The sequence below is a fragment of the Ruegeria sp. BHSB064 genome, assembly GCF_059613205.1.
In genome coordinates this window covers 1-57,671 of record NZ_JBXWSB010000008.1, presented here as the reverse complement: position 1 = coordinate 57,671, position 57,671 = coordinate 1, and the positions used below count along the sequence as shown (strand labels likewise).

Annotated in this window: 36 protein-coding genes (1 of these 36 running past the window's edge); 21 read left to right on the top strand and 15 right to left on the bottom strand. The window is 56.8% G+C overall.

Going from position 1 to position 57,671, the window contains the following annotated elements; genetic code table 11:
• From AC2FNU_RS03390 to AC2FNU_RS03380, 3 genes are all read left to right on the top strand, one after another.
• Positions 1-627: the 3' portion of an SIS domain-containing protein gene (locus AC2FNU_RS03390; RefSeq protein WP_496784751.1), read on the top strand. It extends 402 nt beyond the left edge of the window; 627 of the gene's 1,029 nt are visible here — the last part of the coding sequence; the start codon falls outside the window, past its left edge; the stop codon is at positions 625-627.
• Positions 624-1,790, top strand: coding sequence for an N-acetylglucosamine-6-phosphate deacetylase (gene nagA, locus AC2FNU_RS03385; RefSeq protein ID WP_496784749.1), 1,167 nt, complete (start codon positions 624-626; stop codon positions 1,788-1,790). The genes AC2FNU_RS03390 and nagA overlap by 4 nt, the downstream gene beginning before the upstream one ends.
• A gap of 281 nt (positions 1,791-2,071) precedes the next feature.
• On the top strand, positions 2,072-3,238 hold the full coding sequence (locus AC2FNU_RS03380; protein WP_496784747.1) for an adenylate/guanylate cyclase domain-containing protein: 1,167 nt from the start codon (positions 2,072-2,074) through the stop codon (positions 3,236-3,238).
• Between the two features lie 153 nt (positions 3,239-3,391).
• On the opposite strand, the gene AC2FNU_RS03375 is transcribed toward AC2FNU_RS03380, so the two are convergent.
• The 3 genes from AC2FNU_RS03375 to AC2FNU_RS03365 form a co-directional block, all read right to left on the bottom strand.
• Complete coding sequence (locus tag AC2FNU_RS03375; protein ID WP_496784745.1) at positions 3,392-4,690, bottom strand: HlyD family type I secretion periplasmic adaptor subunit; 1,299 nt, start codon at positions 4,688-4,690, stop codon at positions 3,392-3,394.
• 33 nt (positions 4,691-4,723) lie between these two features.
• Positions 4,724-6,565, bottom strand: coding sequence for an ABC transporter transmembrane domain-containing protein (locus AC2FNU_RS03370; RefSeq protein ID WP_496784743.1), 1,842 nt, complete (start codon positions 6,563-6,565; stop codon positions 4,724-4,726).
• Positions 6,566-6,810: 245 nt separating this feature from the next.
• Positions 6,811-8,508, bottom strand: coding sequence for an ABC transporter transmembrane domain-containing protein (locus AC2FNU_RS03365; protein ID WP_496784741.1), 1,698 nt, complete (start codon positions 8,506-8,508; stop codon positions 6,811-6,813).
• 226 nt (positions 8,509-8,734) lie between these two features.
• Between AC2FNU_RS03365 and AC2FNU_RS03360 the strand changes: the two genes are divergently transcribed.
• From AC2FNU_RS03360 to AC2FNU_RS03350, 3 genes are all read left to right on the top strand, one after another.
• The gene (locus AC2FNU_RS03360; RefSeq protein ID WP_496784739.1) at positions 8,735-11,980 is read left to right on the top strand and encodes a PA14 domain-containing protein; all 3,246 of its coding nucleotides are present in this window, start codon (positions 8,735-8,737) and stop codon (positions 11,978-11,980) included.
• Positions 11,981-12,311: 331 nt separating this feature from the next.
• Positions 12,312-13,268: an isopenicillin N synthase family dioxygenase gene (locus tag AC2FNU_RS03355; protein WP_496784737.1), complete on the top strand. Its 957-nt coding sequence runs from the start codon at positions 12,312-12,314 to the stop codon at positions 13,266-13,268.
• Between the two features lie 68 nt (positions 13,269-13,336).
• On the top strand, positions 13,337-14,593 hold the full coding sequence (locus tag AC2FNU_RS03350; protein WP_496784735.1) for an Hsp70 family protein: 1,257 nt from the start codon (positions 13,337-13,339) through the stop codon (positions 14,591-14,593).
• 109 nt (positions 14,594-14,702) lie between these two features.
• Here the strand turns inward: AC2FNU_RS03350 and AC2FNU_RS03345 are convergent, their stop codons facing one another.
• Together AC2FNU_RS03345 and AC2FNU_RS03340 are read right to left on the bottom strand one after the other, a co-directional pair.
• The gene (locus AC2FNU_RS03345; protein ID WP_496784776.1) at positions 14,703-14,834 is read right to left on the bottom strand and encodes a DUF2256 domain-containing protein; all 132 of its coding nucleotides are present in this window, start codon (positions 14,832-14,834) and stop codon (positions 14,703-14,705) included.
• Between the two features lie 9 nt (positions 14,835-14,843).
• Positions 14,844-16,382, bottom strand: coding sequence for an FAD-binding domain-containing protein (locus AC2FNU_RS03340; protein ID WP_496784733.1), 1,539 nt, complete (start codon positions 16,380-16,382; stop codon positions 14,844-14,846).
• A gap of 334 nt (positions 16,383-16,716) precedes the next feature.
• Here AC2FNU_RS03340 and AC2FNU_RS03335 point away from each other — a divergent pair, with 334 nt between their 5' ends.
• Together AC2FNU_RS03335 and AC2FNU_RS03330 are read left to right on the top strand one after the other, a co-directional pair.
• Entirely contained in the window at positions 16,717-30,039 is a 13,323-nt protein-coding gene (locus AC2FNU_RS03335; protein WP_496784731.1) for a hypothetical protein, read from the top strand.
• 18 nt (positions 30,040-30,057) lie between these two features.
• Positions 30,058-30,537 (top strand): invasion associated locus B family protein, encoded by a 480-nt coding sequence (locus AC2FNU_RS03330; RefSeq protein ID WP_496784729.1) that lies wholly within the window; start codon positions 30,058-30,060, stop codon positions 30,535-30,537.
• A gap of 176 nt (positions 30,538-30,713) precedes the next feature.
• Here AC2FNU_RS03330 and AC2FNU_RS03325 read toward each other — a convergent pair whose 3' ends face one another.
• Positions 30,714-32,048, bottom strand: coding sequence for a tetratricopeptide repeat protein (locus AC2FNU_RS03325; protein ID WP_496784727.1), 1,335 nt, complete (start codon positions 32,046-32,048; stop codon positions 30,714-30,716).
• A 425-nt stretch (positions 32,049-32,473) separates the two neighbouring features.
• Here AC2FNU_RS03325 and AC2FNU_RS03320 point away from each other — a divergent pair, with 425 nt between their 5' ends.
• From AC2FNU_RS03320 to AC2FNU_RS03310, 3 genes are all read left to right on the top strand, one after another.
• Positions 32,474-33,736 carry a DUF3179 domain-containing (seleno)protein gene (locus AC2FNU_RS03320; RefSeq protein WP_496784725.1) on the top strand — a complete coding sequence of 421 codons (1,263 nt, stop codon included), beginning with the start codon at positions 32,474-32,476 and terminating at the stop codon, positions 33,734-33,736.
• Between the two features lie 11 nt (positions 33,737-33,747).
• The gene (locus AC2FNU_RS03315; protein WP_496784723.1) at positions 33,748-35,415 is read left to right on the top strand and encodes a sulfatase-like hydrolase/transferase; all 1,668 of its coding nucleotides are present in this window, start codon (positions 33,748-33,750) and stop codon (positions 35,413-35,415) included.
• A 69-nt stretch (positions 35,416-35,484) separates the two neighbouring features.
• Positions 35,485-36,303: a hypothetical protein gene (locus AC2FNU_RS03310; RefSeq protein ID WP_496784721.1), complete on the top strand. Its 819-nt coding sequence runs from the start codon at positions 35,485-35,487 to the stop codon at positions 36,301-36,303.
• Positions 36,304-36,359: 56 nt separating this feature from the next.
• On the opposite strand, the gene AC2FNU_RS03305 is transcribed toward AC2FNU_RS03310, so the two are convergent.
• Complete coding sequence (locus tag AC2FNU_RS03305; RefSeq protein ID WP_496784719.1) at positions 36,360-36,734, bottom strand: YkgJ family cysteine cluster protein; 375 nt, start codon at positions 36,732-36,734, stop codon at positions 36,360-36,362.
• Between the two features lie 159 nt (positions 36,735-36,893).
• Here AC2FNU_RS03305 and AC2FNU_RS03300 point away from each other — a divergent pair, with 159 nt between their 5' ends.
• Entirely contained in the window at positions 36,894-37,106 is a 213-nt protein-coding gene (locus AC2FNU_RS03300; RefSeq protein WP_171105850.1) for a hypothetical protein, read from the top strand.
• Positions 37,107-37,112: 6 nt separating this feature from the next.
• Here AC2FNU_RS03300 and AC2FNU_RS03295 read toward each other — a convergent pair whose 3' ends face one another.
• The 5 genes from AC2FNU_RS03295 to comD form a co-directional block, all read right to left on the bottom strand.
• Positions 37,113-38,243, bottom strand: coding sequence for a hypothetical protein (locus AC2FNU_RS03295; RefSeq protein ID WP_496784717.1), 1,131 nt, complete (start codon positions 38,241-38,243; stop codon positions 37,113-37,115).
• Positions 38,233-41,577, bottom strand: a complete 3,345-nt coding sequence (locus AC2FNU_RS03290; protein WP_496784715.1) for an adenylate/guanylate cyclase domain-containing protein — start codon at positions 41,575-41,577, stop codon at positions 38,233-38,235. The genes AC2FNU_RS03295 and AC2FNU_RS03290 overlap by 11 nt, the downstream gene beginning before the upstream one ends.
• 359 nt (positions 41,578-41,936) lie before the next feature.
• Positions 41,937-43,082: an alpha-hydroxy acid oxidase gene (locus AC2FNU_RS03285; RefSeq protein WP_496784713.1), complete on the bottom strand. Its 1,146-nt coding sequence runs from the start codon at positions 43,080-43,082 to the stop codon at positions 41,937-41,939.
• Between the two features lie 10 nt (positions 43,083-43,092).
• Positions 43,093-43,647 (bottom strand): sulfopyruvate decarboxylase subunit beta, encoded by a 555-nt coding sequence (gene comE / locus AC2FNU_RS03280; protein WP_496784711.1) that lies wholly within the window; start codon positions 43,645-43,647, stop codon positions 43,093-43,095.
• A complete protein-coding gene (comD, locus tag AC2FNU_RS03275) occupies positions 43,644-44,150 on the bottom strand; it encodes a sulfopyruvate decarboxylase subunit alpha (RefSeq protein ID WP_171095649.1) in 507 nt (168 codons plus the stop codon). Before comD ends, comE begins: the two co-directional genes overlap by 4 nt.
• A gap of 124 nt (positions 44,151-44,274) precedes the next feature.
• On the opposite strand from comD, the gene AC2FNU_RS03270 reads away from it, so the two are divergent.
• A complete protein-coding gene (locus tag AC2FNU_RS03270; RefSeq protein WP_496784709.1) occupies positions 44,275-45,183 on the top strand; it encodes a LysR family transcriptional regulator in 909 nt (302 codons plus the stop codon).
• Here the strand turns inward: AC2FNU_RS03270 and AC2FNU_RS03265 are convergent.
• From AC2FNU_RS03265 to AC2FNU_RS03255, 3 genes are all read right to left on the bottom strand, one after another.
• Positions 45,180-46,445 (bottom strand): MFS transporter, encoded by a 1,266-nt coding sequence (locus AC2FNU_RS03265; protein ID WP_496784707.1) that lies wholly within the window; start codon positions 46,443-46,445, stop codon positions 45,180-45,182. The genes AC2FNU_RS03270 and AC2FNU_RS03265 overlap by 4 nt on opposite strands.
• Positions 46,446-46,568: 123 nt before the next feature.
• Entirely contained in the window at positions 46,569-47,912 is a 1,344-nt protein-coding gene (locus AC2FNU_RS03260; RefSeq protein ID WP_496784705.1) for an MmgE/PrpD family protein, read from the bottom strand.
• A gap of 138 nt (positions 47,913-48,050) precedes the next feature.
• Positions 48,051-48,653, bottom strand: a complete 603-nt coding sequence (locus AC2FNU_RS03255; protein ID WP_480800014.1) for a helix-turn-helix domain-containing protein — start codon at positions 48,651-48,653, stop codon at positions 48,051-48,053.
• A 147-nt stretch (positions 48,654-48,800) separates the two neighbouring features.
• Between AC2FNU_RS03255 and glyA the strand changes: the two genes are divergently transcribed.
• The 8 genes from glyA to AC2FNU_RS03215 form a co-directional block, all read left to right on the top strand.
• The gene (gene glyA, locus AC2FNU_RS03250; RefSeq protein ID WP_496784703.1) at positions 48,801-50,054 is read left to right on the top strand and encodes a serine hydroxymethyltransferase; all 1,254 of its coding nucleotides are present in this window, start codon (positions 48,801-48,803) and stop codon (positions 50,052-50,054) included.
• Positions 50,055-50,065: 11 nt separating this feature from the next.
• Positions 50,066-51,445: a dihydrolipoyl dehydrogenase gene (gene lpdA / locus AC2FNU_RS03245; RefSeq protein WP_496784701.1), complete on the top strand. Its 1,380-nt coding sequence runs from the start codon at positions 50,066-50,068 to the stop codon at positions 51,443-51,445.
• Positions 51,446-51,459: 14 nt separating this feature from the next.
• On the top strand, positions 51,460-52,410 hold the full coding sequence (lipA, locus tag AC2FNU_RS03240) for a lipoyl synthase (protein ID WP_496784700.1): 951 nt from the start codon (positions 51,460-51,462) through the stop codon (positions 52,408-52,410).
• Positions 52,411-52,429: 19 nt separating this feature from the next.
• A complete protein-coding gene (locus AC2FNU_RS03235; protein ID WP_496784698.1) occupies positions 52,430-53,836 on the top strand; it encodes an alanine/glycine:cation symporter family protein in 1,407 nt (468 codons plus the stop codon).
• Positions 53,837-53,915: 79 nt separating this feature from the next.
• The gene (locus AC2FNU_RS03230) at positions 53,916-54,338 is read left to right on the top strand and encodes a universal stress protein (protein WP_496784696.1); all 423 of its coding nucleotides are present in this window, start codon (positions 53,916-53,918) and stop codon (positions 54,336-54,338) included.
• Between the two features lie 16 nt (positions 54,339-54,354).
• The gene (gene gcvT / locus AC2FNU_RS03225; protein ID WP_496784694.1) at positions 54,355-55,449 is read left to right on the top strand and encodes a glycine cleavage system aminomethyltransferase GcvT; all 1,095 of its coding nucleotides are present in this window, start codon (positions 54,355-54,357) and stop codon (positions 55,447-55,449) included.
• 18 nt (positions 55,450-55,467) lie between these two features.
• On the top strand, positions 55,468-55,833 hold the full coding sequence (gene gcvH, locus AC2FNU_RS03220) for a glycine cleavage system protein GcvH (protein ID WP_171096793.1): 366 nt from the start codon (positions 55,468-55,470) through the stop codon (positions 55,831-55,833).
• 114 nt (positions 55,834-55,947) lie between these two features.
• Positions 55,948-57,671 (top strand): aminomethyl-transferring glycine dehydrogenase (locus AC2FNU_RS03215; RefSeq protein ID WP_496784693.1); only part of this gene is annotated, 1,724 nt, incomplete at its 3' end.

Genomic DNA, 57,671 nt, shown 5'->3' with positions numbered 1-57,671 from the left:
GCCTCGGCCGCGTTGCCCATTCATGCCGGACCAGAGTTGAGTGTTGCGGCGACCAAAACATTTGTGACGTCTTTGGTCGCCGGGCTTTGGTTGCTGGCCGAGATCAAAGGCGACGCAGCATTGCTGACGGCCATCCGCAACCTGCCCAAAGATCTGGAGCAGGCCATTGCCTGCGATTGGGGCGCGGTAATCGATGCGATCGATGGCCAGTCGCTGTTCACGTTGGGCCGCGGAACGTCCTGGGCGATCTCGAACGAGGCGGCGTTAAAGTTCAAGGAAACCTGCCAGATCCACGCCGAAAGCTACTCCTCTGCCGAAGTGTTGCACGGTCCGGTTTCAATAGTGGATCAAGGTTTTCCAGTCCTCGCCTTTTCATCCGGCGACGCGGCCGAGGCAAACATTGCAGAGGTCGCAGATGCGCTTGCCGCCAAGGGTGCACAGGTTTTTGCAACGACGGATCGCGTAAAGGATGCTGTTTCTCTGCCGCATGTGCGGACAGCGCATTGGATGACCGATCCTGTCGCTGCCATTGCTTCTTTCTATGGGATGGTTGAAGCCGTCGCTGCGCGTCGCGGCATCAACCCTGATACACCGCGCCATCTTCGGAAAGTGACCGAAACAGTATGAATGGCTCAATCATCACCTTCGCCGGCGGTCCGATCTTTGACGGAGAGACATTGTTTCAGGATCATGCCATTCGGTTTGTAGACGGCACGCTCGACGCGATAATACCGACAACTGATCTGCCGACTGACACAAAGATCGAGGATCTGTCCGGCGATATTCTAAGCCCCGGCTACGTGGACTTGCAGGTGAATGGCGGGGGAGGCGTGATGTTCAATGACGCGCCCTCGGTCGAAACGTTGCAGCGGATCGCTCAGGCGCATCGCGGGTTGGGGGCAACGACAATCCTGCCGACGCTGATTACGGATACGCCAGAAAAAACAACGGCTGCCATACAGGCTGCGATACAGGCCGTTCACAACCGGGTTCCCGGCATCGCAGGTCTGCACCTTGAAGGGCCGCACTTGTCGGTGCGTCGCAAGGGTGCTCATGACGGTGCGCTGATCCGCCCGATGGAGGAAGCCGATCTTGATCAGCTTTTGGCCGCTGCCCGCAAGTTACCTGCGCTGATGGTCACGTTGGCGCCAGAGAACGTTTCGATTGACCAAGTCAAGGCATTGACCCAGGCGGGGATTATCGTCTCGCTGGGCCACACCGACGCCCCATTTGACACTTGCATGGATTACGCAAAGGCGGGTGCCCGCTGCGCGACGCATCTGTTCAACGCAATGAGCCAACTCGGCAGTCGCGAGCCCGGCTTGGTCGGCGCAGTGCTGTCAAGCGGAGACCTGTCTGCGGGTTTGATCGCGGACACTGTACATGTACATCCTGAAACGATGCGCGCCACGTTCGCTGCCAAACGCGGGCACGGAAAGATATTTTTGGTCAGCGATGCGATGGCCGTGGCGGGAACTGACCAGACAGAGTTTCATCTGGAAGGACGGCTTATCCGACGAGATGGGGGCAGGTTGACGCTGCAAGACGGCACATTGGCCGGGGCAGATCTGGATCTGACAACTGCCACAAGGAATCTGGTGACTGAAATTGGGATGCCGCTGTCACAAGCTTTGGCGGCGGCTACCAGCGTTCCGGCCGAATTGATCTTGAACGGGGCACGCAAGCCGATCCCGGAGCTGTCCGGTATGATACGGATTTCACCCGAGTTATCGGAAGCGACACCGGTTCAGTGCTATGCTGATGCTGCTTCAACTGGTCTAAACGGCTGAGCGGTTATCCATCGCTTAGTAGATGCAGCCACTTAGGCCCGGTATGTACACACCGGCCGCGATCCCTGTTTTGCTCCCACCGCAAAGTAGGCCTGGATGGACCAGGTTCTGAGTTATAGCTGCGCCTGGGTACCTGATGATAATCAGCTGAAAAAGCGTGAGTTATTTAAAAAATCCCGCCAACCGCCTTGATCGGACAAAAGACCGTCCGAATAAGCGCGGGTTTTCTGCAAGGAATTGATATGTAAACTCTCAACACATCCGTTTTGTGTGAGGGATCCGTGTCCGAGATTGACCCGCTGAACCATTGGCTGATTTCTGAAGGACGATTGTTGGGCGATGAAACCGCAATCGTGCAAGGCTATTGCGAAGGCCTTGTAAAACTTGGCGTGCCCTTGGCACGGGCGCGGATTGCACAAAACTATTCAAATCCGTTACTTAGCGCTTGGGGTATAATCTGGACCCCTGAAAACACCCGCCGCTATACGGTTCCTACGACAGTGCTGTCGACAAGTGCCTGGCACGGCAGCCCATTTGAATACATTGTCACCCATCGGCGGGCCCTGCGAAAACGGCTTACGGATATCAACCTCGCCGTTGAACACCCGATCTATGCAGAACTCGTCGAGGCTGGCGCTACAGACTTTCTGGCCATCCCGCTTGAACATGGAAATGGATCGGTTCAAGGCACCAGTTTCACTTCAAATTCAGAAACCGGTTTTTCCGACGCGCACATTCGATACATCGAAGAAACGCGCTATGCGCTTGCGGCAGCTTTGGAACCTATAGCTGTGCGTCAGTCACAAAAAAGCCTGCTGCAGACCTATTTGGGTCATGGCCCAGCGGTTGAGATCGGACAGGGGCATATCAAGCGTGGAGAGCACAGAACTGTTTCAGCTGCGATCTTGTTTGCGGATCTCAGGGGGTTTACCGAAAAGGCCCAGGCTTGGCCCGAGGATCAGTTGCTGGCCATGATGGGAGACTATTTTGAGATGGTGGTCGCGCCAATTCAGAACACAGGAGGTGACGTACTCAAATTCATGGGCGATGGCATTCTGGCGGTTTTTGATGGTCACAACAGCGACGAGTCCGCCTGCCGATCGGCGGTCGCGGCTGCCTCTGGGGCCTTGTCCAATCTTTGCGAATACAACGAAAAAGCGGCAGACCGCGGTCAAGAGGCGATCGAGTTTGTCATCGGCATCGACTTCGGTCGTGTGACATTTGGAAATATCGGCAGCCCTGATCGGTTAGACTTCACTGTCGTTGGGCAAACCGTCAATGTGGCAAGCCGTGTGCAGGATCTTTGCAAGAAGCTGGGTGAAAAGGCTCTGATCACTTCACGTGTGGCAAGACACATGGGAAAAAGGGTTCAGTCCGTTGGTCGCCACGCCGTTCGCGGTTTGGACGAGGAAGTTGAGGTTTTCAGAATTCCAGCCAAAATGTCCTGAAGTCTACGTTTTCAGGAATGGTTTCGTTTGTTTAACATTCCCGCAGACATGCTCGATCGATAGCGGAGTTTGGTCAGAAGTGCAGCGCCTGGCATCTACAAGGTCCGCTGATTTCGCCGCATTAACGCTTCTGAAAATGCGTTTGTTATCGCTTTAGCGCTCGGTAAAGGCGTTGCGCATTGTCTGAAGTACCGGTTTCAACATATAGGCGAGCAGCGTATTTTCACCGGTTGTCATTTCCGCCACAACAGTCATCCCGGCTTCAAGCGGGCGCTCATAGGCACCGGTTCCAATCATGTGTTCGTTCAATTGGATCGAGGCGCGGAAATAGGTGTCCCCGGACTGATCATCCACCAGTGGGACCGGTGACAATGCCGTAACTCGACCTTTTACTTTGCCAAAACGCCGTGTGTCGTACGTATCCACTGTCACTTTAACCGGCTGGTCCAAGTTGACATAACCGATTTCAGCGTTGGGGATGCGCGCTTCGACAATTAGGCCCTGTTGGGACGGAAGTAGTTCAAATATCGTTTCCCCGGGCGCGATGACTTCGCCGGGGTTTGGAAAAGCCACCGATTGCACAACACCCGCTTTTGGGGCGACAATTTGCAAACTATCAAGCTTTCGGTTCACGACGCGTAGCGAAATGTCTAGTTCGTTGCGCAAATCGCTAAACTCTTCGAGTTTGTTGAGGGTTTCTTCGCGTAAGGCCAGCGTTTGTTCGGCAAGATCTGCCCTGGCCATCGTCAGAGTATTACGCGCCTGCGCCAGACGCACCTCGCCCTCGGATGCCGTAGTTCGCAACGCGTCCAACTGATCAGCGTCCCGCGCAAGGTCGCGCGCTGTCGTCAGGCCCTGCTCATGCAGCAGTTGAGCGCGTTCCAATTCTGCCTTCTTTCGCGCGACACGTTCCAGCGTGAAGCTTTGCGAGGCCTTCAGAATCTCCAGTGTTTCCTGTTGTTGCAAAATCGAAATACGCTTCATACGCTGGCTTTCGGCGTAAATCTCCAGCGTTGCAGCCGCGCGGTGATGGTTCTGGCGACGCAGCGCGATCAACTCTGCAGTGCTGAATTTATCGCCACTCTCCAGCATTCTCAAAATGATGCGCCCGTGTTTCAGTTTGCGGTCCAGTGTAGCAATCTGTTCCTGCAATCTTTGCTGCTCTCTTCTCAGGTCTGGGTGGCTGAGCTGGACCAGTACGTCACCTGCCTGCACATGAGCTCCGTCTTGCACGTAAACTCTGTCAACGACGCCACCGTCCATCACTTCGATCTGAGTGTAATCCCCAATTGGGATGATCGTACCGGGTGCGCGGGTGACTTGCGGTACATTTGTTTGACCGGCCAGCACAATCAGTGCGACGACCATGCCCGAAAAAACAGTCGCAATCATCGATGCAAATCGTATCGGGCGCAGCTGAGATTTTCGTTTCGATTTTGCAAAGGGTCCCATTGCCTGCTTGTTTTTCGAAGTAAAACGCATTGTTCAGCTTTCCACTGCTTTCAAAACGGTCTGTAACTTTCTAAGTGCGGCCGGCCCTGTGTCGTTCACAATTATGCGGTCCCCGTTCAGATAAATCAGGCGGTCTGCCATGTGCATCAACGAACGGTCTGCGGTGGCTATCCAAACGGTCTTGCTGGCTTTCTGATCGTTAAGCCAAGACTTGAAACGGTCACGACAATCTTGCGACAACCCATTGGTGGGCTCGGAAAAAAGATAAACAGAGGATGGCCGCGCCATGCTGCGCGCCAGAGCCAGAGATTTGAGTAACGTATCAGACATGCCAGACATCTGCTGGGTATTTAGTCGCGTGTCGTAGCCGTTCGGCAAAGCCTCCACCTCGTCACGGATACCCAAACGATCGAGTGCTGTTTTGATGTCGGTCTTGCTCAAAGTCGGTGCGGCAAGGCGGAAGTTCTGCTTCACAGTGCCGTGGAAAAGGCGCGGATCATAGGTTGCATAGGTCACAGACTTTCGAAGCTCGTCCCGCGCGATCTGACGGATGTCGATGCCGTCATGTTCGACCACACCCGCCGATGGCGTTGCCAAGCCGACGATCAGGTCAAGCACCGCGGCTCGGTTAGCCACATCGCGACTCATCAAGACAACCAGCTCGCCCGGCTCGCAATGGAAATCGGCCGCTGTCAACAAGGCTGGATTCAGGGGATCAGGACGGTAGTTTACACTCTTGAAGCATATCGCTCCGCTCAGTGTTTTTTGGCGCGATCGACCCAAACCAAGTTCAAATTCTTCCGACAAAGACAGAACCTGGTTCGCCTGCTTCTGACTTTTTCGGTACCCGCTCAATTGTCCAAGCGAAGACTGAATTGCCTGAATTGGTGCTAGCACTTTTGAAACAAGTGCGATCGAAGCGATCAACGCACCAAAGCTCATGCTGCCTTCAACCGCGCTATGGGCACTGATGATGATGGCACCAGCAGAGCCAAGCGTGATTACCGTCTGTGAAAGAGCTTGGGTCAGATTGCGCAACTGCCGCGCACGTGCGGATGCAGCCTCAGCTTCTTCAGCAAGAGGCACACATCGCTCCAACCATTGGCGTTGCATCCCGAGATTTGCCAACGCACTTTGATACGCGACTGCGTCCTCTATGCATGCCGTACTGGCACGGGCGGCCTTGGCTGCTGTCTGGTCCATTTGCTGTTGGATTGGCAGCGACACAATCCCGATTGCAAAAAGAAGTACTGAAAGCCCAAGTGTCAGCAATCCCACTGGAGGCGCCAGATACAAGAGTACCCCAAAGAACATTAACGCAAATGGCAAGTCGATCAGAACGACCATCTGCTGACCGGTGAACAGCTCACGCAAGGATTCGAACTGTCGGAAGCGAGCAATTTGTTGGTGTACGTTGGTTTTCCGCAGCTGCGACAATGGAAGGCGCATTAGTTTTGAAAACAGCCCGACGGCGAGTGCGCGCTCTCCCATTTTGCCGGCATGGGCGAGGGCCTTTGTTCGGATATTGCGGAACAAAAAATCCGAAACAGCCAAGATGCCAACTGCAACTGCCAGGGCGAGCAAAAGATTAATCGAGCCCGAGGGGATAACCCGGTCGTAGATTGCCAAGATCAAAAGCGGTGCAAACAAACCCAGCAAGTTGATCAGAAACGCAACAAACAACAGGCCGGGCAGCATTTCGCGCAAAACACTGAAAGAACCTGCAACCGTCCTTAAAGGTCCCTGAGTGGGCTGGTTTTTGTATTTCTCGATACGGATCAGCGTACAGAGTGTACGCCTTCGGTTGATCTGGCGTGTAGAATTGCTCTTGAGATCAGCGACATGCAGCGTGTCGTGGTTGCGATAAAGCGCCACATAACAACTTCCGTGGGCTGGGATCACCAGTGCCGGGCAATCGGCTTGTGTAATGTCGCTTTCGCGGCAGCTTGTCTGCACGTATGGAACGTTCAGGTTTTCAAGCGTCTGAACCAGATCCGTTGGGTCCAATGTCTCGGACAGATGCGGGAAGGCCTCTGAAACTGCATCTGTATTGTTCTGCCACCCGCCGACTGACAGCAGTTCCTTTAACAAAAGCGAAGCATCGCGTGTGCGTACCACGTTCATGCCACATCCTTTCTGAGCCGGCTGGCAATTTGATCGGTGCGCAGGTCTGCACTCCAATCCGCAACTTCATCCCCTGTCTGATAGGTCAACGGGCACGTCAAATCCGCCAGTCGCTGCAGGCGCGGATCGGGGCTGTCCAAAAGCATGGTTGGCCGGTTGGGCATGTTGGCCAGGCAAGCTGCAAAAGCATCGCGTTCGGTTTTGTCCAGAACGGATGTTGGTTCACTCATGATCAGGATTTTCGGGCCAAGAGCCAGCACCCGCACAAGGGCGATCAACTGACGGTTTACCGGATCTTCTTCGAATGTCGTGCCTGTTCCCAGAATGGTGTTGTAGCCCATAGGTAAGCGATTGATCCGAGTGTCCAGACCCAACCAACAGGCAAATTCCTTGGCGTGCGCAATCTGCTTTTCGTCGCCGAAGGCGCTTAGATTTTGCAGCAACGTTCCGGCAAAGATGGCCGGATCATTTTCCAGAACAACAATGGCATCGCGTCCACGCCAAGACGCCAGTGAACTGGATCGGGTTTTGTCAATAAACACCTCTCCGGCGTTTGGTATGGTTCGTCCGGACACGGCGTCATAAAATGCGCGAACCTGCCATCGCGCCTGGCCGGACACCAAAGCGATCTGACCCGGCAAAACCGTCAGAGTATCCAGAACTACAGGTTTGGCTGCGCCCAGGCTGAGTTTCAGACCTTTTACCGTAATCTTGCCTTCGGTTGGGGTTTCGCCAGCGGGTGCCTCCGGAATGGTCTCCAGCGCATCAATGTCCCGCAGCTTCCTCCAGGAAAATGCAACGTTTTCCGATTGCACCCATAAAGTAAATAGCTTGGTCAGAGGCTGTATGATCCGGCCGTTTAGCAACATGCAGGCTGCCATCTCGGCCATCCCGATGTGATTTTGGATCACCAGATAGGCTCCTAGCAATCCCATAGCGGCGACCGACACCTGACCAAAAACTGCCCCAAAACTTTGCGCAAACCCCGAAAACTGGATCAAACGTTGGCTGACATCCACCGTCTGATCTTCGAGCATCTCGAAGCGGCGTGTCATCTGGCGTTCCATTCGGTTAGCCTTGATTGTTTGGCTGCCCGACAGCACCTCGGACAAAAAGGCATACCTACGGCTATCCAGCGTCTTGCGCCTGTCAAACAAAGTCGACTGCGCCCGTTTGATCGAAAAAGAGAAAACCGTAACAGTAATCAGCCCGATGATCGGAACTAAGACCAGCCACCCCCCTATCAATGCAATCATCGTTGCAAAAGCCAGGGTAAACGGCAGATCGATCATGAGCGCATGGTTTTGCCCCGCATTGTGATCGCGCAAATGAGCAATTGCCCCAAAGTAGTCAAGATAAGTCGCGTCGGCTTGTCGCGAAAAAGCGATAGTGTCGGCGTGGAGAATACGGTTCGCAAACCGGCGATAGTTCGAGACCGCAGCTCGTTCCGAAGTGATGTTTAGCAGCGTTGCTCTGCTCCACCTCAGTGCCAGTTCAATGGATAGAGCGACCAGCAAAAACAGCGTGAGCATGCGCAGGGTTTCAACCGATTGAAACGGGATTACCCGGTCAAAGATCAGCAAAACGACAATTGGCATAATCAACGCCACAGTGTTCAGCGACAGCGAGGCGGCAAAGATAGGCAAAGTTGTTGCAAGAGAACTGCCGCGCCCTTTGAAACCCTTATCTTGCATCTCAACTCCGTCCGATTGCTAAGCTAAAGAGGCGCCACAATTCCTTTCCTTTTCATGAAGTTGCGATCCTTCTATCGAAAGAAATTGACTAAAAAGCGTAGGAAAGATGAAAGGTCAGATTTACGATTACGCGCTACCGTTCCGTATCAGTGAATTGGAATAGGGGTTTGTAATGGGTGACATGGAGAACGGCGGATCGGGTTTGAACCCAAATTTATCGAAGGACATGCGTGACAAAGAAGTCTTTGCCTCAGAGATCTCTAAACAGGTGCAGGTCACGCCCGAAGATCAAAGCCGCAGCACATTGCACACTGGTGAGCAACACGAGGGCGGTTTGGTCACGTGGGGAAGCAACGAAGAGGTCCAGCTGCAATCTTCGGAAGAAAGCGCTGCACTTGCGCATCCCCCGCAGGAAGTAGTGGAATCTTCCGAGGTCGAGTTGTCTGCCGATACGTCGGCACCGATTGTTCCCGCGGCGTCACATTCCGAGAGCATACAGCCTGCCAACACAGTCATTCGAAGTGAGGCCGTTGAACCTCGCATTCTAGACGGGGAAACACAGGTCTCCGCCAACGCCTCGATGACCGCCCGCAGCACCCCTGCCGAGCGGGTGAAACCTGTTGAAGCAGCAGATTTTGTTGAAGCTGGCGTCCCTCCTGCAGAGACGGCGCCAGCCAACCATGCGCCAACAGGCGTGTCCCTCAACGGTAATACGGTTGCTGAAAACGCGGATGGGGCTGTGGTGGGGTGTTTGTCTGTGCAAGACCAGGATGAAGGAGACTGGCACATTTATTCCGTTTCGGACAACCGTTTCGAAGTTGTGGAGGGTAAACTGAAGCTGAAAGACGGGATTGCCCTGGATCACGAAGTCGAAGCGCGGATCGAAATGCAGGTCACAGTCACCGATGCCGCGGGCAATTTCCATACCGAAGACTTCGCCATTGACGTAACCGACCAAAACGAAGCGCCGACCGGGCTGACGCTGACGACGGATAGCGGCAACCTTGTTCAAAACGGCAGTTTTGAAGAGTTCGAGCTGGATCCGGGACGATGGGGGACCTTCAAAAATGATGGGTCAAGTGCCTGGGAAAGCGCCGCGGGGATGGAGATTTGGGACAATCTGGGCGGGGTCAAAGCCTCGGAAGGTCAGCAACACCTGGAGATGGATGCAGGACACGGCGTCGACAGTTTCAGCCAGACGATCCAGACCAGTAAAGGTCAGGTTTATGATCTAAGTCTTGACCTACGGGAGCGCCTTACAAATGGAACAGATACGGTCGAAGTCTATTGGAACGATGTTCTGATCGCAGAGCTGAACCCGGAAAGCACCGACTGGGCCACTTTCGACATGCAGGTAATCGGCACTGGTGAAGACAGGTTGGAGCTGCGTGAGCCAGCTGATGAAAACGATTCGTACGGAGCGTTGATCGACAACGTTACTCTAACCGCTACGCCGAACAGCATTGCCGAAAATAACAGTGGCGCGATCGTGGGAGAACTTAGTTTTCACGACCCGGACCGCCGTGACAGCCACAGCTATTCCGTCTCGGATGATCGATTTGAAGTTGTGGATGGCGTCTTGCGTCTGAAAGAAAACGCAACTCTCGACTACGAGGATGCCCAAACGGTGGATGTGACGGTGAAGGTTGTCGATGCCGGCGGGCTCAGCACGTCAGAGACATTTGTTGTCAACGTTGCGGATACAGCGGACCTGATGGTTTCGACCGGGTTTCACGCGCAGTATTTCGACGTCAACCAACACCTGGCTTCGTTGGAGGATATTGATTGGGCGACAGTACCCACGCACCAGGAAGTAGTTTCCGAAATCGACTACCAAAACAGTGGAGGGTCGTTTTGGCAGGACGGCTCACGCGATACGTTTGGAGTACAGATCAGCGGCGCGGTGCACGTGGATGAGGGGGGAACATACCGGTTCGACTTGAGCGGAGACGATGGTGCGCAGCTGATGGTCAACGGGCAGCTTGTGGTAGACAACGACGGGCTGCACGCTTATCAGACCAAATCGGGCGAGGTTCACCTTGATCCTGGTACACATCACATCGAGGTGCGATATTTCGAGAACTATGGTCACGCCGGGTTGAAGCTGGAGTGGGAGGGTCCCGGGATGGACGGACCTGAACTTGTTTCAGCCCCGGATATGCAAGCGGTGCAAACTGTATCGGGCATGCCGATAGCATTGAGTGTTGCCCACCCCGATACCGATCCGAACGAGGCAGCGACGCTTGCGGTGAAAGGTCTGCCTGCAGGGTCAACGCTGGCGGCAGGCGGTCAGACTTTGGTGGTCGGTGATGACGGCTGCGTCGACGTGACCTATATTGGCGCAGAAACGCTGACCATCACAACGCCTTATAATTTTGTCGGGGAAGTTGGAGCTGTGTTGATTGTGTCCGGCGACGGTTTGACCGAAATTGGCCAAACGGTGAACTTTACCGTGGATGCTGCGCAGATCGCCGAGCCGAGCGTGGCCGTGTCAACGGGCTTCCATGCGGAGTATTTCGACGCGGATCACCGGATTGGAAAACTGGACGACGTGAATTGGGACGCGGACCCGGTTCACCAAGAAACCAAGTCTGAAATCGATTACGACAATGGGCACGGATCCTTTTGGGAGGGGGGGGCAAAAGACACGTTTGCGGCCCGTTTCCAAGGGAAAGTGTCGATTGACGAAGGGGGTACCTATACGTTTTTCACGTCTGCAGACGATGGTGTGGTGCTTTATGTCGATGGGCAAGAAATAGTCAAAGATGACGGGAACCACAGTTATCGCAGCGCCTCGGGTCAGATTGTCCTGGAGCCCGGCACGCATGACATCGAACTTCGGTATTTCGAGAATTTTGGTCGCGCAGGGCTTAAACTGGAATGGGAAGGCCCGGATTTCGAGGGTCGTCAAATCGTTCGACCTGATCAAGAAATCGCGGTTCACCAGAATGGTACACTGAATTTTGCGATCGAGGTCGGTTCGACTGGCGAAGACACGGATGTCAGCGTTGAGGGCTTGCCGCCTGCGACGATCCTGAGCAGCGGGGAAGATGCGCTTGTCACAGATGGCGGCCCCGCTGATCTGTCGGGCTGGAACTTAGATGCCCTGGAAGTCTCACCACCTCCCGGATACACCGGGGTGATCAGTGGAGAAATCACGATTGGTTCTGTTGCGTTTAATGGTGCTCCAGTTACATCCACTACCGATTTCACAATTACAGTTGGTGACATGCAAGCCGATCCAGGGGTGGGCTTTTCATTTGAAACCATGACCTTGGCTGACACGGACCACGACGCAACTACGCCAGTTTTTGAAGTTGCTTGGGATATTGCTGCAAATGACTCCGATCACGCGGCCCGAGAGGTTGCAGACCAGTCACTAACGGACGTCATGGCGGAACCCGTTCTGGTTCCGCAAAGTACCGACTCTGCGCAAATCAACACAGATACCTATGAGAGTGTGGAATGGTAGGAAAAAGCAGGTCGAAAAACGACAGAAACGTTGTCGAGTGGCGGACAATGTTGTTCGCTGCCAAAAAGCGAAACTTAGATCATTAACTTGCGAGTCGCGTACCCTTTTTTGCCAGCGAAACTAACCTTCCATTTGCCTGTTCCACTATCGAGTTTGCCTATTTCTTGTATCCAAGTCTTGAACAACGATCCGTATACCCTTGGCAATCGTGTAGGAACGGAAGATTGTTTTTTGAACAGAAGTGTAAGGACTGAAGGAATGGGCATGAGCTTCACTGTCAAACCGTCGGGCCTTTTCGAAACGCCGCAGTTTCAAGGGCCGGAGATCTGAAGTGACTGAATTTACTGAAATACCGGTGCTTGACCTGGCACCGCTGATCCGCGGTCAAGACACGACCGAACTGGCGCAAGCCTTTCTGGAAGCGTATGGCAAGACTGGCTTTGGTTACGTGATTAATCACGGTGTCGATCCCGAGTTGCGCGCTGCTGTTTTTACCGCTTCAAAGCGATTTCATGCGCTGCCAGAAGCGGCGAAACAAACCATCGCACTCGACAGAAACCATCGCGGCTACATTGCTATCAACACGTCTACAGACGTGAATTCCGACCTGGCCGAGGTCACCAAACCAAACCAGTCGGCATCGTTCATGATGATGCGCGAGGATGCCGTGGCTGACCCGGATGTCTATCTTTCTGGGCCAAACCAATGGCCTGAACTTGAAGGATTTCGAGAAGCGTGTGAGGCCTATGCCCGGGCAATGACCGAATTGGGCCAAAAGCTGTTGGGGCTGGCGTTGGAGGCTATCGGCGCCGAAAATCGTTCCATTCTGGAAGCTTTTGATGAGCCGACAATCTGGCTGCGTCTGCTTCACTATCCACCACAACCCGCGCAAAGTCCGGATGATCTGTTTGGATCAGCCCCGCATAAGGATTTTGGGGCTTTGACCCTGTTGGCGCAGGATGACGTTGGCGGTTTGCAGGTTCAGACGCCCGCTGGCCATTGGATTGATGCGCCCCCGATGGAAGACGCGTTTGTGGTCAATGTCGGTGACATGTTGCACCGTCTGTCCAATGGTCGCCTCTTGTCCACGCCGCACCGTGTGATCAACACCAGCGGCCAAGAGCGTTTTTCTGTGCCATTCTTTTTCGACCCGCACGTTTCCACCGATATTGCGCCTCTTGCAGGGACAGGAGCGCCAAAGTTTGCGCCTTTGAACTTCGGGGATTTCTTGAAAAATGAACTGGAAGCCAGTTACGAGGCGCATCAGGGCGACATCACGGGTACTTAGGCTTGACCCCGGTTTGAGAAAACTTTAGGCCCGGCGCTCTTTGCTCAGACAATTCGGAGACATGCGCCATGGCCCCTATCCGCCCGTGGATTGGCATCGACTTTGGTACGTCAAATTCAGCTGTTGCATACATGAATGCAAACGCGCCTCGGCTAGTGCGTTTCGATGCCGATGCCCAGACCCTTCCAACTACTTTCTTTTTTGACTTCGAAACGCGCGAAACCTTGATTGGCGAACCGGCCAACCAAGCGCTTCTGGATGGGCTGGAAGGACGCTTCATGCGAGCGCTCAAGCGGGTTTTGGGTACTGCCTTGATGCATGAAAAGCGGCAGATTTTGAATGAGCGGCTGACATTTGTCGAGATCATCGGCTCTTTTCTGCGTCAACTGAAGGAACTGGCAGAGGCCGAACTTGGTGTGCCGTGCACGCGCGTTGTGTCAGGGCGACCCGTGGTTTTTCATGGGGTGAACGACCCGCGTGAGGATCAGGCAGAAGCTGACCTGCGTGCATGTTACACCGCAGCTGGATTTACGGATGTACGGTTCTGTCCTGAGCCCGCCGCGGCGGCCATCGCGACAGGTGCCACTGAATGCGGCACGGGTACCGGGTTGGTCGTGGATATCGGGGGTGGAACGTCTGACTTCTCGGTCTTTCGGTCCAACGCGGCCGGGCTAAAGATCCTGGCCAATCATGGCGTGCGCATTGGGGGAACGGATTTTGATCGCGCGATCAGTATTGACCACGTGATGCCGCTTTTGGGCAAAGGTTCAATGATCCGGGATGTCTTTGGAAGTGGGACTTCGAAGGCCCCCAACACCATATTCAATGACCTTGCGACATGGGAGGTGATCCCGTTTCTGTACACAGCACAAAACCGGCGCTTGGTGGGCGATATGCTAAAACTGGCCCAGTCGCCTGAACGGATAGCCCGACTTGCTTCGGTGCTTGAGCACGAATTGGGACATGAACTGGCCTTTGCGGTCGAACGTGGAAAAATTGCAGTGAATTCCGGATCACAGGATCCGGTGGTTAAACTGGATATGCTAGAGGCTGAATTGGAGGTACGGCTAAGTGCCGCGCAGGTGGCCAACAGTCTTTGCGATCACGCAACGCGGTTGGAGTCCGGGGTGCAAGAGGTGTTGCGCCTGGCCGATGTAACCGCAGAACAGATCGACCGGGTTGTCTATGTTGGAGGCTCTAGCCTGATGGCCATTGTCCCCGAAACGATGCGGCGTATTTTTCCCGCTGCAGAGCATTCCTTTGCATCCGTTTTCACCGCAGTGGCGGAAGGTCTGGCCATCATGGCTGCGCGCGAAGGCGTGTAGTTCTCTGTGACCTGCTTTTTTCAAGAGTGTGTTCTCAGGGGCGTGCAAGAGTTCGCTATTTTTTAGAAAAGTGAGGCGCATGTGACGGCTAGATGCTTTAACAGGCAGATCATCTGGCGCGCCTGCACCGGTCCGAGCAATAACGAACCTGATCCCAGACTTTTGCCCATTTACGACGCCAGGTGAATGGTCGCCCACATTTGACGCAAGTTTTGCAGGGTAAGTCAGATTTTTTGCGCATGCGCATCGGTTAACCGTCCAGTGGTAAACTCAGCTGGGCCGAAGGTTTTGATCTTGCTTTAGACGATGCGCGGCGTTTGCGGCTTCCGTGCTTTGACTGGATGGCGGCGGCTTCCATGCGAAAGGCCGGAGTGCGCCGGACAGCCCAAATCTTCTCGCGCGCAAGCTTTGCGGCGGCAAGGTGGTCAAAGATACGTTCGGGATAGAGTGTGCCAACCACCGCCGTAGCATTCGGTGCAGACCATGGCTCTTGCAGATAGGGATCGGCTATCGAGGCAAGCTCTGGCACCCAAAGCCGGGTGAAAACGCCGGACGGATCCTGATCTTTTCCCTGTTTCACAGGATTGTAGATCCTCACCGCATTGATGCCGGTTGTACCAGATTGCATTTGGACCTGGTTCCAGTGAATGCCCGGTTCATAGTCGGTAAAGAGCCGCGCCAGTTCCAATCCCGGTGCGCGCCAGTCAAGCCATAGGTGATAGCTTGCTGTTGCCATAACCATCGCCCGCATCCGGAAGTTCAGCCAGCCCGTCGCGCGCAGTGATCGCATGCAAGCATCCAGAAACGGATAACCTGTTTGACCATTGGCCCAGGCATACAGGTTCGCGGAAGCAGGCTGCGCCGGGCGTAAATCGTCGTAAAGCTTGTGCAGGTTCTCGAATTCAATCCGGGGTTCGTCTTCGAGTTTCTGGATGAAGTGGCAATGCCAATGCAGACGGCCCGAAAAAGAACGCAGCGACTTGCGCCAGGCTTGTGCACCCGAACCCAAAGCATGTTGTCTCTGCGCGGTCGCCTGTGCCACCTCGCGCATCGACAAGGTCCCCCATGCCAGATAGGGAGAAAGGCGCGAACAGGCGTGCGCGCCTTGCAATGGCGAAGACATCGCGCGTTGGTAGGTTTCTCCTCGATGATGCAAAAAGCTGTCCAAAAGCGTCAAACCGGCGCGTCGCCCACCGATCTGGCGATCCGGGCAGGGATCTGGCTCTAACTGCAGATCCTTCGAGGACGGTACACGGCCCAGATCAATTTCAAGCGCCGACAGAACCGGCGGCAATGCTTTAGGTTGCGCCATTTGCGCGTCCCAGCGCCTGGCCCAACCCTCGCGCGAAGCCATTCGGCGCTGTACGCCGTGGTTTTTCACTTCACGCCATCGCACAGCGTTTTCTGTGCACCAGCTCGCTACCTTCAGGTCACGGCGAAAGGTCCAGTTGTTGCCGGTTTCCTCGTGCGACCAAAGTACAGAGACGTGCCCTGCGGCATGTAGGTCCGACAGAACCTGAATGATGTCCCCGGTTCGAACAACCAAAGGCTGACCCAGCACGCTCAGGTCATTGCGCAGTTGGTCGAGTGTTTCGGCGATAAAATCCCATTGGCGGGCAGACATGTCAGGTTGCCGCCAAAGCCCCGGTTCGACGACATAAAGCGGAAGCACGTCTCCGTACTCTGCAGCACGTGCAAGGGCGGCATTGTCTTGCACGCGAAGATCCCGTTTGAACCAGACGACCTGCAAAGTGTTGAGCCCGCTTTTTGAATCCCTCGAACATTGCACAGCAAATTAGAACGGAAGCGAGCGTCATCCAGTTTCAAATTGGTTGCAATCTATGGTTGTAAAAGCGCCTCTGCGAGGCCGGTCCAGCAATTTGGGAGACATTTGGTAACGGACTGGAAACAATAATAAGTATCGAGGTGATACTTAGATGTTGCAAATCAGCAATTAGTGTTACCAAACCGTAAATGAGTGAACAAATTCACATCAATCGTCTTTAAATTGTAGATACTCTTCACAAGGTGGTGATGGGGAAAGCTCGAATTGCAGGTGGCTGCTTTTCGGGAACCTGCCCGGTCGCCGTGTCGTTTGACTGCGTTGGTTGCGAGGTTCCAGAGTGCCCAAGAAATCAAATTTGCTGGTTACCGTTTCGTTTTTAGCACTGATTTCAAACCCTTTGCTTGCTGCGCCGACGGCAGCCTCGAAGGTTGGTGATACGGTCACTAACCCGGTGACAGGTCAGGACACAACCGTAAGTGCACTGATCGTGGACCCGGCATCGACGCCAACAGCGGGGACAACAGCCTTCGTTGAAACAGCAGACGGCTACGTTTTTTTGGTCAAAAGCGCCGGCGACACGATTTACAACTCGGACAATCCTCCGCTCGCTTTCAGTATTGTTTCTATAACTGGAACGACCGCTCAGATCAGCGGTGGCGGGGCAACCGGTACGGCAAGTTTGTCCACACAACTGACATTGTCTCAGTACAACAGCAACTTTAATAGCTCGGGCACGCCGGGCACTGTGACGCCACCCGTAAACGTATCGGGCCCCAATGGCGTGAGTCAGGTTGTCTATGGGCAGAATGGCAGTAACGGACGGGATGGTGCGTTGGTCGTTCCACCAAGTTCCGGAGGCGATGGCAAGGATGGGCCGTTTCAATCGCAATCTCTCAGTAGCAACGTCAACGCCACCAGTAACATCGGGTGGGAAATCGGAAGTGTCGGTGGCGACGGCGGCGACGGCGGGGATTCCTATCTGAGCTTTTGGGATGGGCGCGATGGCGGCGACGGAGGTAAAGGCGGTACGGTCATTGCCACGCAAACCTCAAGCAGCACTATCCAAACGTCAGGCACTGGTAACGACGGTATCTTTGCATTCAGCCGCAGCGGACAGGCTGGGGATGGGGGCAGTGGTTTTGCGGCACCGGGTGGCGGCACCGGAGGGCACTCGGCAGATGGCGGCAACGTGACCGTCAATCAAAGCGGGTCGATTTCAACCAGCGGAGATTCTGCTGACGGCATCTATGCGCTGAGCGTGTCGAACAATGGCGGCAATGGCGGCTCGCAATGGGGTCTGGTTGGAGCTTCTGGTAGCGGCGGCTATGGCGGCAGTGGTGGCGACGTGGCGGTCAACACGACGTCCACGGGCTCCATCCTGACCACCGGCAATTTTGCCAACGGAATTCTTGCCCAGTCTGTCGGCGGGTCCGGTGGCTCTGCCGGAACCAGCGGCAATCTTCTGGTCTCGCTGATCGGCGGAGCAGACAACGGTGGTAATGGTGGGCGGGTTTCGGTTTCTCACGGTGGGGCCATTGAAACGCGGGGCAATTTCTCCCGAGGGATCGTTGCCCAGTCTATTGGCGGCGGCGGGGGTTCCGGGGGAACGGCCGGGGGCCTCGTTTCCCTGTCGTTGGGCGGTGTCGGTTCGAATGGTGGCAGCGGTAGCGCCGTCAACGTGTCTGTTCTGGGTTCGGGCAGCATTTTGACCCTGGGTACCGGGGCGGATGGCGTAATGGCTCAGTCGATTGGTGGCAGTGGCGGCACTGGCGCAAATTCATTTGGTCTGGTTGCAATCGGTGGAACCGGGTCCCGTGGCGGTACAGGTGCGGCGGTCAGCGTCAGCAATTATGGGCGTATTGTTACTCAAGGGGACGGCGCGCGCGGTGTCATCGCTCAATCCATTGGCGGCGGCGGCGGTGACGGCGGCTCGTCTGGCGGCATGGTGTCGGTCGGAGGCAACGGCAGCGGCGGTGGCAGCGGATCGACGGTAACCATTGTTAACGATGGCATTATCACCACCGGCGGTGACGATGCGATGGGCATCTTGGCTCAGTCCATCGGTGGCGGTGGCGGAAATGGCGGTTCGTCCGGGTCTGTTGGAGCCTTTGTCGGTGTCGCCATCGGCGGCAATGGCGGGGCCGGCGGCAAAGGTGGTGACGTCAACGTAACCTTGTCCAACACCGATGGCAGTCAGCCTTCGGCGATCCAGACGTCGGGCGATCGGTCCACAGGTGTTTTCGCTCAGTCGGTTGGTGGCGGCGGCGGCAATGGCGGCGGTGCCGTTTCGGTTGCCGTTGGTGCATTTGGCGCTGCCTCAGTTTCCGTCGGCGGGTCGGCAGGCAGCGGTGGGGACGGAGGTAATGTAACGCTCGCTGGCAGCGGCTCGGCATCGGTGCAAACCGGTGGAGACGATTCAACCGGGATTATGTTGCAGTCTGTTGGCGGCGGCGGCGGAAATGGCGGTTATGCCGTTTCAGTTGCGGTATCCGGTGGCCCGGTCTCTGGGTCTCTGGCCGTTGGCGTTGGAGGTAACGGCAGTACGGGTGGCAAGGGCGGCAACGTCACGGTCGGTCAGTTTGACAGCAGCGGCGCGGCCATTGCCGCTGGCTTTGAAGGGACAGTTGTCACAACAGGGAACCGGTCAACCGGTATGCTGTTTCAGTCTGTTGGTGGCGGTGGCGGCAACGGCGGATTGGCTGTTGCGGCAACCGGCGGTGCGTCAGCGCTGTTTTCCGGCAACGTCTCGGTCGGAATTGGTGGTCAGGCTGGCAGCGCGGGGAATGGTGGGATCGTACAGGTTTCGACCAATGCGGATGTAACGACGACCGGCACGAACTCAAGCGCGATTATTGCGCAATCCGTCGGTGGCGGCGGCGGCAATGGCGGCGGCAGCATCGCCGCCGGTATCAGCGCCAGCGGTGGGGCAGCCGCCGGGGTCAATGTCAGCGTTGGTGGCAATGGCGGCGGGGCCGGGACTGGTGGCAATGTCACATTGGTTGCGGGTGGCTCATCCATCGAGACCAGCGGCGCGTTTTCCAGCGGTGTTGTCGCGCAGTCCGTTGGCGGCGGCGGTGGCAACGGGGGCTACAGCATCGGGGCCAGCGCCAATATCGGCGGTGCGGCCGCAGGGTCCGTGAATGTCGGTCTGGGTGGCAAATCCGGCGGTGGCGGCACGGGAGGCACTGTAACCGCGCAGGTTGGTGCAAGTGTCACAACGCGCGGAAACGATTCCGGGGCGGTTGTTGTGCAGTCCATCGGTGGCGGTGGCGGTAACGGTGGATTCAGCGTCGCGGCAGGTCTGGCAGCAGGCGGCGCAGGCGCGGGAACAGTCAACGTTGGGCTGGGAGGCTCGGGTGGCAACGGTGGCAACGGTGGCACCGTTTCAGGTGTTCGTGTCAACGGAGATGTCCGGACCGAGGGTCTGCGTTCGACGGGTGTCATAGTCCAGTCCATCGGTGGCGGTGGCGGTAATGGTGGCTTCAACGTTACAGCAGGGGTAGCGGCGGCGGGGGCCGGGGCCGGTACGATCGGAGTTGGACTGGGGGGCAATGGTGCCTCGGGCGGTGATGGCGGTATCGTAGAAGGCCAGGTTGCAGGAAACGTTACAACGCTGGCAGATGCATCAAGTGGTGTGGTGTTTCAGTCCATCGGTGGCGGTGGCGGCAATGGTGGTTTCAATGTGACTGCGGGAATTGCGGGCGCTGGCGCTGGCGGCGGTGCTGTCTCTGTCGGTCTTGGTGGCGGTGGTGCAGGTGGTGGTGTCGGGAAGACCGTCACCGGGCAAGTCACGGGCACAGTCAGCACAAGCGGCTCGGATTCTACTGCGGTTCTGGCACAGTCGGTTGGCGGCGGCGGTGGCAATGGCGGCTTCAACGTCAGCGCCTCCCTGGCGGGCGCCGGCGTGGGCAGTGGTGCTGTCAGCGTCGGTTTGGGCGGCGATGGTGGCACGGGTGCGACGGGTGGCACTGTCACCCTGACGACAACGAACTCAATAGTGACGGCTGGGGATCGCTCCTCGGGCGTGGTCGCGCAATCGATTGGCGGTGGCGGTGGCAATGGCGGCTTTAACGTTTCGGGTACCGGGGCTGGTGCGGGTGTTGGATCTGGCGCGGTCAGCGTTGGGCTGGGCGGCACCGGCAATGGTGGTGGTAACGGCGGCGCAGTTACTTTGACCTCAAGCGGAACGGTTCTGACGCAAGGCAACGGATCCACAGCCATTCTGGCGCAATCTATCGGCGGCGGCGGCGGTAACGGCGGCTTTAACGTCAGTGCATCGGTCCAAGGATCTGGCACCGCAGGCGGCGGTGTGTCGGTGGGGCTTGGTGGAAATGGCGGGGGTGGAGGCGACGGCAGCACCGTCATCGCCACATCGAACAACGCTGTTGAGACGCGCGGGGACCAATCCTCAGGCGTAGTGGCACAATCCATCGGTGGCGGTGGCGGCAACGGTGGGTTCAACGTGGCCCCGGTTCTTTCAGGTGCGGGTACAGCCAGTGGTGCGGTCAGCGTCGGTCTGGGTGGATCGGGCGATACCGGCGGCAACGGTGGCGCCGTCACTCTGACATCGAACGGCACCATTTTGACCAATGGTTTCGCGTCCAGCGGGTTTGTTGCGCAATCGCTTGGCGGCGGTGGCGGCTATGGCGGGTTTAACGTTTCTCCAACCGTCTCAGGCGCTGGCACCGGTGCCGGGTCGGTCTCGGTCGGTCTTGGTGGCTCGGGCGCGGGTGGTGGCGACGGCAGTACAGTCACGGCCAATACGACCGCAAACGTAGTGACCAAGGGTGCCGCGTCGGTGGGTATCCTTGCGCAATCCGTCGGTGGTGGCGGTGGCAATGGCGGATTTAACGTCTCACCAGCGCTGGCCGGAGCAGGCACAGGAGCAGGGGCGATCAGCGTAGGCTTGGGCGGGTCCGGCGGCAGCGGTGGCACCGGTGGCGTTGTCGGGCTGACAGTTGCCAACAGTGTTCGCACTGAAGGCGCGCAATCCAGTGCGGTTGTCGCGCAATCCATTGGCGGCGGCGGTGGCAACGGCGGGTTCAATGTCTCGGCTTCTGTAGGTGGCGCAGGTACCGGTTCTGGCGCAGCTGCTGTGGGCTTGGGCGGTCGCGGAACCGGCGGCGGCAATGCTTCGTCGGTCACGGCGAACGTCACTGGCAACCTTGTCACGCTGGGTGAAACCTCTTCCGGTCTGCTGGCGCAGTCCGTTGGTGGAGGCGGCGGCAATGGTGGCATGAATATCTCGGTCGCGGTAGCAGCGGCTGGAACGGGTGCGGGTGGAGCATCTGTTGGTCTGGGCGGCGCGTCTGGCACTGGCGGCGATGGCGGATCGGTACAGGCGACGCTGACAGGCGACGTCTCGACCCAAGGCAATGAGTCCGGAGGGTTCATCGCGCAAAGCCTTGGCGGCGGCGGTGGCAATGGCGGCATGAACGTCTCAGCGACTGTGACTGTTGCCGGAAAGGGTAGCGGTGGCGCATCCGTCGGGCTTGGCGGCAGCGGTGGAAGCGGTGGGGATGCCAACACAGCTACGGGCACCGTCGTGGGCAACGTGAATACGGCGGGCAACAATTCGGGCGGTGTTCTGGTGCAATCTGCTGCTGGTGGAGGCGGGAACGGTGGGCTGAACGTCTCTGCGGCTGTCAACCTCTCGGGCACCGGTGGCGGCGCTGTCGGCGTCGGCATTGGCGGGTCCGGTGGCAGTGGCGGAAACGCCAGCTCCGCAATCGGTACGGTCACGGGCAATGTGATCACGACGGGCGACACGTCGACCGGCGTTTTAGTGCAATCCGTTGGCGGCGGTGGCGGCAACGGTGGCGTCAATATCTCGGGCGCGCTTAGCATTGCGCGTACAGGTTCCGGTGCGGCAGGCATCGGTGTCGGCGGCTTTGGGGGCAGCGGCGGAACAAGTGGGACTGTTACCAGCACGGTATCGGGTAACATCAGTACCTCTGGCACACGGTCAGCGGGTGTCATTGCTCAGAGCCTTGGCGGTGGCGGCGGCAACGGCGCAACCAATATTTCTGGTGCGATTTCAGTGGCCAGCAACTATTCGGGCGGTCTTGGTGTCGGCGTTGGCGGATTTGGCGGCAGCGGCGGTGCGGCGGACAATGTCACGCAGCAGGTCACGGGCAATGTGACAACGGCTGGGGATGACTCAGTCGGGATCCTGACGCAGAGCCTTGGCGGCGGCGGCGGCAATGGCGGTGTGAACATTTCGTCGGCCCTGTCCCTGTCTCGGTCGACCAATGCCGCTGTGGGAATCGGCGTGGGCGGCTTCGGCGGCGGCGGAGCAGACGCAGGGGCACTGACCCAATCGACTGTGACGGGCGGCGTGCGCACTGACGGCGACCGCAGCACCGGTGTTCTGACACAAAGCCTTGGCGGTGGTGGCGGTAATGGCGGCACCAATATCTCGGCATCTGTGAGCATTAGCCAACAGAATGGGGGCGGGATCAGCCTTGGCGTTGGCGGCTTTGGCGGTGGTGCTGGGAATGCCGGAGATGTGGTCAGCACCTTGCGGTCCAGTTCGGGCGGCAGCGGGGCAAGTTCGATTGTCACGACCGGTGTGGATAGTATTGGTGTTATGGCGCAATCCGTTGGTGGCGGCGGCGGCAACGGCGGTCTGAATGTTTCCGGCGCGGTAAGCTTGTCCGGCAAATCCGGCGCAGCCGTGGGTCTGGGCCTCGGCGGTTTCGGCGGCGGCGGCGGAGACGCGGGCACCGTGAAACTGGATGTGCAAAGCGATGTCGTCACGGCAGGGGACGGCTCGCACGGTTTGTTTGCGCAGAGCGTTGGTGGCGGTGGCGGAACCGGTGGCACGAATATCTCGGGCACGCTGTCGCTGACCAAGCCATCGGGCTCGAACACGATCTTTTCCGTTGCCGCGGGCGTTGGCGGTTTTGGTGGCGCGGGTGGCAACGCGCAATCCGTCGATCTGGATTACACCGGCAATGTTCAGGCGGTGCCAATGGTCATGTCAAACGGTACGTTGACAATCGATCAAAGCAAAGGAGCCAGCGGCATCGTTGCGCAATCGCTTGGCGGCAGCGGTGGCAATGGCGGGATTAACGTTTCCGGCGGTTTGGCGATTAGCGGCAAGCCCGGCGCGGGTCTGACCGACCAAAGCAAGTCCTACGCAGTTGTTGTCGGGGTTGGCGGCTTTGGCGGTGGCGGCGGCGACGCCGGGGACGTCTCGGTTGATATCGGTGCAGGAAGCACGATCCGGGCCCATGGCACAGGTCAATCTGGCCTGCTGGCACAATCCGTTGGCGGCGGCGGCGGCAATGGTGGCATGAACGTCTCGGGCGGGATCGTTTCAGACAGTTCCCTGATCGTGGGTGTCGGCGGGTTCGCAGGTAACGGTGGCAAAGCCGGTGACGTCACAGTCACATCGCGGGCAAACATCACGGTCACGACCAACCCTGATGACATCTCGATCCCCAACACCACAACCTTCGAAGACAAGCTGCGCAATTTCCTGGGCAATACGATTGTCGATCAAACTCAGGAACTGACCTCGACTTTCGGTCTTGAACGTCTGTTTATCGACATGGGTGTTTTCAACGAAGAAAAGCAGGATACAGACGGGTCTGCGGGTCTGCTGGCGCAATCCATCGGTGGCGGCGGCGGCAATGGCGGCTTGAACGTCTCGGGCGGTATCGCGTTGAGCAAGGATGGTAAAATCCCCTCGGTCACATTCGGGGTTGGCGGCTTTGGCGGCAACGGCAATATCTCGGGCAATGTAGCGGTGGATCATGCTGGCTCTGTCTCGGTTGCGGGCAACTGGAAGCATGGTGTTCTGGCGCAATCCATTGCGGGCGGCGGCGGTAACGGCGCGCTGAACGTGACCGGGCAACTGAACTATGGCGATTCCAATAATTCCAACGGGAAAACTGATCTGAGCATCGTTGGCGGCCTTGGTGGCCACGGTGGCACTGGCGCGGATGCAGGTAATGTGTCGGTCACGCAAACCGGAGATATCTCGACAAACGGGTACCACGCACGTGGCCTCTTTGCGCAGAGCATTGGCGGCGGTGGTGGTACAGGCGGGATCAACGCGACGTTCGTCGGCACCAAGGACAGCTCGCCTATCGCGATGGGCATTGGTGGCTTTGGTGGCGGCGGCGGTGACGCGGGCAATGTCACCGTAGTGCGCGGAACGTCGACAGCGGCAGCCGGTACCATCATAACCGATGGGGCTGGATCACACGGGATCGAGGCGTCGAGTATCGGCGGTGGCGGCGGCGATGCCGGTATCAACGCGGTTGTCGGTATCAGCAAAACCACCGGCAGTCAGAGCAATGGCGGCACAGGCGATTCAAGTGGCCGTAAAACGCCCACGAATACGGGCGTGGATGACTCTGTCATTGCCAACTACAACGCGGTACTTGATGAGCTTGAGGGAAAGGTGAATCCAGCGGACTCCTCGGGTAAGAAAACGGGCGTGTCGGCTGTGGTAGCCATTGGTGGTTCTGCCGGAACCGCAGGTGATGGTGGCACGATTGATGTGGACCACTACGGCAATGTCCTGACCAAGCAGGACGGCAGCCACGGGATTTTCGGACAGTCTATTGGTGGGGGTGGCGGCAACGCGGCCCTGAACCTGGGCATGACCTATGAATTGGCCTCGGACGCGACCAACAAGGGCTTTGGGCTGGCCATTGGCGGTGGCGTTGGAAACGGCGGCGACGGTGGTGCGGTCGATCTGCGTCATACTGGCGACATTGCCACGCAAGGGGCAAATTCACACGGTCTGTTCGCCCAATCTGTTGGTGGCGGGGGCGGCAACGCCGGTTACAACTCGGCCTCTACCTCGGTGGATGGCGGCAACGTCAACATCCAGATCGGTCGCGTTGGTGGCACAGGCGGTAAGGGCGGTGATGTCTATGCCAGCTCAAACGGGATCATCAGCACGCAGGGCAACAATTCGTACGGCTTCTTCGCGCAGTCGATCGGCAATGGTGGCGGGAACTCGTCATCGACCTCCGTCAGCATCGGTACGCCTAAAACCGGTGACAGCAAAGGCAACAAGGCCAGCCTGTCCGTTGGGCTTGAAGGTGGCACCGGAGGCGAAGCGGGCGACGTAACGGCCGTTGTGGCCGGTACGGTCTCGACCCAGGGTACGGATGCCCATGCGGTGTTTGCCCAAGCCGTTGGTGGCGGTGGCGGCACCGGCGGCAAGGCCAGCAACTCGGCGGCAAAGGGCACATCGATCGCCCTGTCCATCGGTGGCAGCGGCGGCAGCGGAGGCTTGGGTGGCAAGGTTGACCTCACCAATACCGCGCGGATCGCGACCTTTGGCGACCGGTCAAACGGTCTGCTGGCACAATCCATTGGTGGTGCGGGCGGCACCGGCGGTATGGTTCAGGCAGGTCAGTCGAACCTCGATACCATCAAAGCCGTGGTCAACCCGTCGACCGTTGGGACCACTGCATCAATCAATGTCGGTGGTACGGGCGGGGACGGCATGACCTCGGACACCGTAACCGTAGACAGCGACGGTATCATCACAACCCAAGGCACAATGTCTCATGGCATCTTTGCGCAATCCGTCGGCGGCGGCGGCGGCATGGGAGGTGTGGTCGAGAACCGTATCATCAGCCTGCGCAAGGACATCGGCAATACGGCCACGCTGTCAATCGGAGGCAACGGTGGCACGGGTGCGACCTCGGCCGCGGTGTCGGTCACGAACCGTGATCTGATCCAGACTGTTGGTGACAAATCTGTTGGTATCTATGCACAATCTATTGGTGGCGGCGGTGGAGACGCCCAACAGGTGCGCAACATTATCCTGGGCCGGTCCTCGGACGGCGCAACGACAAACGCCATTCTGATTGGTGGCACCGGCGGCACAGGCGGGGCTGGCAGCACAGTGACGGTTGCAAATACGGTCGACGGTACAATCCTGACCAGCGGTGCTGAAAGCCACGGTATCTTCGCACAATCTGTTGGCGGCGGCGGCGGCACCGGCGGTTCGACGATTTCGGTCGACGGCCGTTATGGCGGGGCCGAAGCCAGCACGCGGCGAGCGCTGCAATTTGGTCTGGGCGGCTCGGGTGGCATGGGCGGCATTGGCAGTACCGTCTCAGTGACGAATGCAGGTACCATTGTCACAACCGGCGCAGGCGCGCATGGTATTTTTGCGCAGTCCATTGGCGGCGGCGGCGGAAATGGAGGTAGCTCCATCACCGGAACGCTGCGGCTGAAAACCGGCGACAACAGCTCGCCTACAGCGCAGTTGAACATCGGCGGCTCGGGCGGCAGCGGCAATATTGCGGGCAATGTAGTCGTCTCCAACAGCGGCGATATTCAGGTTGATGGCGCGGGCGCTTACGGTGTCATGGCGCAATCCGTCGGCGGCGGTGGCGGCAACGGCGGTCTGGCCGTTGCCATGGATGTGAATGACCTGAAGAACACCATGACCGGCAAGTCTTATTCCAAGATTGCCATTGGTGGTTCGGGCGGATCGGGTGCCGATGGCGGAGATGTCACGGTCAACCATACCGGCACCATAGTGGTGAACGCCCAAAACGGATTTGGCATCTATGCGCAATCCGTTGGCGGCGGTGGCGGTAACGCAGGTTACTCGGTCTCGTCCCCGCTGGTTTCGGCGCTGGATTACACTATCTCACAGGTGTTGGGTGCCCGTACCGGAACAACCGGTTCGGTCGGCTCTGTTACCGTAAGTTCGACTGGCGACATTCTGGTGAATGGAGAAGGCGCGCAGGCTGTGTTTGCTCAATCGGTGAATGGCGGTGGCGGCAATGCCAACACATCGGTCGATTTCACAACGCGGACGTCCGGCGCGACCGGTTCGGTCGTGCGCAGTGACATTGCCCTTGGCGGCGACGATGTGTCAGGCACGGCTGGCAATCAGGTTACGCAAGCGCATAATGGCAACATCGCCACGACGCGTGACAGATCGACAGCCCTGATGGTGCAGAGCGTCGGCGGTGGCGGCGGAACCGCTTCCACCAACGTAGACGTTGAGGATGGTGACGCCATCGACATCGCGGCACGACTGGGTGCGATCAACACCAACGATGCAAGTGGCGGAGATGTGACGGGTAGTCGGACGGGTGATGTTGGCACGGATGGTGCATTCTCGGCGGCGGGTACGGTGCAGTCGATTGGTGGCGGCGGCGGTAAGCTGGTGCTGAACAGCAACGGCAGTGGCGTTGCGGGCACAGAAAAGGCCGCATCGGTGATCCTGGGCGCGGATCCCAGCTTTAACAACGACGGCGGCGCGATTGGCCTGACGTTGGATGGCGACGTTTTCACCAGCGGCGACCGCGCGTTTGGCCAAACGGTGCAAAGCATCGGTGCTGGCGGTGGTGAGGTTGTCATCTCGGGGCTTGGTACCGCTGATGTCATCTTAGGTGCGCAGGATGCCTCGACAGGGGATGGCGGCAGCGTCGATTTCACCAATGTCGGGAACATGACAACGAGCGGCCAGGGGTCACATGGCTTCGTCATTCAGAGCATTGGCGGCGGCGGTGGAATTGTCTCGACTGACATGGCGCAAAACCGCATCACCGTGGGTCTGTCGACCAACAATGGTGGCAATGGCGGCGATATCAATTTCACCCAAACCGGGAACATCGTAACCACCGGGCAAAACGCAATTGGCGTTATCGCGCAGTCATTGGGCGGCGGTGGCGGCCTAGTGGACTCGGTCTTCCGTGGAGCTGCAGGTGGCGCAGGTGCCGGTGGAGCCATCGACATGGCGCTCAGCGGCAACGTTCTTTCCGTCGGAACAGGCGGCATAGGCGTTTTGGCGCAGTCTGAAGGGCGCGATGGCGCAGGTGCTATTACTCTTGGCCTCGATGGTGTCGTCATGGGCGGCACCGGTCAGACGGATTCAGTTGCATCGGTTGTCGTTGAAGGCGGATCGAACAATGCGCTGTCGCTTTCCGCAAACAGCGTTCTGCTGGCCGGGAACAATCAACTGTTGAATGGCGGGGATGGGAACGATCAGGTGACGCTATTGGGTTCGGCTCTTGGAAACCTGAACCTTGGTGCGGGCACCAACGGTCTTACTGTTGAACAAGGGGCTGCGTTCTATGCGCTGGATACGGTCGATCTGGGGTCTGCCGGAATGATGCAGGTGAACGGCGAATTTGTTCTGGGTGCCAACTGGGGGCTGAACACAGCGTTCACGTCATCTGTGCAAGCCAGCGATTTCGCCTTCTATGGCAATGTCAGCCAAACGCTGAACCTGACCGGAAGCCTTGCCTTCGGCAGTAGTGCAACTTCGACATTTGACGTGTACTTCCTCACTTCAGGTGCATCTGGCGGCAGAAGCGATCTGGTCAATGTGACCGGAAACGCCACAATTGGCGGTACGTTGACACCACAGCTGAATACGCTGGAACGCGCTTTGCCTTTGGTGATTATCAATCCAAATGGCACCGCAGCGGATGCGGGGACAACGATTCAGGATACGGTGGTTCTGGACTATTCGATTGGTTTGAATGGATCTACGTCTGACGGCAGCTCAATCGATCTGGTGGTTGCACCCGACTACTCGACCCAAGGGATGAACGCCAACCAGGCTGCGATCGGTAACTACATCAACCAAGTGCTTTACGGGCAGGGCTCTGCTGCACAGGGCGAGTTGTTTGCCCTGATCGGCAATATGCAATCCGAGGCTGAGGTCATCGCTGCAATCAACACGCTGTCGACAGCTGACTATGCGTCTGATCTGGTGGATGCTTACTACGGTACCCGCGTGTTTGCCGATACGCTGCACAATTGCGAGCGTTTTACAGACTATCAGGTCGGTGATGATCCGCGGAACTGCATGTGGTTCTCGGGTGGCCGGTCCTTCTTTGACCGCGACCAGACCGGGATCTACGATGCGCTCGACATAAACGCGACCAACCTGTCGGCCGGCGTGCGTATTCCGGTCGGAGATGAGCTTTACGCTGGGTTTGCCGTGGGCCACGATCAGATGAGCCTGAGCAACGGGTCGTCCTACACAGCAAATGGCGACCGGTTTAATCTTGGCGCTTCGCTCACCAAGTATACCGGCGCGTGGGAATTTGCAGCCCAGCTGTCTGCCGGGTGGTCGGATTACGATACGCTCAGCGCCGGTGGGATCGTAGGTGTGCTGCCAGGCGGGACTGTTGTGAACACTTCGGGGGTCAGTGAGATCACCCACAAGACCAACCATCAGAACCTGCGTTTGAGCTTTGCCTATGACCACAGGTTTGCTGGAGGCGCGTCTTACCTGCGCCCCGAGTTGTCATTTGACGCAACACGTCTGGCCACCACAAGCAACGGTCAGGCCAACTTGTCTGGGATCACCCTGCAAGACGACAGCAATATGATCTACTCGCTGACACCTTCACTGGAAATGGGAACCGAACAGGTTCTGAACGGCAAGCAGAAACTGCGCGCCAGTTTGCGGGCGGGTGCCATCTTCTCGTCGGATGATACCGTATCGGTCACTGCCGGGTTCGCGGGTGCCAGCGCTGCAGATGGCGGCTTTGTCAACACCAGCTATGTTGGCGACAGCCATGGGGTCATTTCGGCCCGGCTCGGGTTGTTCGCGCTGGATGACAGCCGCTTTATCAATCTGAGCGTCGATCATATGTTCGGAGACTCAACCGAGGCTTTGCAGGTCGGGCTTGGCCTTGGCGTACAATTCTAATTCATGAGGAACAGCAGAATGAAAACTTGGATTTGTGTCTTGGGCGTCTCAATGGGGCTGGCGCTCCCGCTGGCCGCGCAGGAAGCCGAGGCGCCGCTTTGGTCTGTCAATTGCAGCAATTTGGTCAGTGGAGGTGAGTTGGTTTGCGAGATGACACAAAACATTGTTCTGGCCGAAAACAACCAACGCCTGACCTCGATTGCTTTTGTCAAACCTGCTGGAAGTGACGAGGTTGAGGCCGTACTGACCCTGCCATTTGGGCTGTTGTTTTCCGAAGGGCTGGTGGCAAGTGTTGATGGTACCGAAGTCGCGCAGCCATCTTTTCTGACTTGCGAGGCCCAGGGCTGTTTTGCCCGCTCACCTGTTTCATCGGACTGGATGTCGGCCATGCGCGCCGGGGACCAGTTGACAATTGCAGGGGTCAACCGGATCGGCGAACCGATTACCTTTGTCTATGATCTGGCAGGTTTCAGCAAGGTCTCTGATCTGCTGCCGTAAGATCTTGCTTGGGAGCCAAAAAACTGCGTCAGTCACAGGCAGGCGCAGTTTTTTCGCGGTTGAATTTCACATTTGGCTCAGGGCAGATCTTGTCCAATCCCTGATCTGATCCGGCTTTAGCGGATCTTTACGTCGGTTTGTTCTCGCGCAAAACCTTCATGATGGCTGTGTGATGCCTAAATATCGTTGAGCGCGCTGATTATGTCCTCTGCATGTGACTGATCGGCGAACAGGGCCCGAAGCAAAGTGCTCAGAGGGTAGTCAGGCCAAGCCTCATCCAAGAGTAGAATTGTTGCCTTTGCCCTGTCGTGCTCTCCCAGCCTTTGATAGGCTGCGGCAAGATAACCGATTGAGATGGCGCTGACCGGGTCACCCAATCTGATCGATCTGTTAAACTGGTCGACACAGCCCTGATAATTTCCCAAATGAAAACTCGCCGACGCCAGTACGCTTCGATAAGGGAACCTGCGGTTGGTTGTATCGTAGCCCTGCGCGCGTTTGGCAGACGCGATGGCGCGTTCAAAGTCGCCACCAAACAACGCAAACAAAGCGTCAAAGTTTATGACATGGATATCGTCGGGCGCGAGGCGGATCGCGCGGTTCGAATGGGCCAATGCCGCGTCGAAGTCTCGCTTGGCAAAAGAGACAAGAGCCAGCGCAGAGTGGCTCCATCCTTCACCGGGCGCGAGTTCTACGGCCTTGTCGGCATGCGCCTCTGCTTGAACCAACAAATCGCGCCTCTCTGCTCCGGTCGGAGTGGTAATCGCCAGAATTCCTAACGATTGTGCCGAGCCCGCGTATCCGCCAAAATACGAGTTGTCCAACGCAATGGCACGCTCGAACATACCGCTCACAGCTTGCAATCGGGCACGATCCAGAACCGGAAACATCAATGGGCGCGCTTCGTCAGCCAGATTCATCGCCTGCAGCTTCGTTGGATTGGTGGAAAACAGCGCTTCCCGGACAGCTTGCTGCTTTCTTGCTGCTTCGGATGGGTCTGAGGCGCTTTTCGACTGCTGAGGGTTGAATTGCAGGTACAGTCCAGTGGCGCAAATTATCAGAACACCGATTAGTGCAGCGCTGCGCAGCCAATGGCGACGCGCCCAAGGCTTGCCGTTTTCATGATTGGCTGAAATCACCTCAAACCGGGGCACATATCCTCCGGGATCCACATGAATGCGCAAGCACTCATCCTTGCCGGAATTTGAATAATAGTTTGCCAGCCGCCGACGCATGCGGCCGGCATCTACGCGTACCACGGCCATTGGATCACCGCGCCCACCTAATGATCTGCCATAGACATCCTCGGCAATCGATTTGGCCCGGATGTCGTCGCCGTGGCCTGCCAAAAGAGTTTCAACGACATAGCGCAGAAAGGACTGTAAGCGCTCGGCTCCTTCAAACTCCCGGCTGTTCAAAATAGCGTCCAATGCCTGCCGGATTTCGGGATCCGTCAGGTTTTTTGGGATCGGATCTAGGCCCGATTCTGAATGCAACCCCCTAGATGTCATCACATCAGTCGCTTTTGTGCGCCTCGCAAGCATCTGAAAATAAACATGTTACGTCGCAACATACGTTAAGATACCTGAATATGTAAATGAATTTCGACGATACTTGAGCGGAAAGGAGGGGGAATAGCCTTTTCGCTGAGGCCTAACAGAGATCAGGCACCTTGGGGATCGACATGGTTTCATTGACATTAGTGTTTCCGGAACAAACGAACGAAATCGGCCGTCTACGCAGTTCGGACACGGTGTTTGCTCAGATCTGTGCCGACTATGAAAGCTTGACAGCTCTGCTGCCTTGCGACGCCAGCGATCCAACTTACGCAGATTTAACCAATAGCCTTCGGGGGCTTGAGGACGAAATTCGGCTTTACCTCGCGTCCAAATCAGATTCCTCCGAAGGCTAACCAACCGCAGGAAAGGTGATCCAAATGCTGGCCAACTTTTTGTTTTATTTGGGTCTGATCATATCGCTGTCTATTGGCTTCATGTATTTCCGCGACCTCGGAGATATCAGCCAGATGGTGTTGAAGGTGAAGCGGAACAATATGATCCGGTTCATTCGAAACGAAAACACCTATATCGCAGTTGGTATAGGCGGGCTGGCTTTGATGCTATTGGGGCATCTGATGGGCGGCGGCCCGGGTTGGTTGTTCTTCCTTGGCGCGCCCGCCGTGACGCTTCTTATTGTGTTCCTGTTCGTTTTCCCCTGGATCTGGGTTCACATTGGCCTGCGGAACCAACAAGACAGCGCCAGATACTTTCCGATTTCTGAAGCCAAGCAATTCATCAACCCTTCGGCAAGCGTTCTAGTGATCGAAAACAACGGTCATGCCCGTGCCCATTCCGATGCGCAGTTGATGCGCCCGCATTTGGCAGGAAATTCTGAGGGGCTGGGTGGCGACGATATTGTCATGACGTACTGCGCCATGGCCAATCTGGGTCTGGCGTACAAACCGCAGATCAATGGCAAACGGCTTGATCTTGAAGTCATGGCCCAGCACGGCAACAACCTGATCCTGCGAGACAACACGACGGGCGAACCCATCCAGCAGATTTATGGCCGTTTTGACAGCGACCCATCCGAGCAATCTGCCATGCAGCCCTGGCCTACTTTTCGGATGAGTTTTCGTGGCTTCCAAAAAGCATACCCGGAAGGCGAAGTGTTTTTGAACAAACCCTCATCAAACCCTTTGCTTCGGCTCTTTGACCTTTTCACCGAAACCGTATTCGCCTCGGGGATTGCGAAACAGCATCAGGAGGAAGCGCCGGTCATGGACAATATGAGCCATAGCGATGACCGGTTGCCCAACAAAACCTATGTTTGGGGCGTAACAATAGCTGGCGACGCTGTCTGCTGGACCGATGATTTCATTGCCGAGCATCACGGGTTGATCAATGCGACCGTGGGCGGCCGTGATGTCGTGGTTGCTTATGACCCGGTCTATGAAAGCGTGGGTGTTTGGTACAATGACAGCGGCGCTCCGGTAACGGAAATAGATTTCTTCGGCAATTCAAATTGCGGAAAGCTCAGCCGCGTCGAAACCCTGAGGTCCGGGATGTTCTGGCATGTCTGGGTCGAGTTTTTTCCGGCTACAGATATCAACCGCATTGGAGCTGAAACACTGGACGCAGCCCAATCTCAGCACCCCCCGACATCCGAACCCGAAACAGAACCGAAACAAAGCCAATGAGTGGAGGCGACATGAGACAAGTGGTTTACCTATCCGCGAGCATATGTATCGCAGCTCAAACGTTGACGGCGCAGGAAGCGCCCATCATTCACGACGCTGAGTATTACATACTGCAAGCCCAGCACGCCGAAAAATGGGCCGAGGATGATGCTGCGGTTGACGCTCTGCTTTCCGAGTTTCGGGAGCGCAATAATGGCAATCCGCCAAATATCGTTTCCATCCTGATTGATGATCTTGGTTTCGGGGATATGGGTATACCGGAACTCAACGCAGTACGAGGCATTGAAACTCCGAACATCAATCAATTCTCGGACGAAGGTATGCGGATGGTGCGAATGTACACCGAACCATCCTGTACTCCGACACGGGTTGCACAAATGACTGGGCGTCTTCCAGTACGCATGGGAATGGGCAACACGACTGTGGATATAGCGGGCTTCGGTCTTCCAGGAAAGGAAGTCACTCTTGCTGAGGTTCTTAAAGAAGCTGGCTATGCCACCAGCCATGTAGGTAAATGGCACATGGGTGACATCGCTGAGAGCTGGGCGATGAACCAGGGTTTCGATTACGCACAACATGCGATCCACCAACAAGGTCAGCTTACGATTTTCAACGACGATGCCATTCGCGAGCAAGTCTCAGTTGGTATCGGAGATTTTGTCCCTGATTACGTGCTCGACGAGTGGTTCCGCCCAGACGCTTCAGCAATGATGACCGTCATCGAAGGCGAGGCAGGTGGACCAATCATGGAGATTCGAATGCAACCAGGCGAGCGTTGGGGCGCATTGAAATACGATGAGATGAACCAAGCGTATCAAGACAAAACGATAGAAGAGCTAAGACGTCTTGCTACCGGTAAGCAACCATTCTTCCTTCAATACTGGCCGATGATCCCACTACATAACACGCGCACTGGACGAACTGGGCCAGAGTCACCCAATGGGGGCCTCTACGCCGATAAGCTCCAGTTGCTCGATGAATACCTCGGGGAAATCTTCGCCGAAATGGAAAATCTGGACGTCGCGAATAACACTGTGGTTGTTGTCATGGGTGACAATGGACATTTCACCAAATACTCACCTCAATCCGGCTTCACACCGATGATCTACAAAGGTGGCAAAGGCGACACCACCGAAGGCGGGGTTCGAGTTGACGCCTTTATTCGCTGGCCTGGTGTTATCGGCCCAGATTCAATGGTTAACAACATCTTACACGTCTCCGATCTCTATACGACACTGTCACGTATTGCTGGCGCAGATGGGTTCATCCCGCGCGATCGGCTGGTAGATGGCGTCGATCAGTCAGCTTCGATTTTGTTCGCTGATGAATCCAAAGGTCGCCGAGACTCGTTGATCGTGTATAACATTGATAAACCCGGAGCGATCATTAAGGATAAATTCCGAATGAACCTGCCGAAGGACCTCACAAACGGTATTTTGGCAGACTTCATAGACATTTATCGCGACACTCACGAAAAGTACCCTGTCTCGACTGAAGTCGGCGCTTGGGGAGGTCAGGAATTCGTTCGAATTCTCGCTCGTCACCAAGCCCGGAAGGAAAAATTCCCTGACGAGAAGCCCGCCTTCGGCATCCCTTACGAGGGGATTGAAAACATTCGCCCTGAAACCGCCGCGGCCGTTGAGGCTTTCAAAATCAAACAATCCTCGGTCAGCAAATGAGGTGCGTTTCGCACAAGCAGCGCCAGCGTGTCCTGTTCCTGTGGAAGTGAAAAGCTAGGAGATTGGTAAATGAACTTTAATACATCTGCTTGCGTCGTCAGCACGATAACTCTGTCCTGTCTGCTTGCTTGTGGCGCGTCGGCCCAATCTCTGCCCGCAAAGGGACAGGATGACGAAGGCTGGCGGCATACTCTTGGATTTTACTTATTCACACCACTCAGAACCACCGGAACATCCACGGTCGCAGGTGTATCGGCCGATCTTGATCTGGATCTGGGCGACGTGTTGGAAGTTCTCGATTTCGCGGCTGCGGGGCGTTACGAAGCCTGGATTGGTGACCTGGGTATTCTCGTTGACGCCAACTATGTAGGGATAGAAGAGGACGCGACGTTGCCAGGACCGCTTGGGTCGTCGGTGAACGTGGACGTACGGCAAAAATGGTTTGCGGTCTTAGGCGCTTATCGAATTGCAGACGGCACCTATGGCACCGCCAATCAACGCTATACTGTCGATCTTCAGGGTGGCATTCGATACAACTCGATCCGGCAAGAGATCGATATCACAACACCAGGGCCAACCACACCACCTGTTTTGGGAGGGGACCAGGGCTGGGTCGAACCGGTCATCGGTGCCCGCGGCATGTGGCGATTGAACGAACGATGGACGGCTGTTACGTCAATCGACCTTGGTGGTTTCGGGGCTGGCGGCAATGATCTTCAGGTCGGGGCGAATGTTGGCTTTGATTATCAGCCCTGGGACAGAACATCGATTATTTTTGGCTATCGCTATTTCAGCGTTGATTACAGTGACACGCTGAGCACGGGTGCGTTTGCCTATGATGTGACCCAACACGGGCCTTACTTTGGATTGAAATACTATTTCAATTGAGGGGCAAGTTTGAGGGTCTCCGCAAGGCAATGCTTTGACGATCGTCAGGTCGCTTGTCAGGCAGACGGAATATGATCTTCGTTTTTGTGCAGATTTCTTTCAAACGACAGAAAGTCATAGTACCCGCACCGGTCGCCATGTGGATACGCACGGCAGGCCTTGGGCCGCGCGTCGTATACCGTGCAGATGCGTCGATCTTGGTCGAAGAACACGCATATCTTTTTGTAGACGCGGTCAGCCTTATGCATAAGCTTCAAAGGGTATCGGCTGCGCCCACTGAACATCCCAAACTTGGTGTATTTTGAGATCAGCTTCTCTTCTGAGATGCCCAAATACGAACACAGCCTAAAGACGTCGGGGGCCAGCAGGTCGATTTCATCGTAGGTGCAACAAAACCCGGGGCATTTGGTGCAATCGTAGTTGGCCGCCATTTTTACCCCTTAAAGTTTGCTGTTTGGTCTCTGCCTCTGGCAGAGAAATTTTGATTATCGGCATGTGGTCAGAAAGTTGACTGTGCATCTGGGATAGAAACTAAAACCTTGACCGATTGGATGCGCAAGCTCATTCTCCTGATCAGAAAGGGAGATACCATGAGTGATTTAACTGTTTTTGTACAAGAAGCTGATTTGAATGAACTGCCCATTGCCCATCTCAACAAGATTGAAGAAATTCTTTTGCGTTCGCAGGATAGCGCTGTGCAGCAACTGGAAAACATCACCACAGCGATTAAGCTGATCAATGACAACCGCCAAAGACGTGATGGCGGTGGTGGTGTTAAGAAAAACCCGAACAATAAAGGCTGATCCCGGTCACGTGGTTTGAGCGGTGGCTTTGCGCAGCATATCCACCGCTCTTGCAAATTTTGGTCGATCAAGTAGCAGGTTGGCTAAAACAGGATCTGACCAATCAATGTGGTCAAGGGTCGTGGTTATTTCTGCGATGCCATAGTCTTGTTGCGTTGTGACGTTTGATTGCAAAACAGTCTTCAAGGAAGACATTCCAAACGCAAGCAAGTCGTCCGCACGTTGCCCTTTCGGCCCATCAGGCACAGGGTCCCACAGCGAGCCATGAGTCATCCAGCGGCGGGCTGTGTGCAACAGGTTGCTAAAGCCGACATAAAAGCTTCCAACGCCGATATAGTTCTCCAGCGTATAGACGCGGTGTGTGAACTTGCCGGGTAAGAACAGGGTTTCACCAGGGCGGATGATGAACCAGCAGGCGCTTTTCAGGGACAAGAATGCCTCGGCATCGAACCGGGCGCGGGTTGTCACACTGACCCGTTCAACATCGTCCAGACCAGCTGCAAGCCCTTCGTACGTGTCCCACGCGAGCCACAATTTGCTTCCGACGCAGCAATGATTGCAAACTGCCATGTCATCTGAGTGAGAGTCGGTCAGCTTGCCGGCTGTGCTGAACACTGCAGTCAGCATTTCCAACTCGCGAATGTTTTCGGAAGCACCAGACATGAGATTCCACGGTTGCAGGAAATCCACGTCAAAGAATTCGGAAAGCGCGCCGTTTCGAACCGGAAGGTCCGTGACACCCATGATCACTCCGGACTGCCGCCAGCGTTGCAGGATTTCCGCGATACTCAGGTCCCGTTTTTCGTCACTTGTTCCCAATCGAACCGGATAGGTTTCGGAGGCGTTGCATTTACTCAACCGGGTCGCCAACTGCTCTGGTGTGCAGACAACCTCACCGTCGTCTCCCCGCGCTATGGGCTGTGGGAAATCCCGGTAAAGCGCAGGGGTTTGTCTGGCCATGTGGTCGAATAGGTGCCGTTTTTGAAAAGGCGTGGGCTTCAATTCAAGGTCCAACAGCCTTTGCGCAGATCCCTCGGGGAACCGAAGCGCGTTATCGATCTTCCTGAGTTTGCGGAAAAATGCCAGAACGTCGTCTTTCGATTGAGCGGTGTCTGCTTTCTGTTTTTCACGCAACATTCGGTGATCTCCCGCCTAACCGCTCTAGATGTTTCTGTGCTCTTTTCAGGTCGACTGACGGGTTGCTTGTGTCAACTGCGGCAAGTGCCCGCTTGAGGAACACCAGATCGGGCCATCCCGGATCCTGGGTCGACGCGTGATCCGCCATGCTGAGCGCGATTTTGAGCATGAGGCTTGTCGCGCCCTGTTCTTCCGCAAGTGTGAAGGCGTCAAGAAAACACGCGCGCGCGGCATCCCGATCCCTGTTTGAACCCAGCAACAAAAGCTCTCCTTTGACACGCTGCGCTTCAGGTGAGAGCCAGGGTTGTTTGGCGATTATGTCGTCAACCAAATCCAGCCCCACGTTTTTCTCACCTGTTTCAAGATGAACCTTTGCCTCAAGCAAGGTGCAAAACCCTTGCCGCCATGTATTTGACATAAGGGCAAGCCCCTCGTCATGACGCCCCTTTTTCGCAAGCGCCCAGCCTTTCAGATTAAGACTCCACTCGACAAAGAAAGGATAGTTCTGACGTTTCGATTGCCCGATTATGTCGTCGGATACCTCAATCAGGGCATCATATTCGGAACTGAAATGCAGCAGGACCCCACGCATCGCCAGTGAGTAAACAAGCGATTGTTTGTACGCAATTTTCTTCGCCAGTGTAAGCGACCGATCCGCAAAATCAGCGGCCTCTTTCGTGCGACCCATATACCACCGGTTGAGCGACAAAAAAGACAAGCTTTCGACACCGGGGTCTTCGCCGGTCTGGATGGACAGCGATTGAAAGCGTGTGGGATCATAGATCGCGACAGATTCGGAAAGATGTGTTTCGGCCCGGCTATGATCCCCCCGCAACGTAGAGGTTACACCGCACAGATTATGTGCCACTAATTTTGAGACTTCGTCATCTCTTTGTCGGGCGAACTCCAGACAGAGGTCCGCAAGCTCCTGGGCACGTGTGTAGTCCGACCCAACCTGTGCTGAATTCCACATTCCGTACAGAATTTCATGCAGGCAGGTCTTGTCCTCACCGGAATTGGTAAGCTGCCACGCGTCTTCATATGCTTGAACAGTTTCGGGCGCAGTATAGCCTTTCACGCTGGTCAATGCTGCACCATATTTTGTAAGTAACTCAATTTTTTGGCGTTTCTTTTCTCGATCCGGCGGATTGCTGTCGATTAAGGAAAGCGCCTGTTCGAAATGACTAATCGCCTCTGTCGTCGCCGAGTGTTCCATTGCACGGCGCCCAGCGGCCTCCCAGTACTTGAGCGCTTTTTCCTTGTTGTTTGCTCTGCCAAAATGCTGCGCCAGAATTTCTGGCGACTTCTTGACTGCCTCAGTGCTCGAGTTTTCCAAAACAAACCCGATACGTGCATGTAACTCACTCCGTGCTTTGCGCGTGAGGCCATCATAAATGGCATCCTGAACCAACGCGTGTTTAAATTTGAAAACACCGTCTAAGGTGTCCGGAGAATCCGCCAATAGGCCAGCATCGATCAGTACGGTCAGAATGCGGCGGGTTTCGTCGCGGTTTACTCGTGAAATCCTGGACAGAAGAAGCTCGGAAAATTCCCGACCGATAACAGCGGCACAGCCGACGAGTTTTCGTGCCTCAGGGGACCTGTCCAAGCGTGAAAGCAACGAGTCGTATAGCGTTGCCGGGATAGTCACGTAATCACGCTGACCGAAAGTGCCCTGCTTTGCACCTGTGTCGGAAGCCATGTTTGCACAGACGGTCTTGGTCAATTCCTCAAGAAAGAATGGAATACCGTCCGATTTGTGCAGAATCTGCTGTTCCAGTTGTTCTGAAACGGGCATGCCCGGAGACCAGTTTCGGATGATCTGTATGCCCTGTGCGCGGGAAAGCCGGTTGAGCTTCAGACTGAAGACAGATTTCTGGTGATTGATTGCACCGATTTCATCCTGCCGCGATGTAATGACCAGAAACGCTCGGTGATTAGGTATTTCAGCAGCAAGGGCATGCAGAAGCTCCAGTGAAGTTGGGTCTGCCCAGTGCGCGTCTTCAAAAAGGATGATCTTTGGGCGACCATCATTGGAGTGCAGAAGAATTTTGACAAGGCACCTGATACTTTCGGCTTTCTGCCTTTCGGTCGACATTGCCGCAGGGGTGTCCCTGTGCGTGTCGAAGAACAGCATATTCGCAATCGTTTCACGGTCCTGACGATCCTGGATGCCCTTCACGCTCAAAAATGCATATAGCTTTTCCAGTTTCTGCTCATCCGTATCCGCGTCGGTTATATGCGCTTTGGTGGCCACGTAGTCCATCACGGGATGAAGGTAGCTGTTGGAGTAGTAGGACCGACACTCCATCTGCACGGTTTCAGCATCCACTGAGGCGCTCTGCGTCAGGAGACCGGTCGTGATCGCTGATTTCCCGATCCCTGCCTCGCCGGAGACTATTGCGATCTGTCCGTCGCCTTCTACGGTTGTCGCCCACAAGTCATTCAGAATTCCAATTTCGTGGGCGCGGCCAATAATCTCACGAGGAAATTCGCTGCTTTGGCGGGTGGGGCGTTCGCTGCTGCCAACGGCGCCCAGGACTTCGTAGATTTTATGTGGCTCATCAATTCCGCGCAGGGTTATTCCTTCGTGCAGCTGAAAATTGAACCTCTGCCACGCCAAAGAGGCTGTGGTGGAACTTACAAAAACTGAATTCGGCTGCGCCGCACCCTGAAGTCGGGCTGCAAAGTTCGGCGTAAAGCCCAAGATGTCAATATCTTCGGACTTTTCCGTTGTTTTCTTGTTCAACAGAACCTTGCCAGTTGCGATGCCAACCCGCACAGCCAATCTTCTGGAAATTTCAAGGTTTGAGTTTTCGCTGTATTTTTCAATCGCTTTGACAATGTCGAGCCCGGCGTGAATCGCGCGTTCAGCGCCATCTTCATAGGCATGCGGGTGGCCGAAAAAGGCCATCATCCCATCGCCAAGTCTGAAGGCCACAAATCCATCATAGCGTTCGACGGCAGCGGTCCACAGCGCACGGCATTCCGAGATTGCCTCGCTCAAATCCTCTGAGTCGAACGTATTTGAAAGCGCTGTCCACCCAACCAGGTCGCTGAAAAGAACTGTGATCTGGCGATGCTCAGTGGTTGTTTCTGAGCCGGTTTGCGAACTGCGGACAGCAGTGGCGTCAGATTTGGTTTCAAATGACGCCTGGTAGTGCCGCCGGAAACGCAGCCGATCTCCGATTGGAATGCCCAGCTCTACAAAATCTGCATCCGTCAGTTCACCGATCATGTCTGGCTCGATCGCGGCCTTTTTCATGATGTCGGCATATTTCCCCAGCCCGGCTTCGTCCAGCCAACTGGAAAGGGAGGGAATGCTTGATGACATCTCAGACAAATCCTGTGCTTTGGCTCAAATCCATTTTTTTGACGTTTGCACGTCATCACCTTAGCCCAATTTGGCCGGTGGCAGTTAATGTTTCAGTAAATTAATCTTCTTTGAATTGTGCTTTAGTACCCCTAATTGGTTGAGAATTCTAGGCTCTTGTCTGACAACCTTTGGGATTGTTGCTTTAGCGCAGGTTGATGTTGGCCCCGATTCCAGGTGTGCCCCGCTGACTGTATCGAGCTGTTCGGGGCTTAAGATGTTGAAACGTCTACAACGGAAGCTGATCGGTTGTCTGTGACCCAGTTTACGACACCATTGTCTGAATCTTGGGTCTGACAAACAGAACCCAGAAAAATTGACTACGCTGTCGATCCTTGTGTGGACCTGTCGGAAAGGCCGAGGCACTGTCCAAGCTGTGCGGGCAGGGGCGATGTGGCGCCTATTTGTGCCAGTGTCAGGCTGGTTTCCCGCGATATCACATTCCACAAGTCCCGCAGCCCTGCCTCGCCCTTCGCGGCGATTGCGTATAACAGGATACGTCCCAAAAAGGTGAAGTCAGCCCCCGAAGCCAATACTTTCACGACGTCTTCGCCACTGCGCAAACCGCTGTCGTAGAAAAGGGGGAAATCCGGTCCAACGGCCCGGCGGATTTCGGGCAGCGCCAAAACTGGGGGAATTGCTGCGTCCAGTTGACGACCGCCATGGCTTGAAACTTGAATGGCATCTACCCCAGCCTGTTTCAGGTGCAGCGCGTCTTCGGTATCCAGAACACCTTTTACAACCAGCTTGCCTTCCCATCGGTCACGCAGTCGAGCAAGGTAATCCCAATCAGCACGGGCGCGGGATTCGGTGCGGTCAAAAGTGCCGTCTGGGAAATTTGCCATTTGTGGTTTGCCGCGGAAAAGGGTGTTTAGCGACCAGCGTGGATGCAAGGCGAAATCGAGAAATTGCAGTGGTCCGATCCGAAACGGCATCTTGAAGCCATGGCGCAGTTCGCGCGGGCGACGACCGACCTCAGGCACGTCCAGCGTCAGAACCAATGTGCGATAGCCCGCAGTCCTGGCGCGATCCACAAGGGTCATGGCGCTGCTGCCATCGCCGCTGAAATACAGTTGGAACCAGGCGTGGCCATCAGCCACTTCGATGATCTTTTCCAACGGAGTCGATGCCACGGTCGAAACCCCATGCGGGATTTTGTAGTCGGCGGCCAGACGTGCCAGCATAAGGTCCGCCCCGGGTGCTGCCAGATTACACATACCCATGGGAGAGATACCAAACGGCCTGGCAGCGGATTGGTCAAAGACGGGCAGCTCAAGGCTGCGATCGCTGACATCCACCAGTACCCGTGTGCGCAGGCGAATGTCCTGCAAGGCGCGCCGGTTCAACTCCGCGCCGTGCTCTTCACCCGCGTTACCATCCATATAATCAAACACCATCCAAGGCAGACGCCGACGGGCGATCCGCCTGGCATCCGCGCTGGAATGGATCTGGCCGGACGGCAGCATGATCGGGACCTCAGGCCTGAACAGCTTTCATGAAGCGATCACGGATCACCACCGGGTCCATAGTGATGACGGGCATCTTGGCATTGCCGCTTTCGCATTTGGCCACGATGATGGTCATCTTGTTTCCGGCGAGTGCGTCTTCGACCGCCTGTTTTGTATCCTCGGCCCGGCATTCGACAACGTTTTCGCAACCGCAGGCCGAAGCGACTGCCGCCAAAGAGGTTTTCTGCCCCGCATAGGTCGGCTGATCACCGGTCGAACCATATGATCCGTTATCAACGATCAGCAGGATGAAATTGTCGGCCACGTTATTCGCGATCGTGGGTAAAGTGCCGAAATTAGTCAGAACCGAGCCGTCGCCGTCGATGGCAATCACCTTTTTGTCCTGAGCCAGCGCCAAACCCAACCCGATGCTTGAGGCTAGTCCCATTGTTCCCAGCATGTAGAAATTGGTTGGCTGATCGTCGATGGCGTGCAGCTCCTGGCTGGGGATGCCGATATTGCAGACCACCAAATGGTCGCGGATGACAGGGGCGATATCTTTCAGAATCTCAGAGCGGATCATTGGTCTCCGTAGCCTCCCCAGAAGGATGCGTCGGTCAGAATGGCGACCGGCTTGTTGCACATGAAGGTGTATTTCAGGATCGTATCCAGCTCGTCCGCGTCACTTTCCTTGTGAAAATGATACGTAGGGATGTTGAGTTGAGCCAGAAGTGCTTTGGTGTGCACCGCCATTTCAACCTGACAGGCCACTGGCTCGCGCAGCTCACCCCTGTATGAGATCAGCATGGGCAACGGCATCCGGTAGTATTGGATCAACGTGGCCAGCGTGTTGATCGTCACGCCGATGGCGGTGTTCTGCATGATGATGGCGGGTCGTTTGCCCCCCATCCAGGCCCCGGCACACAGGCCCATGCCTTCGTCTTCTTTGTTGGAGGGGATGTGAAAAATCTCGGGGCGCGCTTCGACCTCGTCGATGACACCGGCCAACTGCTTGCACGGTACGGTAGTCACGAAACTGATGTCGTTGGCCACCAGATCATCAACGATTTTGCTGTGGATAGACATTGTCGGTTCCTCTGTTCACTGACATTCATATCGCGCAAAACCTATGCTTTACTCAATTTAAAAATACTTTATCTTAAATAAAGAATTGGCTTAGATCCTTTTCTGGTCATACCCGAGTGGTTTCATGAGCATCACGCTGTACAAAACCCTGATTGCAATCGCTGAGACGGGCAGTTTTGCTGCGGCTGCTGACAAGGTCTATGTGTCTCAGGCGGCGGTTGGGCAGCAGATGAAGCGGCTCGAGGATCAACTGCAGATCACATTGTTCGACCGCAGCCAACGCACGCCCAGGCTCAATCAAACTGGTTGGGCGCTGGTGCCCAAGGCAAAAGAGCTGGTTCGTGCCTATGATACAATCCTGGACGGTGTGGCGGGTGACGCTGCCTTTGGCGGCGAGTTCAATCTTGGAGCTGTGTCATCGACGATCCGCAGACTGATCCCGCTCACTGTCCGCCGCTTGTTGGAAACCTACCCCGAACTCAAGGTCCATGTGACATCGGCTTTGTCCGGAGACCTGCAGACACAGGTTGAGCGCGGGGTGATCGACGCGGCAGTATTGAGTTCGCCGGAAGCCCTGACTTCAGAACTGGAATGGCATCCTTTTGCGGATGAAGAACTGGTGCTGGTGACCTCTCCTGATGTGACCGATACCGATCCGACCCGAATCCTTGCAGAGCAACCCTTTGTCCGTCACGCCCGGGATGGGATGGTGGGTGTTCTGGCCGACACTTGGCTTGCCCGGAACGGATTCCGGGTGAGATATGCCATGGAAATGAAATCCTTGGAGGATCTTACAAGCATGGTGGCACATAACTTGGGTGTTTCAATCGTACCGAACTTGTGTATGCCGGATCCGGAGTTCGGGCGGTTGCGTAAGATACCTCTGGACGGCAAACCCGTTTCCCGGGCGCTTGGTGTCTTGCTGCGCGCCGATAGCCCCAGAAAGCGGCTAATCAACCTGTTTGTTGACGAAATCCGTACGTCTGTGGTGCAGCGCCCGGCTGTGCCCGGCGACGATGCGGCGCGGCACTAGGTTTTATCCACGCGGTCATCCCCGACAATGCCAGCCTCTTCTTCCTGAACCAAGGTTTCGGCTTGCAAGACACCGGGTTGTGCTGCGCCGATGATACCGACAACCTGCACTTCACCGGTCTCAGACGGTGCGGCGACCTGAAAGCGCCGGATTAACGCAATAAGCGCAACAGAAAGCCCGATGCCGGCCAAGAGCACCTGTAACCCGCGGCCTCCGAACAATGATATGGCGTTTGGGCCCAACATGGTTCCGACCAGTAGCCCGATGTTCAGTAGCAGAACCATGGTGCCACTGGCGGGTACGATTTGGGACAATCGAAGTTGATCATTCGCATGTGCGGTCAGGATCGAATAAGTCGGGTACAACCCGATGGCGATCGCTACAAAGCCGTAAACGATAAATGAGGGAGACATGTTGACAGCCATCCATGCGCCTGACACCGCAACGATAACACCCAAGCCGATGACAACGTAGCGCCTGTCAGTGTGATCGGATATCCATCCCACAGGGTATTGAACAACGGCACCGGCGATCAGTGCTGCCACCAAGGCACCCGATGCCTGTGCGGCTGAAAACCCTTGTTGCAAGGCATACAAAGGCAAGGTGATGTAATGTGCCGAGACGCCGATACTGACCAGCACAATGCCAATTACAGCGATGGGCGAGACCTTGTATAACCGGGTCACAGGCATGCGTTCCGGAACCGTATACTCTGGCGCTTTGTTGCCTGAAAGAAGCAGCGGTACGATAGACAAAGAAATAAGGATCGAGACGGTTCCGAACAGCAGATTGCCCGTTGGATCTGGAAAGCCAACAAGCGCGGTACCCAACGCAGGCCCTGCGAGCTGGATAATGAAGTAGAGCGACAGCACTTGCGCACGCGTGTTGTTGTCGGATTTTGCGTTCAGCCAGCTTTCGGTGATCACATAGAGGCCTGGGTAGCAGAATCCGCCCAGGAAGCGCATGACGCTCCAACTGATGGCGTCGCTGGTCAGCAGATGTACGATTGCCGCGATGGATACCAACGACGCAAGCGCCGAAAAGGCCCGAATATGCCCGACGTTTTCCACGAGGCGCGGGGCCATCGCCGTTCCCGCAAGCGCGCCCAGCGGATAACTGGCCTGCATGACAGAGATCGTAAAGTCGCTAAATCCTAGGCTTGCCCCGCGAATTGTAAGCAGAGTTGCCAACAGGCCATTGGCGACCATCAGCATGAGCATCCCTAAGAACAGGGCCCAGTTTTCATTTAATGCGCGTATCATGCCCCATGGCTATTGCGGACCAGATTTGGAATATACCAATCCCGCGACATGCAAATGTCGCGACGAGCCACTGGCAAATTTTTCAAAAACAATCCGGCACGTTGCCAGTCTTTCAGGGTGCGCTCAGACCGGAAGACAGCAGAGATCCAACAGTCGCTTGAAGCCAGCGCTATCAAGCTCGTCGAACTGCAGCGCCAGCTCTGCGATCTCTTGAGCACGTTCCGTGCCAAGCACAGGGTCAGCAAGGTCGTGGAATTTGGCTCGAATCTCAGCGTCGCTGAGGGGCAAATCCGCGTCTCCTCGCGGTGTTCGGGGGGCATCCTGAATACGGCGGCCATCGTTCAACACCAAAGTGACCTGAGCCCAGCGTTTGTCGGTGCTGATGCGGGTCATCTCGGGGTCGTCAATCAGCTCAATGGTACGGCTGACGCGCAGGATGTCCGGGTCGCGCAGGGCTGCGGCGCTCAACTCTTCGATCCCAACTTTGCCACGCACAATCATTGCAGCCACCGGAAACGCGATCGCATAGGCAAATTCGTCCTGATTTGCAGGCTCATGCCCAGCCAGACGGGTGGCGTAATGGAAGGTGCGGATTTCGACGCGCTCAATCTGGGTATGAGACAGGTTGTGGAGACGCATCATCTCTTTGACGGAATCGAGTGACGGATGTGCCCAGCGACAACAGGGATACGCTTTGTAATGTGTGTGATCGACCAATCGCCAGCCAGATCCCAAATCAGCCCAGAACGCTGCTGCGTCCTCGCCCTCACAGGTCAGGGCAGGGGCGCCAGTAAAGCCTTCCATCGCAAGGTAAGCGGCTGTAACGCCAGACGGCGCCCCCCATCCAACCCCATCCCGCACCATAGTCGGGTGATCAATGCATCGCATCATCTGACTGCGCGGGCCGTGGTATTCCCCTATGCCAGCCGCTTGGCGGATTTGCTCGGCCGTTCCTCCAAGCAACTTGACACCTGCTGCCGCAACGCCAACGGCGGTCCAGGCCCCGGATGTGTGGTAGTCAGCGCAGGTTGCATGTTGAGCCAACCCGGCGCGGTAGGAGAGTTCGTAAGCGGCGGCCAGAATCTCGGCAAAGCGGCGACCACTTATTTGTGGAGCGCTGGCTTGAGCCATAGCGATCAGTGCGGGGAAGATCGCTGACCCCGCATGACCCTTGCAGGGTGTTGTGCCGTCATGGGCGTCGATACTGTCCACAGTGAACGCCCCGGCCATAGCTGCGCCAACCGGGCTGACCGTCCGACCATCCATAAGCATCTGTGACTGTCCGGCCCCGCCCGCGCCAAAAATCAGCGGGGCGACACGTCGCGCGATATCTGACAGTTCTGTAGTGGATCCGACAGCTGCCACCCCCATCGTATCGAGAAATGATCTGCGCAGCGTCCACAGTGCTTCTTCAGGCAGATCATCGTAGTGCAAGGCAGCGGCGAACGCGTCAAATCTCTGGCTCATGGAATAATGTCCTCGCAAACACAGGCCCTGGTGAAGCGACCATTATCCCGCGCGGATCGAAAAACAAGACGTTGCTATTTCGGTTTGACAGTTAGCGAGTTTGACTAGGAACATTCAGCTTCCTGGGTCAATGCGAGTTCACTCCAGCGACACCCAGAGGACTTTTGCGTCTTCCTTGCTGGTCGAAATACAGCCATGCCCCATCCCACTGTCATAATACAGTGAATCCCCGGCTTTCATCGGCAGAGGCCGGTAATGTTCCGACAAAAAGATCAGCTCACCGCTTAGAACATACATGAATTCCTCACCGGAATGGCGTACCAGCGGATCGAACTCGGACATGTCCCGTGCCCGGATCGTCGCGATATAGGGCAACATGCGTTTGCTGGTCAGGTCCGAACACAGCAGTTCGTGCAGGTAGGTCGCGGTTTCCCGCGTCTCGCCCTGACCTTTGGCTGTGAAATCGCGCCGGCCTGATATGCCGGATTGGCCCGTTTCCAAGAACAGCTGTGGTGGGTTCATATCCAACGCCTGGGTCAGTCGGCGCACGATCTCGAAGCTGGGCTTGGTCTGGTTGTTTTCAATTTTCGACAAGGTCGACCGACCGATTCCCGCAGCGCGCCCGGCCTCTTCCAAAGTCCAGCCTTTTTCCCGCCGTGCATCGCGAATGGACCGGCCCAACGCCGCGCCTTCGTCCTCTTCGTCCTGAACAGAACCTTCATTCCAATGGTCGTCGCCCATCAAATTTCTCCCAATTTATCGCAGGTTACAGAGTTCTCTGTAATCACGCAACATCACGAATATGAGAAATATGTTGCCTTAAGGAGCAAAATTCCACTATAGGAAACAAAGTTTCGAACCGAGGATTCGAAAGCGGAGGAGAAAACCATGTTCAAAACGTCGCTGAAAGAGGCCGATCCTGTCATCGCTGCGTCGATTGACCGCGAGGGCGCACGCCAGGCCGAGCAGATTGAGCTTATCGCATCCGAGAACATCGTCTCTCAGGCCGTGATCGAAGCGCAGGGCTCGGTTCTGACTAATAAGTATGCCGAAGGCTATTCGGGCCGACGCTATTATGGCGGGTGCGAGTATGTCGACGAAGTCGAATCCGAAGCCATTGAACGGCTGAAAAAGCTGTTTGGCTGTGAATATGCAAACGTTCAGCCCCATTCGGGTGCGCAGGCCAATGGCGCGGTCAAACTGGCGCTACTGCAACCCGGCGACACCATTTTGGGTATGTCGCTGGATGCGGGCGGGCATCTGACCCATGGCGCAAAACCGGCGCAATCCGGCAAATGGTTCCGTCCGATCCAGTATGGCCTGACCGAAGCTGGCCTGGTCGATTACGATCAGGTTGAGGCGCTGGCCAAAGCAGAAAAACCCAAACTGATCATCGCGGGCGCGTCGGCCTATTCGCAAAAGATCGACTTCGCCCGCTTCCGCGCCATCGCTGATGAGGTTGGTGCCTGGTTGCTGGCTGACATGGCGCATATCGCGGGTCTGGTCGCAACCGGTCTGCACCCTTCGCCCATCGGTCACGCGCATGTGGTGACGTCGACCACGCACAAAACGCTGCGCGGCCCGCGTGGCGGCATCATCCTGACCAATGACGAAGCATTGGCGAAAAAGATCAACTCAGCGGTGTTCCCGGGCCTGCAAGGTGGTCCGCTGATGCATGTGATCGCTGGTAAGGCCGTGGCTTTCGGCGAAGCACTGAAACCCGAATTCAAGGACTACATGCAGCGCGTGGTCGATAGTGCTTCGGCTCTGGCAGACGTCATGATTGCGCGCGGGTGTGACATCGTTTCCGGCGGCACCGAGAACCACCTGATGCTGGTCGATCTACGCCCAATCGGCGTAACCGGCAAAGATGCCGAAGCCGCGCTGGAGCGTGCGGGGTTCACCTGCAACAAGAACAGCGTTCCAGGCGATCCGCAAAAGCCGACAATCACCAGCGGTATTCGTCTGGGTACCGCTGCTGGATGCAGCCGGGGCTTTGGACCGGAAGAGTTTAAACAGATCGGCAACCTGATCGGTGACGTTCTGGATGCACTCGCCAAATCTCCGGAAGGCGATGCCGCCGTTGAACAGGCAACCCGCGCCCAAGTCCGCGCGCTCTGCACTAGCTACCCGATTTACTGAAAGACGACGAAATGAGCTATGACCTGATTGTCATCGGTGGTGGACCAGGCGGTTACGTTGCTGCCATCCGCGCAGCCCAGCTAGGCCTGAAAGTGGCGTGTGTCGAAGGGCGCGGGGCACTGGGTGGCACGTGTCTGAATGTGGGGTGCATACCCTCCAAAGCGTTGCTGACCTCCTCGGCCAAATTTGCCGAACTCTCCCATCTCTCCTCCCATGGCATTGCGGTCGGGGAGGCCAGCATCAATGTCCCCGAAATGATGGGACGCAAGGACAAGATCGTTGGCGACCTGACCAAAGGCATCGCGTTTCTGTTCAAGAAAAACGGCGTTGATCTGATCGAAGGCTGGGCCAGCATTCCGGCGGCAGGACAAGTCAAAGTGGGCGATGACGTCCACGAGGCCAAGAACATCCTGATTGCTACAGGGTCCGAGCCAACCCCATTGCCCGGGATCGAGATTGACGAGCAGAACGTCCTGAGTTCGACCGGCGCGATTGCGTTGGACAGCGTGCCGGATCATCTGGTGGTGATCGGAGCTGGCGTGATTGGTTTGGAACTGGGTCAGGTCTGGGCGCGATTGGGCGCGAAAGTTACGGTTGTTGAGTATCTGGATCGCATCCTGCCCGGCATTGATGGTGAAATAGCCAAATTGGCGCAGCGCGCGCTCAGCAAGCGCGGTTTGAAGTTCCAGTTGGGGCGTGCCCTGAAATCCGTTGAAGAAACCGAGACTGGTTTGACGTTGACCGTGGATCGTGTGGGTAAAGACAAAGAAGAGGTGATCGAGGCCGACAAGGTCCTGATCGCCGTTGGTCGCCGCCCCGTTACACGCGGGCTGGGCCTTGAAGAGCTTGGCGTCGCTGTAAACCCGCGCGGCTTTATTGAAGTTGACGGCACGTTCCAGACCTCGGTCCCTGGCGTCTATGCGATCGGTGATTGTGTTCCCGGCCCGATGCTGGCGCACAAAGCCGAAGAGGACGGCGTTGCCTGTGTTGAAATGCTGGCGGGTGAAACGGCTCACGTCGATTACAACACCGTTCCGGGTGTAGTCTACACCGACCCAGAGGTCGCCTCGGTTGGCCTAACCGAAGAAGCGTTGAAAGAGGCCGGTACAGAATACTCGGTTGGCAAGTTCGCCTTCATGGCCAACTCGCGCGCGCGGTCTACTGGTGAAACCGATGGCGCGGTCAAAGTTCTGGCCGATCCCAATGGCACCATCCTGGGCGCGCATATCTGCGGGGCTCATGGCGGCGATCTCATTGCCGAGCTGGTACTGGCCATGACCAAAGGCGCTACCGTGTCCGAGGTCGCCTCCACCTGTCATGCACACCCGGCTATGGGCGAGGCGGTCAAAGAAGCCTGTCTCGACGCCATGGGCCGCGCAATTCACGCGTAAAAGGGGACCGCCAGATGACCATCCAGCTTCGCCCTCGCCATCCTGAAAAGGCCAAGAAGGCTGACAGTGTCATCCCGCGCAAACCCAAGTGGATTCGCAAGAAAAAGGGTGACAGCACCGAGTATTACGAAACCCGTCGCCTGATGCGCGAGCACAATCTTGCCACCGTTTGTGAAGAGGCCGCCTGCCCGAACATTGGCGAGTGCTGGTCCAAGCGCCATGCCACCATGATGATCATGGGCGAGGTCTGCACACGCGGCTGTTCCTTCTGCAACGTCGCCACGGGCCGCCCGGATGCATTGGATGCGTTCGAGCCCGGCCGGGTTGCGGCAGCGGTCAAGAAACTGGGCCTGCGTCATGTGGTGATCACTTCGGTCGACCGCGATGATCTGGACGATGGCGGGGCCGAGCATATCGCGCAGACCATTCGCGCCGTACGTCATCAGAACCCCGGCACCACGGTTGAGGTTTTGACCCCTGATTTTCTTGGAAAGGGCTCTGCCTCAGATATTGTATTTGAGGCCGCACCGGACGTTTTCAACCACAATCTGGAAACTGTGCCGCATCTTTACCCAACGGTACGTCCCGGCGCGCGGTATTATACTTCGCTGCGCCTTCTGGACGATGCAAAACGCGCCAACCCCGAGATTTTCACTAAATCCGGCCTGATGGTGGGCCTGGGGGAAACACTCACGGACGTACGTCAGGTCATGGACGATCTGCGTGCTGCGCAGGTCGATTTTCTGACTGTTGGTCAGTACCTGCAACCCACTCCGAAACACCATCCAATTGACCGGTTCTGGACGCCGGAAGAGTTTGCCCAGCTGGAACAAATCGCACGTTCCAAGGGCTTCCTGCACGTGTCGGCAACCCCGCTGACCCGTTCATCGTTCCATGCGGACGAAGACTTCGCTGCCCTAAGGCAGGCCCGGCAACGGGCCGTCGCCAACGGGGCACAAACCTAACGCAAATGGGAGGGATACCATGGAAGCGTTAACTTCAATCACAGGGGCCATCAATGGCGTCGTATGGGGGCCTTGGATGCTGGCTCTTATCCTCGGCGTCGGCTTCTTCCTGCAGGTGGGCCTGAAATTTATGCCGATCCTGCGCATCGGCAAGGGCTTTAGCCTGCTGTTCCAGGGCCGGGAAGGTCAGGGCGAAGGGCAGATCAGCCCGTTCAACGCGCTGATGACCTCGCTGTCGGCCACCATCGGTACAGGTAACATCGCTGGTGTGGCCACTGCTGTCTTCCTGGGCGGTCCGGGCGCCTTGTTCTGGATGTGGATGACCGCCCTGGTGGGCATGGCCACCAAATATGCCGAAGCCGTCTGCGCGGTGAAATACCGCGAGAAGGACGAGCTGGGCAACTATGTCGGCGGCCCGATGTACTACATCAAAAACGGTCTGGGTGCGAAATGGGCCTGGCTGGGCGTTGCCTTCGCCCTGTTCGGTGGCATCGCAGCCTTCGGCATCGGTAACGGTGTGCAGGCCAACGGTGTGGCACAGGTTCTGGAAGCCAATTTCGGCCTGAACACATCCGTCACCGGTGTTGTGCTGATGGTTCTGACCGCAGCTGTGATCCTGGGTGGCATTACCCGCATCGGTGCTGTTGCTGGTAAACTGGTTCCGTTCATGGCCGTGGCCTATATCCTCGCCGGTCTGCTGGTTCTGCTGCTGAACATCGGTTCAATCGGCGCAGCCCTTGCTGATGTGTTCGCCTACGCCTTCACCCCTTGGGCCGCCAAAGGTGGCGCAGCCGGTGCAGCGGTTTGGCTGGCCATCCGCTTTGGTGTTGCACGCGGTGTGTTCTCGAACGAAGCCGGTCTGGGCTCCGCCCCGATTGCACACGCAGCGGCCGAGACCAAAGGTCCGGTCAACCAGGGCCTGATCGCGATGCTGGGTACGTTCATCGACACCATCATCGTGTGCTCGATCACCGGTCTGGCGATCATCGCCTCGGGTGCTCTGGACGCATCGGTCGAGCTGTTCAACCAGGATCCGGAACTGGGTATTTCTGGTGCCGCGCTGACGTCGCTGGCGTTCGAAACCACCCTGCCGGGCGTTGGTGGGTATCTGATCGCAATCGCTCTGTCGATCTTTGCCTTCACCACCATCCTTGGCTGGTCGTTCTACGGCGAGAAATGTGTCGAGTTCCTGCTGGGTGTCAAATCGCTGATCCCCTACCGCATCCTTTGGATCATCATGATCTACTTCGGTGCAACTGCGGATCTGGGCTTCATCTGGCTGCTGGCAGACACGCTGAACGCAATGATGGCACTGCCGAACCTGATCGCTCTGATCCTGCTGAGCCCGGTCGTCTTCAAACTGACGAAAGAGTTCTTTGCAACCAACGGTCAGTCCGAAGAACCCGGCGGTAAGCCCGCCGAGTAATCCGGATCTGAGAAACCACGGAGGGCCATCCCGGCCCTCCAACTTCGAAACAGAATTCCATAACTCGAGGAGAGACGTGATGGCCACGAAAATCCTGCTGCCCATTGATCACACCGACGACCGCTCGTGGAAGAACGCCCTGCCGCTCGCGCTGGAACAGGCCAAGTTCTACGGTGCCGAACTGCACGCAGTTGCCGTCATCCCCGAGATCATCAAGCTGCCCAACCTGCCCGCCAATTATGGTGCTGGCGCAAAGGACCATGTGCGCGGTGCGGTCCAGGCAATCCTGGATCACGGCAATGCCTCTGACGTGCAGGTCCACGTCGAAGAAGGCAGCGTTTACCGCGAAATCCTGAAACTCGCCTACAAAGACGGTTTTGACCTGATCATCATGGCCTCGACCAAAGGCGACTTCCCGAACTACGAGATCGGCCCGAACCTGGCCCGTGTCGTGCGCAATGCGCATTGCACAGTCACAGTCGTTCGCGACCAGTCCCGTTGATTGAAAGGTTTGTACGATGACCGAGATTAGACGCACGCCTCTCCATTCGTTGCATGTTGAGTTGGGAGGTAAGATGGTTGGTTTTGCGGGTTGGGAGATGCCTGTTCAGTATCCGATGGGGATTATGGGAGAGCATAAGCAGTGTCGTGAGAAGGCGGCGTTGTTTGATGTGTCTCACATGGGTCAGGTGATTTTGCGCGGTGAGAATGTGGGAGAGAAGCTGGAAGCTTTGTGCCCTCAGGCTTATGCGACGCTGAAGGAAGGCAAGGCGCGGTACGGGTTCTTCACCAATGCTGAAGGCGGGATCATGGATGACCTGATCGTGTCGAATGCGGGGGATCATTACTTTGTGGTGGTGAACGCGGCGCTGCGGCATCAGGACATTCCGCATATGCGTGACAACCTGGACGGCGTCGAAGTGACCGAGATCTTCGACCGCGCGCTGGTGGCCGTGCAAGGCCCCGCAGCGGAAAACGTGGTTGGGGAACTCTGCCCTGCCGCGCGTGATCTGAAGTTCATGGAAACCACGGTGGCCGATATCAACGGCGTTGAATGCCGCATCTCGCGTCTGGGCTATACCGGCGAGGACGGGTATGAGATCTCGATCCCCGAGGACAAGGCGATCGAGATCACCCGCGCGTTCCTGGCGCATGAGGATTGCGAACCGGCGGGTCTGGGCGCGCGCGACAGCCTGCGGCTCGAGGCGGGTCTGTGCCTTTATGGCAATGACATTGATCAGAGCACCTCGCCGGTCGAGGCGTCTTTGGGCTGGGCGATGCAGAAGCGCCGCAAGGAAGAAGGCGGGTTCCCGGGCGCCGAGCGTGTGCAAAAGGAACTGGCCGAGGGCGCGGCGCGCAAGCTGGTGGGCATCAAGCCCGAAGGCCGGGCACCGGCGCGTCAGGGCGTCGAGGTGCAATGCCTTGAGGGCAACACGATTGGTCAGATCACCTCGGGCAGCTTTGGCCCCACGGTGGGTGGCCCGGTTGCGATGGGCTATGTGAGCAAAGGCCATGGCGCGCCCGGCGAGAAGGTGAACCTGATCATCCGGGGCAAGGCGCAACCGGCCGAGATCGTGGCGCTGCCCTTCGTCACACAGAATTACAAGCGTTGAAGTCAGGAGAGAGACAAGATGGCAACCTATTATTCCGAAGAACATGAATGGCTGACCGTTGAGGGCGACACCGCCACGCTGGGCATCACCAAACACGCGGCTGAACAGCTGGGTGAGGTGGTGTTTGTCGAGCAGCAGGAAGTGGGCGACGAGTTCGAGAAAGACGGCGAGATCGGCGTGATCGAATCCGTCAAGGCGGCCTCGGAACTTTACGCCCCGGTCGATGGCGAGATCGTTGAAGTGAACGAAGCGCTGGCCGACAACCCCGGCGCGCTGAACGACGACCCCGAGGGCGAAGCCTGGATCTACAAGGTCAAGATTGCGGACGCGTCGCAGCTTGAAGACCTGATGGACGAGGCCGGATACAAAGCCTTCATCGGCTGACCCAAACCCGGAGCCCCGCCTTTGGGGCTCCCCCGCTTCATCTTTTTCCAAATACTCCCGCCGGAGGCTCCCGCAGTCTCCGCCGGCCCTGACCTATCCGTGAGGAGCGCAAAGATGGCCTTCAAACTGACCGACTACGAAGCCTATGACTTCGCCAATCGCCGCCACATTGGCCCGTCGCCCACCGAGATGCGCGACATGCTCAAGGTGATCGGCTTCAAGACGCTGGACGAACTGATCGACGCCACCGTCCCACCCGCGATCCGGCAGAAAGAGCCGCTGGACTGGGGTCCGGCGATGACGGAACGCGATGCGCTGTTCCACATGAAAGAGGTGGCGAGCAAGAACAAGGTTCTGACCTCGCTGATCGGTCAGGGATACTATGGCACCACCACGCCCGCGCCGATCCTGCGCAACATCCTGGAAAACCCGGCCTGGTACACCGCCTACACGCCGTACCAGCCCGAGATCAGCCAGGGCCGACTTGAGGCGCTGCTGAACTTCCAGACCATGGTCTCTGACCTGACCGGGCTGGACGTGGCCAACGCATCCCTGCTGGACGAAGCCACTGCGGCTGCCGAAGCGATGGCCATGGCCAAGCGCGGCGGGCGTTCGAAAGCCAACAACGCAGCCTTCTTTGTCGACAAGAACTGCCACCCGCAGACCATCGCGGTGATCAAAACCCGCGCCGAGCCTCTGGGCATCGACGTTCAGGTGGGTGATCCCGACAGCCTGGACGCCGGAGCCGTCTTTGGTGCGATCTTCCAGTATCCCGGCACCCACGGTCACGTGCGCGACTTCACATCGGAAATCGCGGCCCTGCACGAACATAAAGCCATCGCCATCGTCGCTGCCGACATCCTGTCGCTGGCGCTGCTGAAGTCACCGGGCGAGATGGGCGCGGATATCGCCATCGGCTCGACCCAGCGCTTTGGCGTTCCGATGGGCTATGGCGGCCCGCACGCCGCCTATATGGCAACCACCGACAAGCTGAAGCGCTCGATGCCGGGCCGGATCATCGGTGTGTCGATCGACAGCCGTGGCAACAAGGCCTACCGCCTGTCGCTGCAAACCCGCGAGCAGCATATCCGGCGTGAGAAAGCCAACTCGAACGTCTGCACCGCGCAGGCGCTGCTGGCGGTCATTGCCTCGATGTATGCGGTCTATCACGGCCCCGATGGCATCAAGGCCATCGCGCAATCGGTGCACCGCAAGACCTCGCGCCTGGCCGCTGGTCTGGAAGAGGCAGGCTTCTCGGTCGAACCGGAAGTGTTCTTCGACACCATCACGGTTGAGGTCGGCCATCTGCAGAAGACCGTCATGGAAGCTGCCGTGGCGCGCGGTGTCAACCTGCGTAAAGTTGGCGAGACCAAGGTCGGCATCAGCCTGGACGAACAGACCCGCCCCGAGACCATCGAGGCCGTCTGGGGTGCCTTCGGCATCGACCGCACCGATGACAGCTCGAACAAGCAATACCGCCTGCCGGACTATGCGCTGCGGGAAAGCGAATACCTGACCCACCCGATCTTCCACAAGAACCGGGCCGAGGCCGAGATCACGCGTTATATGCGCCGTCTGGCCGACCGTGATCTGGCGCTGGACCGGGCGATGATCCCGCTGGGCTCGTGCACCATGAAGCTGAACGCCACGATCGAGATGATCCCGGTCACCTGGCCCGAGTTTGGCAATCTGCACCCGTTCTGCCCCGAAGATCAGGCGCAGGGCTATCACGAGATGATTGCCGACCTGAACGACAAGCTGTGCCAGATCACCGGTTATGACGCGATCTCCCAGCAGCCCAACTCAGGCGCGCAGGGCGAATATGCGGGCCTGCTGAC

Excerpts from the sequence above, each read along its gene's own strand:
- AC2FNU_RS03230 (WP_496784696.1), top strand. The coding sequence starts at position 53,916 with ATGGCCACGAAAATCCTGCTGCCCATTGATCACACCGACGACCGCTCG.
- AC2FNU_RS03320 (WP_496784725.1), top strand. The coding sequence starts at position 32,474 with ATGCTGGCCAACTTTTTGTTTTATTTGGGTCTGATCATATCGCTGTCT.
- glyA (WP_496784703.1), top strand. The coding sequence starts at position 48,801 with ATGTTCAAAACGTCGCTGAAAGAGGCCGATCCTGTCATCGCTGCGTCG.
- comE (WP_496784711.1), bottom strand. The coding sequence starts at position 43,647 with ATGATCCGCTCTGAGATTCTGAAAGATATCGCCCCTGTCATCCGCGAC.
- AC2FNU_RS03365 (WP_496784741.1), bottom strand. The coding sequence starts at position 8,508 with ATGCAAGATAAGGGTTTCAAAGGGCGCGGCAGTTCTCTTGCAACAACT.
- gcvT (WP_496784694.1), top strand. The coding sequence starts at position 54,355 with ATGACCGAGATTAGACGCACGCCTCTCCATTCGTTGCATGTTGAGTTG.
- AC2FNU_RS03375 (WP_496784745.1), bottom strand. The coding sequence starts at position 4,690 with ATGGGACCCTTTGCAAAATCGAAACGAAAATCTCAGCTGCGCCCGATA.
- AC2FNU_RS03290 (WP_496784715.1), bottom strand. The coding sequence starts at position 41,577 with ATGTCATCAAGCATTCCCTCCCTTTCCAGTTGGCTGGACGAAGCCGGG.
- AC2FNU_RS03315 (WP_496784723.1), top strand. The coding sequence starts at position 33,748 with ATGAGACAAGTGGTTTACCTATCCGCGAGCATATGTATCGCAGCTCAA.
- AC2FNU_RS03265 (WP_496784707.1), bottom strand. The coding sequence starts at position 46,445 with ATGATACGCGCATTAAATGAAAACTGGGCCCTGTTCTTAGGGATGCTC.
- AC2FNU_RS03270 (WP_496784709.1), top strand. The coding sequence starts at position 44,275 with ATGAGCATCACGCTGTACAAAACCCTGATTGCAATCGCTGAGACGGGC.
- AC2FNU_RS03360 (WP_496784739.1), top strand. The coding sequence starts at position 8,735 with ATGCGTGACAAAGAAGTCTTTGCCTCAGAGATCTCTAAACAGGTGCAG.
- gcvH (WP_171096793.1), top strand. The coding sequence starts at position 55,468 with ATGGCAACCTATTATTCCGAAGAACATGAATGGCTGACCGTTGAGGGC.
- nagA (WP_496784749.1), top strand. The coding sequence starts at position 624 with ATGAATGGCTCAATCATCACCTTCGCCGGCGGTCCGATCTTTGACGGA.
- AC2FNU_RS03345 (WP_496784776.1), bottom strand. The coding sequence starts at position 14,834 with ATGCGCAAAAAATCTGACTTACCCTGCAAAACTTGCGTCAAATGTGGG.
- AC2FNU_RS03255 (WP_480800014.1), bottom strand. The coding sequence starts at position 48,653 with ATGGGCGACGACCATTGGAATGAAGGTTCTGTTCAGGACGAAGAGGAC.
- AC2FNU_RS03305 (WP_496784719.1), bottom strand. The coding sequence starts at position 36,734 with ATGGCGGCCAACTACGATTGCACCAAATGCCCCGGGTTTTGTTGCACC.
- AC2FNU_RS03350 (WP_496784735.1), top strand. The coding sequence starts at position 13,337 with ATGGCCCCTATCCGCCCGTGGATTGGCATCGACTTTGGTACGTCAAAT.
- AC2FNU_RS03330 (WP_496784729.1), top strand. The coding sequence starts at position 30,058 with ATGAAAACTTGGATTTGTGTCTTGGGCGTCTCAATGGGGCTGGCGCTC.
- AC2FNU_RS03325 (WP_496784727.1), bottom strand. The coding sequence starts at position 32,048 with ATGACATCTAGGGGGTTGCATTCAGAATCGGGCCTAGATCCGATCCCA.
- AC2FNU_RS03285 (WP_496784713.1), bottom strand. The coding sequence starts at position 43,082 with ATGCTGCCGTCCGGCCAGATCCATTCCAGCGCGGATGCCAGGCGGATC.
- AC2FNU_RS03295 (WP_496784717.1), bottom strand. The coding sequence starts at position 38,243 with ATGTTGCGTGAAAAACAGAAAGCAGACACCGCTCAATCGAAAGACGAC.
- lpdA (WP_496784701.1), top strand. The coding sequence starts at position 50,066 with ATGAGCTATGACCTGATTGTCATCGGTGGTGGACCAGGCGGTTACGTT.
- AC2FNU_RS03235 (WP_496784698.1), top strand. The coding sequence starts at position 52,430 with ATGGAAGCGTTAACTTCAATCACAGGGGCCATCAATGGCGTCGTATGG.
- AC2FNU_RS03260 (WP_496784705.1), bottom strand. The coding sequence starts at position 47,912 with ATGAGCCAGAGATTTGACGCGTTCGCCGCTGCCTTGCACTACGATGAT.
- AC2FNU_RS03300 (WP_171105850.1), top strand. The coding sequence starts at position 36,894 with ATGAGTGATTTAACTGTTTTTGTACAAGAAGCTGATTTGAATGAACTG.
- comD (WP_171095649.1), bottom strand. The coding sequence starts at position 44,150 with ATGTCTATCCACAGCAAAATCGTTGATGATCTGGTGGCCAACGACATC.
- AC2FNU_RS03310 (WP_496784721.1), top strand. The coding sequence starts at position 35,485 with ATGAACTTTAATACATCTGCTTGCGTCGTCAGCACGATAACTCTGTCC.
- lipA (WP_496784700.1), top strand. The coding sequence starts at position 51,460 with ATGACCATCCAGCTTCGCCCTCGCCATCCTGAAAAGGCCAAGAAGGCT.